The organism is Paenibacillus sp. S25, from assembly GCF_019454085.1.
In the GTDB taxonomy this organism is placed as follows: domain Bacteria; phylum Bacillota; class Bacilli; order Paenibacillales; family Paenibacillaceae; genus Paenibacillus; species Paenibacillus polymyxa_B.
The window spans coordinates 4,066,433-4,124,103 of record NZ_CP073683.1 but is presented as its reverse complement, the minus strand read 5'-3'; the positions used below and the strand labels follow the sequence as shown (position 1 = coordinate 4,124,103).

46 protein-coding genes and 1 pseudogene (2 of these 47 running past the window's edge) are annotated in these 57,671 nt (G+C 44.5%); 36 read left to right on the top strand and 11 right to left on the bottom strand.

The annotated features are described in order from the left end of the window. A protein-coding gene (locus KAI37_RS17960) for an aminotransferase A (RefSeq protein WP_220029922.1) crosses the window boundary here: on the bottom strand, positions 1–409 show its 5' end (the start). 755 nt of this gene lie to the left of the window's left edge; the window shows 409 of its 1,164 coding nt (coding positions 1–409); it begins with the start codon at positions 407–409; the stop codon falls past the left edge of the window. 183 nt (positions 410–592) lie between these two features. On the opposite strand from KAI37_RS17960, the gene KAI37_RS17955 reads away from it, so the two are divergent. From KAI37_RS17955 to KAI37_RS17935, 5 genes are all read left to right on the top strand, one after another. Beyond that, positions 593–3,970, top strand: a complete 3,378-nt coding sequence (locus KAI37_RS17955) for an S-layer homology domain-containing protein (RefSeq protein ID WP_220029921.1) — start codon at positions 593–595, stop codon at positions 3,968–3,970. A gap of 115 nt (positions 3,971–4,085) precedes the next feature. After that, the gene (locus KAI37_RS17950; RefSeq protein WP_061829696.1) at positions 4,086–4,487 is read left to right on the top strand and encodes a VOC family protein; all 402 of its coding nucleotides are present in this window, start codon (positions 4,086–4,088) and stop codon (positions 4,485–4,487) included. Between the two features lie 108 nt (positions 4,488–4,595). Next, complete coding sequence (locus tag KAI37_RS17945) at positions 4,596–5,126, top strand: GNAT family N-acetyltransferase (protein ID WP_071641950.1); 531 nt, start codon at positions 4,596–4,598, stop codon at positions 5,124–5,126. Between the two features lie 196 nt (positions 5,127–5,322). Then, positions 5,323–6,732 carry an aspartate ammonia-lyase gene (gene aspA / locus KAI37_RS17940; protein WP_013311251.1) on the top strand — a complete coding sequence of 470 codons (1,410 nt, stop codon included), beginning with the start codon at positions 5,323–5,325 and terminating at the stop codon, positions 6,730–6,732. 175 nt (positions 6,733–6,907) lie between these two features. Then, entirely contained in the window at positions 6,908–7,495 is a 588-nt protein-coding gene (locus tag KAI37_RS17935; protein ID WP_220029920.1) for a restriction endonuclease, read from the top strand. Between the two features lie 49 nt (positions 7,496–7,544). Here the strand turns inward: KAI37_RS17935 and KAI37_RS17930 are convergent. After that, positions 7,545–10,721: pseudogene (locus KAI37_RS17930) on the bottom strand (bifunctional cytochrome P450/NADPH--P450 reductase). Positions 10,722–11,006: 285 nt separating this feature from the next. Here KAI37_RS17930 and KAI37_RS17925 point away from each other — a divergent pair. The 6 genes from KAI37_RS17925 to KAI37_RS17900 all read left to right on the top strand — a co-directional run bounded on the left by KAI37_RS17925 (position 11,007) and on the right by KAI37_RS17900 (position 19,156). Next, positions 11,007–12,011: a BMP family lipoprotein gene (locus KAI37_RS17925; RefSeq protein WP_071641942.1), complete on the top strand. Its 1,005-nt coding sequence runs from the start codon at positions 11,007–11,009 to the stop codon at positions 12,009–12,011. A gap of 27 nt (positions 12,012–12,038) precedes the next feature. Further along, positions 12,039–13,703 carry a methyl-accepting chemotaxis protein gene (locus KAI37_RS17920; RefSeq protein WP_220029919.1) on the top strand — a complete coding sequence of 555 codons (1,665 nt, stop codon included), beginning with the start codon at positions 12,039–12,041 and terminating at the stop codon, positions 13,701–13,703. Positions 13,704–13,910: 207 nt separating this feature from the next. Then, positions 13,911–16,352, top strand: coding sequence for an AraC family transcriptional regulator (locus tag KAI37_RS17915; protein ID WP_220029918.1), 2,442 nt, complete (start codon positions 13,911–13,913; stop codon positions 16,350–16,352). Positions 16,353–16,481: 129 nt separating this feature from the next. Next, a complete protein-coding gene (locus KAI37_RS17910; RefSeq protein ID WP_023989574.1) occupies positions 16,482–17,489 on the top strand; it encodes a tripartite tricarboxylate transporter substrate binding protein in 1,008 nt (335 codons plus the stop codon). Positions 17,490–17,537: 48 nt separating this feature from the next. After that, positions 17,538–18,539 carry a 2-keto-3-deoxygluconate transporter gene (kdgT, locus tag KAI37_RS17905; RefSeq protein ID WP_209942994.1) on the top strand — a complete coding sequence of 334 codons (1,002 nt, stop codon included), beginning with the start codon at positions 17,538–17,540 and terminating at the stop codon, positions 18,537–18,539. A gap of 269 nt (positions 18,540–18,808) precedes the next feature. Continuing rightward, positions 18,809–19,156, top strand: a complete 348-nt coding sequence (locus KAI37_RS17900) for a hypothetical protein (RefSeq protein WP_076293549.1) — start codon at positions 18,809–18,811, stop codon at positions 19,154–19,156. A gap of 82 nt (positions 19,157–19,238) precedes the next feature. On the opposite strand, the gene KAI37_RS17895 is transcribed toward KAI37_RS17900, so the two are convergent. Together KAI37_RS17895 and fdhF are read right to left on the bottom strand one after the other, a co-directional pair. Beyond that, positions 19,239–19,721, bottom strand: coding sequence for a helical membrane plugin domain-containing protein (locus KAI37_RS17895; protein ID WP_025720263.1), 483 nt, complete (start codon positions 19,719–19,721; stop codon positions 19,239–19,241). A gap of 12 nt (positions 19,722–19,733) precedes the next feature. Further along, positions 19,734–22,676, bottom strand: a complete 2,943-nt coding sequence (gene fdhF / locus KAI37_RS17890) for a formate dehydrogenase subunit alpha (RefSeq protein WP_220029917.1) — start codon at positions 22,674–22,676, stop codon at positions 19,734–19,736. Positions 22,677–23,315: 639 nt separating this feature from the next. Here fdhF and moaA point away from each other — a divergent pair. From moaA to KAI37_RS17850, 8 genes are all read left to right on the top strand, one after another. Beyond that, positions 23,316–24,329, top strand: coding sequence for a GTP 3',8-cyclase MoaA (gene moaA, locus KAI37_RS17885; RefSeq protein ID WP_220029916.1), 1,014 nt, complete (start codon positions 23,316–23,318; stop codon positions 24,327–24,329). 40 nt (positions 24,330–24,369) lie between these two features. Next, entirely contained in the window at positions 24,370–25,182 is an 813-nt protein-coding gene (gene fdhD, locus KAI37_RS17880; RefSeq protein ID WP_023989569.1) for a formate dehydrogenase accessory sulfurtransferase FdhD, read from the top strand. Between the two features lie 133 nt (positions 25,183–25,315). Then, entirely contained in the window at positions 25,316–25,564 is a 249-nt protein-coding gene (locus tag KAI37_RS17875) for a MoaD/ThiS family protein (RefSeq protein ID WP_071641926.1), read from the top strand. A 55-nt stretch (positions 25,565–25,619) separates the two neighbouring features. Then, positions 25,620–26,351, top strand: a complete 732-nt coding sequence (locus KAI37_RS17870; protein WP_275955740.1) for a molybdenum cofactor biosynthesis protein MoaE — start codon at positions 25,620–25,622, stop codon at positions 26,349–26,351. Positions 26,352–26,413: 62 nt separating this feature from the next. After that, positions 26,414–27,493 (top strand): thiazole biosynthesis adenylyltransferase ThiF, encoded by a 1,080-nt coding sequence (locus tag KAI37_RS17865; protein ID WP_275955739.1) that lies wholly within the window; start codon positions 26,414–26,416, stop codon positions 27,491–27,493. 103 nt (positions 27,494–27,596) lie between these two features. Then, the gene (modA, locus tag KAI37_RS17860) at positions 27,597–28,415 is read left to right on the top strand and encodes a molybdate ABC transporter substrate-binding protein (RefSeq protein WP_071641924.1); all 819 of its coding nucleotides are present in this window, start codon (positions 27,597–27,599) and stop codon (positions 28,413–28,415) included. A 27-nt stretch (positions 28,416–28,442) separates the two neighbouring features. Further along, a complete protein-coding gene (gene modB / locus KAI37_RS17855; protein WP_071641923.1) occupies positions 28,443–29,108 on the top strand; it encodes a molybdate ABC transporter permease subunit in 666 nt (221 codons plus the stop codon). Between the two features lie 220 nt (positions 29,109–29,328). Continuing rightward, positions 29,329–30,864, top strand: coding sequence for a choice-of-anchor Q domain-containing protein (locus KAI37_RS17850; protein ID WP_220031499.1), 1,536 nt, complete (start codon positions 29,329–29,331; stop codon positions 30,862–30,864). Between the two features lie 236 nt (positions 30,865–31,100). On the opposite strand, the gene KAI37_RS17845 is transcribed toward KAI37_RS17850, so the two are convergent. After that, positions 31,101–32,411 (bottom strand): amidohydrolase family protein, encoded by a 1,311-nt coding sequence (locus KAI37_RS17845; protein WP_220029915.1) that lies wholly within the window; start codon positions 32,409–32,411, stop codon positions 31,101–31,103. 156 nt (positions 32,412–32,567) lie between these two features. Here KAI37_RS17845 and KAI37_RS17840 point away from each other — a divergent pair, with 156 nt between their 5' ends. Both KAI37_RS17840 and KAI37_RS17835 read left to right on the top strand, forming a co-directional pair. Further along, positions 32,568–32,996 carry a MarR family winged helix-turn-helix transcriptional regulator gene (locus tag KAI37_RS17840; RefSeq protein WP_071641920.1) on the top strand — a complete coding sequence of 143 codons (429 nt, stop codon included), beginning with the start codon at positions 32,568–32,570 and terminating at the stop codon, positions 32,994–32,996. Between the two features lie 119 nt (positions 32,997–33,115). Then, positions 33,116–33,463, top strand: coding sequence for a Na-translocating system protein MpsC family protein (locus KAI37_RS17835; RefSeq protein ID WP_013311231.1), 348 nt, complete (start codon positions 33,116–33,118; stop codon positions 33,461–33,463). A gap of 112 nt (positions 33,464–33,575) precedes the next feature. On the opposite strand, the gene KAI37_RS17830 is transcribed toward KAI37_RS17835, so the two are convergent. Beyond that, positions 33,576–34,004 (bottom strand): DUF4395 domain-containing protein, encoded by a 429-nt coding sequence (locus KAI37_RS17830; RefSeq protein WP_071641919.1) that lies wholly within the window; start codon positions 34,002–34,004, stop codon positions 33,576–33,578. A 247-nt stretch (positions 34,005–34,251) separates the two neighbouring features. Between KAI37_RS17830 and KAI37_RS17825 the strand changes: the two genes are divergently transcribed. The 3 genes from KAI37_RS17825 to KAI37_RS17815 are packed head-to-tail and all read left to right on the top strand — an operon-like array spanning position 34,252 to position 36,285. Then, positions 34,252–34,989, top strand: a complete 738-nt coding sequence (locus KAI37_RS17825) for a tRNA(His) guanylyltransferase Thg1 family protein (protein WP_220029914.1) — start codon at positions 34,252–34,254, stop codon at positions 34,987–34,989. A 2-nt stretch (positions 34,990–34,991) separates the two neighbouring features. Beyond that, positions 34,992–35,444 carry an ATP-binding protein gene (locus KAI37_RS17820; RefSeq protein WP_209942986.1) on the top strand — a complete coding sequence of 151 codons (453 nt, stop codon included), beginning with the start codon at positions 34,992–34,994 and terminating at the stop codon, positions 35,442–35,444. A 10-nt stretch (positions 35,445–35,454) separates the two neighbouring features. Continuing rightward, entirely contained in the window at positions 35,455–36,285 is an 831-nt protein-coding gene (locus tag KAI37_RS17815) for a siderophore biosynthesis protein (RefSeq protein ID WP_220029913.1), read from the top strand. Positions 36,286–36,441: 156 nt separating this feature from the next. On the opposite strand, the gene KAI37_RS17810 is transcribed toward KAI37_RS17815, so the two are convergent. Further along, positions 36,442–36,930: a hypothetical protein gene (locus KAI37_RS17810; protein ID WP_071641914.1), complete on the bottom strand. Its 489-nt coding sequence runs from the start codon at positions 36,928–36,930 to the stop codon at positions 36,442–36,444. Between the two features lie 307 nt (positions 36,931–37,237). On the opposite strand from KAI37_RS17810, the gene KAI37_RS17805 reads away from it, so the two are divergent. From KAI37_RS17805 to KAI37_RS17790, 4 genes are all read left to right on the top strand, one after another. After that, on the top strand, positions 37,238–38,719 hold the full coding sequence (locus KAI37_RS17805; protein WP_076293538.1) for an Ig-like domain-containing protein: 1,482 nt from the start codon (positions 37,238–37,240) through the stop codon (positions 38,717–38,719). A gap of 272 nt (positions 38,720–38,991) precedes the next feature. Then, the gene (locus KAI37_RS17800; RefSeq protein ID WP_076293537.1) at positions 38,992–40,461 is read left to right on the top strand and encodes a transthyretin-like family protein; all 1,470 of its coding nucleotides are present in this window, start codon (positions 38,992–38,994) and stop codon (positions 40,459–40,461) included. A 213-nt stretch (positions 40,462–40,674) separates the two neighbouring features. Further along, positions 40,675–41,553: a hypothetical protein gene (locus KAI37_RS17795; protein WP_076293536.1), complete on the top strand. Its 879-nt coding sequence runs from the start codon at positions 40,675–40,677 to the stop codon at positions 41,551–41,553. A 193-nt stretch (positions 41,554–41,746) separates the two neighbouring features. After that, complete coding sequence (locus KAI37_RS17790; protein ID WP_220029912.1) at positions 41,747–46,330, top strand: fibronectin type III domain-containing protein; 4,584 nt, start codon at positions 41,747–41,749, stop codon at positions 46,328–46,330. Positions 46,331–46,437: 107 nt separating this feature from the next. On the opposite strand, the gene KAI37_RS17785 is transcribed toward KAI37_RS17790, so the two are convergent. Beyond that, a complete protein-coding gene (locus KAI37_RS17785) occupies positions 46,438–46,719 on the bottom strand; it encodes a hypothetical protein (protein WP_258382994.1) in 282 nt (93 codons plus the stop codon). Between the two features lie 217 nt (positions 46,720–46,936). Here KAI37_RS17785 and KAI37_RS17780 point away from each other — a divergent pair, with 217 nt between their 5' ends. The 3 genes from KAI37_RS17780 (at position 46,937) to KAI37_RS17770 (ending at position 49,022) form a co-directional block, all read left to right on the top strand. Then, positions 46,937–47,308, top strand: coding sequence for a hypothetical protein (locus KAI37_RS17780; protein ID WP_220029911.1), 372 nt, complete (start codon positions 46,937–46,939; stop codon positions 47,306–47,308). A gap of 281 nt (positions 47,309–47,589) precedes the next feature. Further along, on the top strand, positions 47,590–48,291 hold the full coding sequence (sigK, locus tag KAI37_RS17775) for an RNA polymerase sporulation sigma factor SigK (RefSeq protein WP_013311218.1): 702 nt from the start codon (positions 47,590–47,592) through the stop codon (positions 48,289–48,291). A gap of 269 nt (positions 48,292–48,560) precedes the next feature. Next, positions 48,561–49,022, top strand: coding sequence for a 2-thiouracil desulfurase family protein (locus KAI37_RS17770; RefSeq protein ID WP_220029910.1), 462 nt, complete (start codon positions 48,561–48,563; stop codon positions 49,020–49,022). 103 nt (positions 49,023–49,125) lie between these two features. Here KAI37_RS17770 and KAI37_RS17765 read toward each other — a convergent pair whose 3' ends face one another. Further along, a complete protein-coding gene (locus KAI37_RS17765; RefSeq protein ID WP_220029909.1) occupies positions 49,126–49,875 on the bottom strand; it encodes a YdcF family protein in 750 nt (249 codons plus the stop codon). Positions 49,876–50,092: 217 nt separating this feature from the next. Here KAI37_RS17765 and KAI37_RS17760 point away from each other — a divergent pair, with 217 nt between their 5' ends. The 4 genes from KAI37_RS17760 to KAI37_RS17745 all read left to right on the top strand — a co-directional run bounded on the left by KAI37_RS17760 (position 50,093) and on the right by KAI37_RS17745 (position 54,168). Then, positions 50,093–50,980, top strand: a complete 888-nt coding sequence (locus KAI37_RS17760) for a DMT family transporter (protein WP_220029908.1) — start codon at positions 50,093–50,095, stop codon at positions 50,978–50,980. A gap of 214 nt (positions 50,981–51,194) precedes the next feature. Beyond that, entirely contained in the window at positions 51,195–51,971 is a 777-nt protein-coding gene (locus tag KAI37_RS17755) for an NAD-dependent epimerase/dehydratase family protein (protein ID WP_220029907.1), read from the top strand. A gap of 219 nt (positions 51,972–52,190) precedes the next feature. Continuing rightward, entirely contained in the window at positions 52,191–53,393 is a 1,203-nt protein-coding gene (locus tag KAI37_RS17750) for an acyltransferase family protein (protein WP_071641902.1), read from the top strand. A 307-nt stretch (positions 53,394–53,700) separates the two neighbouring features. Beyond that, positions 53,701–54,168 (top strand): hypothetical protein, encoded by a 468-nt coding sequence (locus KAI37_RS17745; RefSeq protein WP_233901748.1) that lies wholly within the window; start codon positions 53,701–53,703, stop codon positions 54,166–54,168. A gap of 411 nt (positions 54,169–54,579) precedes the next feature. Here KAI37_RS17745 and KAI37_RS17740 read toward each other — a convergent pair whose 3' ends face one another. Together KAI37_RS17740 and KAI37_RS17735 are read right to left on the bottom strand one after the other, a co-directional pair. Further along, on the bottom strand, positions 54,580–55,041 hold the full coding sequence (locus tag KAI37_RS17740; RefSeq protein ID WP_158659116.1) for a hypothetical protein: 462 nt from the start codon (positions 55,039–55,041) through the stop codon (positions 54,580–54,582). Between the two features lie 1,294 nt (positions 55,042–56,335). Next, on the bottom strand, positions 56,336–56,599 hold the full coding sequence (locus KAI37_RS17735; protein ID WP_158659115.1) for a hypothetical protein: 264 nt from the start codon (positions 56,597–56,599) through the stop codon (positions 56,336–56,338). Positions 56,600–57,040: 441 nt separating this feature from the next. On the opposite strand from KAI37_RS17735, the gene KAI37_RS17730 reads away from it, so the two are divergent. Then, a protein-coding gene (locus KAI37_RS17730; RefSeq protein WP_071641900.1) for an ABC transporter permease crosses the window boundary here: on the top strand, positions 57,041–57,671 show its 5' portion. Its footprint extends 365 nt past the window's final position; only the first 631 of its 996 coding nucleotides appear in the window; it begins with the start codon at positions 57,041–57,043; the stop codon falls past the right edge of the window.

Here is a 57,671-nt window from a genome sequence, read left to right as displayed (position 1 = left end):
GAATGCCGCCTGACAAACGGATCAATGGCTCGTACCCTGGGTAGATCGGGACAGGTAGAACAACTTCGTCGCCGGGTGACAAAATCGTGCGTAAGGTAATATCCAGCGCTTCACTGGCTCCGTTCGTTACGATAACCTCATCCTGTCCACGGTAATTCAGGCCGTATTTACGAGCTACAAACGCCGTTGCGGCTTCTCTTAATTCCGGCAGTCCCGGATTAGGTGTATAGGAGGTGCGTCCTTCGTTAATCGCCCGATGGGCAGCTTCCATAATATGCGCAGGGGTAGGGAAATCCGGCTGTCCGATCGTTAATGACAGGGTTCCGGGTAATGCGGCAACTTTGTTGGCGATTTTGCGGATGCCGCTGATTTGAATGTTTTTAACCTGATCGTTAAGCAAATGCTCCATAGCGTATGTGCCACCTTTTTCTGTATTAGAACAAGTTTACAATAATTTGATCTGAATATGCTACGGCAAGAAGAATTCATTTTACATAATTAAGGTACTAAATTGACTAATTTATGGTATCTTAAAAGATGAATATATTTGTAAGCGTAATCATAGTAGAAATGGAGAGAGGAGTATCTTCTGATGAAACAAGAATACATAGTAAAAATATTACCCACGAAATTAAAAAGGTTCGGGATCACATGGCTCAGTGCCATACTGATGCTTTCAGCTGGAGGGCCGGTAGGGTTGTCCAGTGGAAAAGCTTCTGCAGAGCCTGCATCTTTTGCAGGAAAAGAGGTGCAACCTTCACCCGTAACTGTAGAGGCAAGTGTATATGCAGATGTCTATTTTCCTAAAAAGCTTCGCATCCACGATATACAGGGGGTAGCACACCGTTCTCCATATGAAGGACAAAAAGTAGCGGATATTGAAGGCGTTGTCACGATGGTGAAGGGGAGCAGCTTCTATATCCAAGAGTTGGATGCTCAAGTGGATCAGGATGAAAAAACATCCGAGGCCATTTTAGTGTACAAGCCTAGTCACGGTGCACAAGTTGGGGATGAGGTAAGGGTTAGCGGTTCGGTGAAGGAATATACGGAAAGAACATATGCAAGTAAGCCAATCGACTTGACGACAACAGAAATTGTGGCTTCTTCGGTTAGGGTAATTGCCAATGACCGTCCATTACCAGCTCCAATTTTGCTAGGTGAACAGGGACGTGTGATGCCGACATCTGTTGTTGATAATGACGGAATGACGGTGTTTGATCCACAGGAGGATGGCTTGGACTTTTTCGAAAGTCTGGAAGGCATGCGTGTAGAGTTGAAGGATGCCACTGTGATTGGTCCTTATGGCTATGAAATTCCAGTCCGAATTGATAACGGTCCAAACACAGGTGAGGTTGTAACGGAGGCAGGCGGACTCATGCTGACAGAAAGAAGTCTGAACCCGCAACGGATTCTGATTGATGCGAAGCCTTCGACACCGTTGAAGACAGGCGATCGTTTTGCGGGTCCTATCACAGGTGTGGTGAGCTATAGCTTTAGCAATTATAAGCTGCTGCCAGAGCGTCTGCCGGATGTTGTACCTGGCGGCCTCCAGCCAGCCAATACGCGTTTGATACGCGATGAACGTAAGCTGACAGTAGCTTCTTTTAATGTGGAAAACTTCGATCCCGGTGATGGAAAACGAATAGATCAGCTGGGGCAGGCTATCGCCGTAAATTTGAATCATCCGGATATCATAGGATTGCTGGAAGTGCAGGATAATAACGGTGAGAAAGATGATGGCACCACAGACGCTTCCGAAAGCTTCCGCGTGCTCATAGAGGCGATTCGAGCTCATGGAGGCCCGGAGTACGCTTTTACAGATATTGCCCCTGAAAATAATAAGGATGGCGGTGCTCCCGGTGGTAACATCCGTGTTGGCTTCTTGTACAATCCGCAACGTGTTACGCTGACCGACAAGCCCAAGGGGGATTCAGTTACGTCTGTCACTTATGGAGTGCAGGGACTCTCTCTCAACCCGGGTCGGATTGATCCCCTGAATGCGTCATTTGAAGACTCGCGCAAGCCGTTGGCCGCTGAATTTGAGTTTGAAGGCCAGCAGGTGATTGTGGTCGCTAACCATTTTAATTCCAAAGGGGGCGATCAAGCGCCATTTGGAGGAATTCAGCCGCCTGTACGAAGCAGCGAAATACAGCGTGCGAAGATTGCAACGATTGTGAATGGCTTTGTAAAGTCGGTACTGCAAGTAAACCCTAAGGCCAATATGGTGGTGCTCGGTGACCTAAATGATTTTCAATTTTCTGAAACGCTGGCTTTGCTACGGGGGCAGGAATTGACCAATCTAATTGACAATTTGGATGAAAAGGAACGGTACTCCTATATTTATGAAGGTAACTCGCAAACATTGGATCATATGCTGGTCAGCCCGTCACTGAGCCAATCATCCGTGCTGGATATCGTTCATATGAATGCGGACTTTAGTGCGGCAGACGGGCGGGTCAGTGATCATGATCCGTTGGTTGCGCAGATAGATTTGCCGCGCAAAACGGAAGAACCACCGACAGATGGTGGGAGTGGCCGAAATGACGATGATGATGAGGATCAGCAGGATAATGAGGGAAACGGTAACACAGGAAATGGAAGTAGCGGTAATGTGAATGGAACAGTAAATGGGCAGGGTCAGACTGCCAGTAGTGAACCCAATGGAAGCAGCCTGTCTGGTACAAATGTGGTGCAAGTCAAGTCTGTAATGACCAGAGTGGAGCAAAACGGATTGAAGAAGGCAGTTGCTCAAGTAACGGCTGCTGAAATACAAAAGGCCATTCAAAATGGCGCGAAGGGTACTCTTGTGATCCGTGCAGGGGAGCAAGTAGAAGCGAGGACGTATGAGATTCTTTTAAGCGGGGAAGCTTTGGGAGCCGTCTTGAACGACCGTATTCGTACCCTTCGAGTGGAAACGCCACAAGGTGGATATGAAGTAGCAACAAGTCGTTTGTCTCTTCAGAAACTGGCTGATACCTGGCAGGTGCCTGTAAGACAAATTTCCTTGAATTTTTCCATCACTTCGAACGAAGAACTGGCTAAACGCTTTGATGTTCCGCCAGGGCGCAAACTGTTACAGGCTTTGGATATCGCCGCTGAGCTGAGAAACGAGGATGGACGGAAACGGCTTTTGGCAGGTAACGGAGACTCTGGTAGTGGGTATGAACGTTATCTGTTACGTGCTCCTGCAACGGGCGATGCAGACCAGCTTGCTGTAGTGAAGGTATCGACTAACCAAGCCGGACAGCTATCATATACCCCCGTTCCTTTTCACGCTACGAGTGAGGAAATAACCGTGTATGGACGTTCGGGAGGGACTTACGCTGTGCTTGATGGCGGGGCTTCTGGTGAAGTCAGATCGTTCATGGATATATCCGGCCATTGGGCGCAGCGAGACATTACACGGTTGGCAACTCGCCTGCTTGTGACGGGGACCCATTCAATAGCGTCTACAGCTAGTGCGACTCGTGAAAGGGACTTAGCGAACGTACATTTTGAGCCTGAAGGCCAGGTGCGACGCTCTGAACTGGCAGCGATGCTGGTTCGGGTGCTTGGATTGGAGCATACAGATCGCACGCTGACGAGCTTTGACGACGTTCAAACCGAATCGTGGTATGCGGATTCCGTACGTACCACAGCAGCAGCCGGGCTGATCAACGGCTATGCTGACGGAAGCTTCCGTCCTAATACACCGGTATCGAGGGAGGAACTGGCTGTGATTATAGAGAGAGCCTTGCGCTTCGCTGGGAACACAGAAGAAAATACAAAAGAAGTGAGTGAAAGTATATCCGTATCATTATCGGATGCGCAGGAGATTTCTACATGGGCAGCTCCGGCTGTGAAGACTTTGTCTGGACTAGGTATTATGAAGGGAGACGAGAAAGGCCGTTTTGGCCCGGCTACATCCGTGACGAGGGCAGAAGCAACGGCTGTATTATCACGCACACTGGATAAGCTACATTGGGAATAGGAGACTTCACTATACAAATGTCAGATTGATTGACTTTATACGATAGTTAAGTTATCTTTTGTGGAGAGGTAGTATGATAAAGTAGAATGAATTACGAATGAAGAGGTGAAATGTCGTGGGAGTAAAAGCTAAACAAATTTTTGTGAATTTACCAGTTAAAAACCTGCAACAGTCCATTGATTTTTTCACTACCATCGGATTTGAATTCAGCGCTCAGTTCACTGATGAACATGCAACCTGTATGGTTGTTAGTGAGCATATTTTTGTCATGTTATTGGTTGAAGAACGTTTTAAAGCGTTCACGACAAAAGAAATTTCAGATGCGACAAAAAGTACAGAAGCGATTGTTGCCTTATCGGTGGAGAGCCGAGAAAAGGTAGACGAGATTGTCCACAAGGCTTTGGAAGCGGGCGGCAAACCCTCGAACGAACCTCAAGATCATGGTTTTATGTATGGATGGAGCTTTCAGGATTTGGATGGTCATCTGTGGGAGTTCTTTTATATGGCAGAGCAGTAATGGAAATAAGAATGATGAAGTAAACGAAGTATCATGGAAAGTAAGCTATCCTAAAAGATAGTTTGCTTTCTTTATTGTATGTTATTGAACTCATCGGGAGGAATCACAATGTCTAATGAAATAAGAGTCTACCCTGTTCAAGATCTGAGCGAAGCCCTGGCAGATTCACTGAGTCGACTGTTAATCGACGTGGTTGCAGACGGTGCATCTATAGGTTTCTTACCCCCATTAGGTTATCAGGAAGCAGCAATTTATTGGAACAATGTACTTGAGGACGGTGTAGTTCTGTGGATTGCCGAGAAGGACGGAGTACCTGTAGGGACGGTCCAGCTGCATTTGGCTCAAAAAGCTAACGCTATTCATCGTGCGGAAATTGCAAAGCTTATGGTGCATCCGTCTGGACGCAGACTGGGGATCGCACGACAGTTAATGAAGGTAGCGGAAGAAGAGGCACTAAGTCAGGATAGAACGTTACTGGTGCTCGATACGCGGGTGGGTGACCCGTCCAATGGACTATACGAGTCGATCGGGTTCGTAGAAGCTGGTGTTATTCCGGGTTATGCTCAATCAGCCGATGGTCAGCTGCATGCCACTCGATATTATTATAAGCCATTAAATCTGTATTCTAGTCATAGCTGAGCATTTACCGAATAAGTGTGGTATATACGGGTAATCATAACTTGTCATAGGATTACATAGTTTTTTCCGCGTTTATTCGACTGGAAAAGCACGGGAATAGAAACGTATAATGAAGAGGGGATCAGAATAGGTCTTATGCCAATTTGGCTGTACTGAATTGAAGAACGTAGCAAACACAGCGGAGGAATCAGAGAATATGAGGTTGGAGCATGATTTTTTAGGTACCAAGGAAGTGCCATCAGATGCCTATTACGGTGTACAAACGCTGAGGGCAAAAGAAAATTTTCCAATTACAGGCCAAAGACTGCACCCTGAGTTGATTAAAGCCATGGCGATCGTGAAAAAGGGAGCAGCGACGGTAAATATGGAACTAACCCGTTTACACCGCCCCAAAGCAGAGGCCATTATTCAGGCTGCTGATGAGATTATACAAGGACAGTTGCATGATCATTTCATCGTCGATCCGATTCAGGGCGGCGCAGGCACGTCCATTAATATGAATACAAATGAAGTAATTGCGAACCGTGCGTTGGAGCTGATTGGCAAGCAACGCGGAGATTATCAGGAGATCAGTCCTAATAATCATGTTAATATGGCGCAATCGACGAACGATGCTTTTCCTACTGCCGTACACTTGGCTGTATTAAGTATGATTGATAAGCTGTTAGCTACCATGAGTGAGCTTCAGGAAGCATTTTCCCGCAAGGCAAATGAGTTTGATAGTGTCATTAAAATGGGGCGGACTCACTTGCAGGATGCAGTGCCGATCCGATTAGGACAGGAGTTTCAGGCTTATGCGCGTGTGCTGGGTCGTGATATCGGACGCGTCCGTGCGACTAAGCAGCACCTGCTAACGATTAATATGGGTGCAACTGCGGTGGGTACGGGCCTGAACGCAGACCGTCGTTATATTCAGCGTGTCGCAGAGGTACTGGCAGAAGTCAGTGGCTTCCCTGTGGAAGCTGACGAAAATCTTGTAGATGCTACACAAAATACGGATGCTTATACTGAAGTGTCTGCTGCCTTGAAAATTTGTATGATGAATATGTCTAAGGTGGCAAATGACATCCGGTTAATGGCTTCCGGACCTCGTGCAGGTCTGGGAGAACTGAGTCTGCCTGCTCGTCAGCCAGGGTCATCCATTATGCCAGGCAAGGTAAATCCGGTGATGTGTGAGGTTATTAACCAAATTGCTTTCCAAGTCATTGGTAATGATCATACAATCTGCTTGGCTTCTGAGGCTGGTCAGCTCGAGCTGAATGTGATGGAGCCTGTACTGGTCTACAATCTGCTGCAATCGCTGGAAATTATGAAGCAGGGCTTTCACGTCTTCCGCATTCATTGTGTAGAAGGAATTGAAGCGAATGTGGAGCGGTGTCGTGAATATGTGGAGAACAGTGTAGGCATTATTACAGCGCTTAATCCGCATCTTGGATATGAGGTGGTATCACGCATTGCTCGCGAAGCAATTACGACTGGGAAATCGGTGCGCGAGCTGTGCTTGCTGTACAATGTACTGACCGAGGAGGAGCTGGACATTATATTGGACCCGTACCAAATGACTCAGCCTGGTATTGCCGGAGAATCTTTGCTGAATCGCGAATAATAATGCGGAGTATGGAGTTTAGACAGCTTTGAGGCAAGACGAAGATAGCCCCGTCGAATCTGGCGGGGCTATTGTTATGTGCTAAAGAGAGATATAATACGGGAGCCAGCGTGCATAGGAGGGTTCCCTGTTAGGGATGATACGGCTACGCTTACGGTAGATAAGGGAGAGTTGGATGTTGCTAGAGAAATTATTGGCATACAAGGAATTAGGAATAGGACTCATTGTACTTTTAGTGTTGTTTACGCTCATCATCAGAGGACTGATACGTGGTCGCAGAAATCGGATCTTACGTGATCTGGACCCACGCAAAATTGGAATTCAGGATATAGATCGTATGGAGGATGGGTCGGAATTTGAGCTTTATTTGCAGCGGTTATTATCCGCGCTTGGCTATAAGGATATCTATAAAACAACCAGTAGCCGGGATTTTGGAGCGGATCTGGTTTTTACAGACCGTGAAGGCGTCAGAGTTGTCATACAGGCCAAACGTTATGGGGTACAACATCCGGTAGGCTTGGGCGCGGTGCAGGAGATCTATACCTCTATGCGTTATTATGCAGCTGACAAGTCCCTCGTCATCACCTCCGGCCGTTATACGGAATCCTGTAAAACACTTGCTGCTGTCAACGGGGTTAAATTATTAGACCGCAACGACTTGATCGACATGATTAATTTATTCAAGACGAAACGCCGCGAGGAAGTCATGGATCTCATAGAAAGTAAAACCGAAGTGATTGCTTCCAAATGGAGTGAAAGATAATCAGTCCCTTTTATTTTTTAACATGATGCTTGCTCTTATAGTGATATCATTAGATGCCTGTCCAGACATCCTTGGCATAGCGTTTTTTCTGTTGGAGACGATCCAGCCATTGCTGTGCTTCTTCTTTACTGGTATGGTGTGCTTCCGCGTAAGCTGCACAAAGGGTGTTTTCTACATCGGGAGCCATACGGCTACCATCACCGCATACATACAGATGCGCTCCTTCATCAAGCAAGTGAATCAGAGTATCTGCATCTTCCTTCATGACATGCTGCACGTATCTTTTGGATTGACCGGGCAGACGTGAAAAGGCTGTATGAAGCGTAACGATTCCCTCCTGCTCCCAGGCTTGCAGCTCTTGCTTATACAGATAGTCGAGCTTTGGATTACGGCAGCCATAATATAGATGAGCCTCGCCGAGGGGTTCTCCTCTCTCCTTAAGTACATGACGTGTCTGGAGGAATCCGCGGAATGGTGCCACTCCAGTACCCGGACCGATCATGATGACAGGCACGGTTGGATCTTCCGGCAAACGGAAGCCCGACTGAGGCTTACGCACAAAAATGACAATTGGATCATCTGGTTGGAGCTGCGCCAAATAATTGGAGGCAATTCCTAGGTATTCACCTTGTCCGCTACGGGCGGGTCCACGCACGACGCCCACTGTTATACTCGCCGAATTATCCGATTCAAGCGGAGAGCTTGAGATGGAGTAGTACCTAGGCTTGAGTGGTGGTAACAGCGAGATAAAGTTTTCAAATGGCAGCTCGCAGGCTGGATACTTCTCCAGAATATCCAGCATCGTGACGCGCTTCTGTCGTATCTCTCGATCAAAGGTAGTATCCTCCAGCAAAGCTTCAATTTCTTTCTTGTGCGGTGGACACACTGTAAAGGATGCCAGTTGCCGTAGCTGGGCTCTTGTTGCCGGTTCTTGCAGTTCCACACTGAGAGTGAGCAAATCTCCTATACTGACAGGCCGATCTAAGGGGAGATGCGTCGCATCCCGGTCACTGCCTCTCAATACGATGTAATCCTGTTCCTGTAATTTAAAGCGTTGCATCACCCTTTTGACCAGCGAAGCAGGATTACGCGGTAACACACCAAGGTGGTCGCCTTCGCGATAGGACAATCCGGTTGGTAATTTGAGCTGCAGATGTCGTGTACTGCGTTCACTTTCAGCAGCAAGCAGCTCACGATTCGCTGTAACGACGGCGGTAACTGCTCCGTAGTTGTCTGCAAGAGGTGTACTGAGTATGGCGCTGACGAACTCTATGCTCAGGCTGTTGCTGTCCTCCGGTTCTGTATCATTGTGCTCTACCCCGAAAGCATTCAACAAATCCGGCCATAAGCCGTGGTTCCAGGCTTCCCAATCCTTCTCGAAGTCACCGCTGGCATCGCCCTCACCCCGGTCATACAGTCGCTTCGCCCCTTTGGTAGTCATCAACTCGTCGATCAGCCTTGGAATACGCTGATACGTGCTGGCCCAATTGCGGTCGCCGCAGCCGAATACAGCGTACCTTACGCCTGCCAGTTGCCCCTCGTCTGCCTGCTCTAACCATTGTACAAAGGCATCAGCATTATCCGGTGGATGCCCGTTATAAGATGCGGTCGTAATAAGTACCACGCCTTCTTTAGGCAAATTGTCCACACGATCATTCAGAGTTGCTATGCTACTGTTGAAACCCCAATTTCGGCCTAAATCGGCTAGTTCCCCTGCAAGTCCCTCAGCTGTACCCAGATTCGAGCCGTACAAAGACAGCAAAGAAGTATCATGCTTTTCGGCATGAGGGGGTGCAACCTTTTGTTCCTCTTGTTCATGAAGTTCTTGAGCGGCACCTGGCAGCATGACGGCAGTCTGTGTGCTGCGCTGGCGTACTTGAATGGTGAAGCCCTCCGGCTTGAGTGTGAGCGTTTCTTTGACTTTCAACTCATAATGAGTATGATCAATCAGCTCAAAATGTTTCAGTACCATACCCAGCACAAGGGTGGCCTCCTGTAAGGCAAACTGCTGTCCAATACAGGCGCGTTGACCGTTGCCAAACGGTTTGTAGGCATCTTGCGGAATGGCGGATGGGTCCTCGAAGCGTTCCGGTCGAAATTCCTCAACATCTTCGCCCCAAGCCTCGGTATCACGGTGCAGTTTTGGGATGAGTACATTGACGCTGTCACCTTTTTTAAGTGGGTAGGTTCCGTCGAGCAGCGTATCTTCTTTGGCAAAGAGAGAGAAGGCGGGCGCTGTCGGCCATAGTCGCAGAGCTTCATTCAGTATCATCCTTATGTACTTGAGTTCACGAACCTGAGTATAGGAAGGCAGCGAATCGGTGAGCACGCGATCCACTTCTTCATAGGCCTTGGTTAGCGTTCGCGGATTCTTAAGCAAATAGTAAATGGCAAAGGATAAAAGCCCACTAGTCGTTTCATGACCGGCAATGAGAAAGGTGATGATCTGATAGCGGATATTTTCATCATCCAGCGTCTCACCAGTTTCCGGGTCCTTGCCTTCCAGCATGCGTGCCAGTAAATCCTCTTCTCCTTGGTTGCCAAGGGTTTTGCGTTCTTGAATAATGCTGTCTACCAGAGAAAACATCGTTTCGATATCGTGTTTAAACTGCTTTTTCTTCGATAACATCAGCTTGTTTTGCAACTTGAGGCGTTGCAGCTGACCCATCGCTTCATCTAGTGCGCGTGTCATACTGGTCACGAACGGATGGGGCTGATCGCGGTAGAAACTGTTAAAACGATAATTAAAGCCGCATAATCCGATGGTATCCAAAGTCAGCCGGGTCATATCTTCCGGTACCTCTACACTTTCATCGGGATTAAGCCGAGACCATTTCTGTATCAGCTGAACAGCAAGATCAAGCATCATATTGTGGTAACCCTTCATAGCCCTCTGGCTGAAGCTTGGTAGCAAAATTTGGTGGGCCTTGCGCCAGTTCGGTTACTCAGTCCAGCTTGTGAATAGTCCGTCTCCTGCAAAAGCTCGTACTTTTTGTAACGGAGCCCACACTTGTTTGTCGAAACGGGATTCATCACAAGCATCTGCGACCAGCTTATGACCGGAAATATAAATGTTCGTTCCTTCAGGCAGATCCATGCGGAAAATTGGACCGTACTCATAAGAAAGCTTAACCAGAGACTGGACAGGGGCATGTGTATCGATCAAGGGCAGATTACCTAAGGGACCATAAGTTTTGGGCTGCGGAATTAAATCTGTCGAAGTCATTTTAAATGTTACTCCTTTCGGATTGAAATAGAGTGATGGTTTCAGAGTGCCTATGTTTTCCAAATTACACTTTATTCTTCCGATATAAACGAAAATAAATGAATTTGGACAGTTCGTATAATAAAAGCAGTACGAAAATCTACACTTTTTACATATAGAGAAAAAATCATCTCATTTATCATGCTCTATTTACAATGAATTTACAGAAACTCTTATGAAAAAATATGCTTTTATAACCGATATAAAGATGTTGGGGATTTCCAAATTATGCTGAGGTGATATGTCATGAAGAAGCGAGCAGTATTGTTGAATTTTAGGTGGATTCCCATTGTCACAATCTTTGCATTGTTGCTAAGTGCATGTGGGCATTCGGCAGCACAAACCAAGGCTCAGCCCATTAAGGTGGGAATCGTACTGTCAGATATTGGTCTGGGTGACCAATCTTACAGCGACGCGGCTTTTCGAGGTTTGGTCAAGGCAAGGGATGAGGGGAAGATAGTTTTTGAATACCGGGAAATAACGGAGACCAAGACGTATGATGCGGCTTTTGAGCAGCTTGCTCAAGAAAAAGCGGATTTAATCATTGGGCTGGGTTATATGGTGAAGGACAGCTTGGAATCCATTGCCAAAAAATATCCAGACCGTAAATTCTTAATCGTGGATGAGAAATCAGATTTACCGAATGTGGCCTCTATTAGCTTCAAAGCAGAAGAGGGCAGTTTTATGGCTGGAGTCGTTGCCGGTTTGACGAGTCGCACCGAACAGGTGGGTTTTCTCGGAGGTGCGGAATCTCCTTTGTTGAAAAAATTTGAAATTGGGTATCGCGCAGGGGTGCAATCAGTCAAGCCTAATGCCAAAGTTACTGCAACGTATGCAGGAGATTTTGGAAAGCCGGAACTGGGTACGGAAATTGCAGATGACATGATTAATCAGGATCAGATTGATGTTATCTTTGCAGCCGCAGGTCTCACGGGCGTAGGTGCACTACAGGAAGCGCAAAAGCAGCAAAAATTAGCCATTGGGGTCGATAGTGACCAGTTTTTTATTGCGGAAAAAGCGGTAGTGACCTCGATGTTTAAAAATGTAGACATTGCAATTTATACAGCAGTCAAAGGCTTTGCAGATCATCAAAGAAAATTTACGGAAAAGGATATGGTGTTTGGTCTTGCAGAAGATGGCGTAGGTTTAGCGCCTATTCGTGTCGTGACACTGAATCCGGATCAGCAAAAGTTGTTGGATGATTTAAAGGAAAAAATCAAATCCGGCACACTTACTGTACCCACCCAATAAATTTTCGCAAACGGAGGATGAAGGCTGATGAAACTGCAAGGTAAACTGGTGCTGAACGCGATGATTTCCTTGATCGCTTGCCTGGCTTTAGTGGCATATATCATTTTTGAATTAATTCGTATTAACTCGCAAAGTAGTAATCTGGTTCCGGCTATGTTGAATGTACAGCAGCTCAATGCCTATTTGATTCAGTCAGGGCAGGCACTGAAAAATTATTCAGCTTCCATGACGGAGAGCAACAAAGCCGATGTGCAAAATCAACTGACTCAGTCTGAAAAGACGATTGCTTTGCTTTCACAGGGCATGATGCAAACCGAAGCGCAGCAAAAGCGACTGAATACGATTAAAACAAAATTCAGCCAATTGAAAGTAGCAACGGAGAAAGCAATGAGTACCCAAAACAGCCCGGAGTCCAAGCGGGAGGCCATGCGTGCCCAAGGGATTCAGAACGATGTATTTATGCTGGATCTGCTGACCAAGGCACGTTATGACCAATACACAGAAGATTTGACTAAGAGCATTCGTTTTACTTGGCAATTGGCTTTGACAGGTGCAGTTCTACTTCTTGTGGCGGTTGGGCTATACAATACATATACCTCCAGGCAGCTTGCCCTTAGAACCCGCAAGTTAACGGATGCTGCAAAGCAAATTGCTGAGGGGAACCTGACAGTGCAGCTCGCACAAACGAAGGGACGAGATGAGCTGGACGAGCTCAACGAATCTTTCCGGGTGATGATAGGGAACTTGCGCAGCATTGTACTCTCCATTGATCAGGCGGGTAATCGTGTCGATCTGATGGCTCGGGATATTGATCAGCATAATGAGGCCATGAAGGAAATTGTGACACAAGTCAGCACGTCAACAGAGGAACTGGCGATAGGCAGTCAGAAAATTGCTGAGGATCTGTCGTCGACAGTTGGCGTTGTGGACGAGATGCAGCAAAAGTTTGAATCGAATCTGCTGGAGACCACACAATCGACCGCGTATAGCGAGGATGCTTTGCGTGTCATTAAGCAGGGGACGCGGGTCATGAGCGACCAACTGCGCATTGTTGCAGAAAATCGTTCAGCCATGTCCGAAGTGGAGCAGACGGTCAAGGAGCTGGAGGCTAATGCAGCCGAGATTACAACTATGACTGGATATGTCTCCGAAATTGCCAGCCAAACATCGCTGTTGTCCTTGAATGCTTCTATTGAGGCTGCACGTGCAGGTGAGGCAGGAAAAGGTTTTGCTGTTGTTGCCAATGAAGTGAAAAAGCTAGCGAATCAATCAGAGTCTGCTGTAAAGAAAATTTATACCGCAGTTGACGGTATCACGCAGGCTATGGATAAGGTGAAGACTTCTGTGGCGCAGAGTCAGGAGCTGTTCCGTGAGCAGGAGAAGGCAACCTCCTCGACCGGAGAATCATTTACAGAGATTAGTGGCAAAGTGCAGCAAATTGCCGGCCAAGTCAGCAAGCTATCAACGGACATGAATGTATCGCGTGAACTGAGCGTACAGGTGCAGCAAGCTATCGAAAATATCAGCGCAATCACTCAGCAATCCGCCGCAGGCAGTGAAGAGATTACGGCTTCCACAGTAGAGCAGAAGCGTTCATTTGAGGAATCGGCTGAGAAGGTAAAAGAGCTTCGTCAAATTCGTGAGGAAATGCAGCGGGAACTAGATCGTTTTCAGGTGGAAAAGACAAGCTAAAACCTGTGCAGCGAGTATCTGTTTTTGCTGAATAATGAATACAAGCAGTGCCAAAGAAGAAGTTCTACCTTGTATAGGGAGACTTCTTCTTTTTTATATGAATGTTGTTCCTTATATTAAGTTTGAATTACATAGGCAGGGAATTCCAACTCTTACGTCAAATAGATTTAGGGAGAATATGTCACCACGTATGTTGGCAAGAGGAAGATGGACAACGAAGTCCGGAAGGATGAAGTTACGGGAATGTTGCGACTTAAGCTTCGATTGATACTGAAAAATAAACAGACAAGACTGATTTTACTGCTCACTCTGTGCGTGTCGCTCGTGATTAGCGTGATCGGCTTGCTATCGTATTCAGGATACCGTGAAGGTTTGGATACCGAGCTGAACACACCCAATATAGAATTATTGCAAATCAATCTGGATGTGACCAATCGGGCTTTTCGCGAGTCTGATAACAAGGCGCTGGACGCAGCATATCATCCGGATGTAGAGGCTTTTGTACGTGTCCAAACGGATGGGGAATCGCTGGAAGACAACGCCTCCGTCATAGATCGGCTTCAGAAATACTTGAAAACCCTTTCTTCGCACGAAGAAATTTATTCGGTTGAAGTTATTTCTTTGGACAATCATGCTCTCGTATCCAGCAATTATGGTTACATGCCTGATTGGAAGCAGGCACCGGATACCACATGGGTTCCCTGGATTCAGGACATTCAAAAAAAGCCGTTGTTGATTAAGCGGAGATGGTACGGCACCGATCGTGAGCAGGGGACGGTAGAGTTGCTTTCGCTGGCCAGGCCCATAGTAGAGAATGGTCAGGTCATGGGTGCGGTGCTAATCAATCTGGATTACGACCGTTTTTTCTCCAAACTATATATTCATTTATCCAACTCGCAATACGTGTATGATCTGGAGGGCGAGTTGATCTATCCCAAGCTGAGATCGTCCTTACCCTTAAATGATATGGGCAGGATTTTGAAAGAACTGGATGTGAGTCCCTATGCTTATGTGGAGATAGGGGACATGGAATATATGGCGAACCAAACCTTTTCTGATGTAACGGGCTGGCGTCTAGTATCGCTCGTTCCGATGGACAAGCTGCTGAAAAATGTAAAGCTGGCGCGCAATATGATGCTGTGGCTTGCCTTTATCTCCATACTGGCTGGGTGCTCAGCAGTTTACTATTACAATTATGCAGCTTTTCGCCCCATGAAAAAAATTAATAGCCTATTAAATTCGGGCAATAAGGGAACGCGCCAAGGAGGATTGTATGACCTGGAACCTGTGATTAGCAAACTGGTTGGAGAGTTTCACCGCAAATCATTGGTGGTTGAGCGAAGCTTGCCGGAGTTGCGTTCCAAATATATGGAAGATGTCATCCAGCGTAGAATGGGCATACAGGAAATGCGTATGAAATGGGAACAGTATTTTTCCGATTGGGACGGCCATTCTTTGTTTGTCATGATCGTGTCCATCGACCGGTATTCTACGTGGGCCGCAAGCTTTCCAGAAGAGGATAAAATGCTGCTTAAGTATGCGCTAAACAATATTTTGCTAGAGATGCTCGAACCTCACTGGAAAGCAGTATGCTCGCCGGAGGAGGAAAGTGGTTTTATTGTGCTGTTACAGTTCAGCGAGAGTTCGAATGAAGTTGGTACAGAGACTGACCTCCAAGAGAGCATTTTGCTTCAGAAAAGCGTGGATAGGCTGATTCAGGTTGTCGGTGAGTATCTTCCTTTGACTATTTCTATAGGGATTGGTCATATGGTCACGGATATTCGAGAGGCACGGGCGTCTTTTATAAAAGGAAAAGAGGCCCTTAATTTGCGTTTGTATGAGGGGTATGGACGTTCATATACGAATATAGACAGCAGCATAAGTGTGAAAAAGGATAATACAGTGGATGAACAGTCAAAGGAGCAGATTCAGGATTCAACATTGCTGGACAATCGGCGTCTGGAGATGATTCGTGCCCTGGAGTCACAGGAACCTGGTGCAAGTGTAAAGCTAATCAGCCAATGGGTAGAAGAACTTCGACTCCACAGAACATCCCCAGCCCAGGTCTACTTGTTTGTTCATGAATTGCTGGAAGATTTGCTAAAATGGTGTGCCACTCAGAGTGTGACGCCGCCGGATCAGCTTGCTGATTACCACTGGAATCAGATTCTGACGCTAGACCTTCAAGACATTGAGGTATTGCTGGTCATTATGTTGACTGATATTGAAGAAAAATGGCACGGCCGCATTCAGTCCAAAGATTTTGTGCGTGTACAAGAGATGATTGAATATATGGAACATCATTTGCATTTGAACATCGGGCTTCAGGAAATTGCGGATCATGTTCACATGAGCGTGTCCTCGGTGAGCAGCATGTTCAAGGAGGAAACGGGGACCACCGTTTACGATTATTTGACTGGATTACGCGTAAAAAAGGCATGCACATTACTATGTGAAACTCATTTGAAAATCGGTGAAATTGCAGAACAGGTCGGATACCGAAATGAGAACAGCTTTATTCGGGTATTCCGCAAGCACAAACAAGTGACCCCAGGGAAATTCAGACAAATCAGCAAATCTTCCAATGAATATGCAGATCGGTCAAAAGGTCGATACTTTGGCGAAATAGAAGATAAATACGAAGATTAAGCGATAGCTGTAGCCCTCCACGTTGCGGTACATTGACTTCATGTAAACGCAAACAACAAGACCGAAAACGTTGGAGGTGAAAACGGGCGCATGACGGGCCCAGTTCATTTTTGGAGAAGAGGAAACATAATGAAGAAAAAGCCATGGCAAAAATATGTGCTGGTTGCGGCGGGAGTAGCTATGCTTTCTGCCTTGAGTATCAGTGAATATGTGGATCACCGCACCCTGCAGGATCACAGCCGTATATTTCCTACGAAGCCAATAACACTCGTCGTTCCTTATGCGGCCGGAGGCGGTACAGATATTACCGCGAGAGCGTTGGCGAAAGCCGCCGAGAAGCATCTCGGTCAGCCGATAATCGTCGTTAATCGAACGGGAGGAGGCGGTTCTGTCGGGCTGATGGAAGGGGCTGAGGCGCAGGCGGACGGTTATACCGTAACGTATCTGGTCGCTGAGCTGACTACGTTGCCTCATTTGGGACTGCTACCGCTCACCTATGAGCGATTTAAGCCGCTGCTTCAAACCAATATGGACCCTTCCGCCATTACGGTCCGGGCGGATGCACCATGGAAGACAGCGGAGGCATTTCTGGAGGATGCTGGGGCCCATCCCGGCAAGCTCAAAATGGGGAATGCAGGCACAGGGAGCATATGGCACCTTGCTGCCGCGATGCTGGAGCAGAAAAGCGGAGTCCGCTTTACCCATATCCCTTATGAGGGAGCAGGCCCAGCCGTCTCCGCTTTAATGAGCGGATTTGTGGATGCTGTACCCGTCAGTCCCGCAGAAGTGAAGAAATACGTGGACGAAGGGAAACTTCGCATACTGGCGATCCAGGCAGACACTATTTCGGAAGCGTTTCCAAAAGTGCCGACACTACAGCAAGCCACTGGGCTGCGTGTACATTTTATTGGCACTTGGAGAGGGCTGGCTGTACCCAAGGATACACCGGATGAAGTTGCTCAAACGCTGACGGATGCACTGATCAAGGGGACGAAAGACGAGGAATTCAGGGAGGAAATGCGTAAGCATGGGTTGGGATTACGTGTCCAGGATGCAGAGGCATTCGCGCAGCAACTGAAGGAGAGTCATGATACCTTCGCAAGACTGATTCCCGAGCTCGGCTTGAGCCGCAAGTAATACGGCCTTGTTTTTGCATTGGCAAAAACGAAAGGGTTGAACGAAGTAATGAAAATCAAACAAAACATTGATAAAATTCCAGGGGGCATTATGCTGGTGCCGCTGTTTATTGGCGCACTTTTTCATACATTTACTCCATGGGCAGGCGACTACTTTGGATCTTTTACCAAGGGGCTGATGACAGGTACGGTACCCATTTTAGCAGTGTGGTTTTTTTGTATGGGTGCTTCTATAGATGTGCGGGCGACGGGTACTGTATTACGTAAATCAGGAACGCTCGTATTGACTAAAATCGCGGTTGCGTGGGTAGTGGCGATCATTGCATCCAGATTGCTGCCTGTTGGTGGTGTAGAAAGTGGACTATTTGCAGGTTTGTCGGTGCTGGCGCTGATCTCGGCTATGGATATGACGAACGGTGGGTTATACGCCTCCATTATGCAGCAGTATGGCTCCAAGGAAGAGGCAGGAGCATTTGTACTGATGTCACTGGAATCGGGTCCGTTGGTGACCATGATTATTTTGGGTAGCACTGGGCTGGCCGTTTTTGAACCGCAAACATTTGTGGGGGCGGTATTACCATTTTTGGTCGGCTTTATGTTGGGCAATCTGGATCATGATTTCCGAAAATATTTTGGAAACGCAACGCAAGCTTTGATTCCATTTTTCGGTTTTGCACTGGGTTGTTCCATTGACCTGAGTGTCATTGTCCAGACAGGTATGCTTGGTATTTTATTGGGTATTTTTGTAATTATCGTTACGGGTATTCCACTGATTTTGGCGGACAAATATATCGGTGGTGGCAACGGTACAGCAGGAATTGCAGCCTCTAGTACAGCAGGAGCAGCAGTAGCCAATCCAGTCATTGTTGCCAATATCAAGCCTGAGTTCCTGCCTGTTGCGCAATCTGCAACGGCCTTAGTTGCTGCTTCGGTCATTGTAACCTCGATTTTGGTACCTATTCTGACGGCATACTGGGCCAATTATATGAAGCGTAAGGGGAAATCCCAAGGAGCAGGGCCTGTAAATCCAGGGACGAATGTACCTAAATGAGGATTTTGCAAAAATCCAATAAGCGACTTCCAATAAACAATATATAGATCGAAATGGTCTAGTTCGTCTATATATTGCACTTTGGAGCGATTGGAATCGGATTTTGCAAAAATCCTAAAATAAAGTTTGGATGATGATGTTCTCAACTTATGGACCTTTCCATTACCCGGGAAATGCTTTCGCAGTTATACCTTCAATCCTAACATTACAAAACTTGTCCTAAAACGCTTCTGCAAACATACATATGTAAGCAGAGGAGCGTGAAGGCATTGGAAAACAAGGTACGTCGCTACTACCAGTTAAAGCAAAAGCAAAAAGAAATTGAAGGTGAACTGACTGACTTGCGTAATGACATTACCGCTCATTGTGCACAGCAGGAAGTATCAGATTGGGAAATTGGCAACTACCGAGTCAAGATTATACAGCAGCACCGCAAGGAATACGATCATACAAAGCTGTATGATTCACTGCCTGATCCGCAGCTATGGCGCTTGTTTTCCAAGCCGGATACGTCGAAGATTGCCAGTTTGCTTAAGCTCAAGGTCATCGCAGAGGAGCAAATAAAAGATGCCGTTTCTCTTAAAACGGTGACGCTATTGCAGGTGGATAAAAAATAAATAAAAAGAGCTGCCCCCGTTTTCGGAGCCAGCTCTTTTTATTGTTTGTTGTTACTAGTCTTCCATCTTCACGCTCTATGAATTATTTATCAGACAAACTTTTTCCCACTCCTTTGAGAAAATGAATACCAAATCCCATTGCCCGGTTTACATCTGGATCATTCATCGCCTTCATAAGATCGCGCAGACGAGTCTTTTTATTCTGCTTTAGATGTTCTTCGGCTTCGTTCAGGCCATTAGTAACGCTATTTGTCAGCTTTTTCACCAGCTCGGGGTCTACCTCAGACAGCATCCCTGCTGCTCCCATGAGATTATTGATGATGTTTGTCACAGGCTTACGCGTCGCTTGTCCTACAGCGATTTTGGCGATGCTTTCTTTGGCTTTTAGCATAGACTGAGCTGCTTCGAGAAGACCACTGTCGTGTAGCTCGCGTACGATTTCAAGCGTCTTCTGCAATGCCGCCCCATTGTCCGCCAGATCAGCAGTAAGCTGATCCAGCGATTGTTTTTGCCGTTCTTCTTCTGTCAGAACGCGTTTTCTCACAATTGAAATAGGCTTAGCCACGGCTTGACCTCCTTATTTTTGATCCACCAAATCGACGTAACCAGGACGTTTCCACTTACGGTCCACTTCAACCCCATTTTGCGGATGACGTTTTTTGTAACGCGGATTGATACGTGGTAGTGGATTTTGACCGTCTACCTCCAAAATTTGCATCCGTACTTTGGCTTGTTTATAGGCCGGTGTACGGGTGACCACATCGAACGCTCCACCAGTTAACAGATTGACCGCACCATCATGGCTGGTAGAGTGCATTGGCACATAAATTTCAGTTCCCTGCACGCGGTCTGTAACCAGAACGCGTAGCTTGACCGCACCATAAGGGGATTCCAGTCGAACCAGCGATCCATTAGTGACTCCGCGCTCCTCAGCCAATTCAGGGGACACTTCCACAAATACTTTTGGAAGTTTGAGCTGAATACCCGCTGATTTGGTCGTCATATTTCCTTCATGAAACTGTTCGAGCAGTCGACCATTATTTAAGGTCAAATCGAATTCAACGGGGTACTCTTTCGGTGGTACATATTCGAAAAGTCCCAAACGCGCTTTTTTATCCGGAAAGTTAAAGCCGTTGGTGTGCAGCAACGGTGTATTGCTACCATCCGGCGATCCCCAGTGGAAGCTGTTCCAGCCTTCCAATACGTCATAATTACATTGGGAGAAAAATGGAGTGAGCGACGCCATTTCTTCAAAAATTTCACTTGGATGGCTGTAATCCCAATCATATCCCATGTGCTTGGCAAATTGGCTGAAAATCCACCAATCTGGTTTGCTGTCTCCTATAGGGCGGAGTGCTTCATATAAACGCTGAACACGACGTTCGGTGTTCGTAAAGGTTCCGTCTTTTTCGAGTGAAGGTACGGCTGGCAAAATAACGTCAGCGAATTCAGCTGTCTTGCTCAGAAATACATCCTGAACGACAAGGAAATCCAAGTTCGCCAGCATTTCTTGGGTATGGTTGGAGTCGGCATCCACCCATGCCATCTCTTCTCCAGCGATATACATCGCTTTGAGCTTACCTGTTTCAATGGCTTCCAGCATCTGAATGTTGTCCAGTCCGCGTTGACCTGGAATTTGTACGCCGTAGGCCGCTTCAAACTTGGCACGAATGACATCGTTCGTCACGGGCTGATAGCCCGGGAAAATATCCGGCATCGTACCCATATCGGCAGCACCCTGCACATTGTTATGTCCGCGAAGCGGATATGCGCCTGCACCCGGACGCATAAAGTTTCCAGTCACCAGCAGCAGGTTGGCAATTGCAATCGAAGTGTAAGAGCCTGCGATGTTTTGCGTCACACCCATGCCCCAGCAAATGGCAGTGCCGTCGGCTTCGTGAATCATAGTCGCTACCTGAATCAGTGTCTCTTTGGAAATACCAGTTTCCTGTTCGGCAAATTCCAGGGAGAAACGTTCTAGCAACTTCAAATATTCAGGATAGAAGTTTACATGCTCTTCAATGAATTTTGCATCATGCCAGTTTTGCTCAATGATGTATTTGGCTACAGCGGATAACCATACATAATCAGTACCTTGCTTCGGACGAATGAACAGATCTGCGCGTTCTGCCATTTCATGCTTACGCAGGTCGACCGAGATCAACTTTTGACCGTGCAGCTTATGCGCACGTTTGATACGAGTAGCCAGCACTGGATGTCCTTCTCCCGGCGCGCAACCGACCAGCATGACCAAACCTGCTTTGGCAATGTCTTTAATCGTACCGCTGTCCCCACCGATGCCTCCGGTGTATTGCAGCCCCCATGACGCAGGAGATTGGCAATACCGTGAGCAATTATCGACGTTATTCGTTTGGAAGACCTGACGAGCCAACTTCTGCATCAAATAGTTTTCTTCATTGGTGAATTTGGACGAAGAAATAAAGCCGAGTGCTTCGCCACCGTAAGTTTCTTGAATAGCTCCCATTTTGCTGGCCATCAGGCTCAGTGCTTCTTCCCAGGTTGCTTCCACAAATTCGTCACCTTGACGAATTAAAGGGGAGGTCAGACGCTGATCGCTGTTCACAAAATCCCAGCCGAATTTTCCTTTTACGCATGTCGAGATACCGTTAACAGGTCCCTCAGAGGTAGGTTGCACCTTCAAAATTTTGCGGCCTTTGGTCCAAACCTCAAAGCTGCAACCTACACCGCAAAACGTACAGACGGTTTTCGTTTTTTTCGTACGGGTTTCACGCATCGCTGCTTCGGCTTCGGAAATAGCAAAAATCCCACTATAGCCCGGCTCCACTTCCTTTATTAAATCCACCATCGGATTTAATAAATCCTTATTCATGCCACTCATGAAGCCTGCTTCTCCCAGCATGGATTTCTCCATCAAGGCATTGCATGGGCAGACGGTTACACACTGACCACAGCTAACGCAGGAGGAATCGTTAATCGCAACCCTGTCATCCCATATGACGCGAGGGCGTTCAGCTTCCCAGTCGAGGGACAGCGTTTCATTGACCTGAAGGTTTTGGCATACCTCTACGCATTGGCCGCATGCAATACATTGATTGGGGTCATATCGGTAGAAAGGATGAGACATATCTACTTCTGTCGGGTCAACTTTCGGTCGATACGGATATTTTTGATGTTCAATTTCCATAAGCTCTGCTGTATTATGCAAAGTACAATTACCGTTGTTGTTATCGCACACTGTGCAGTAGAGAAGATGATTTTCCAGCAATCGGTCCATAGCCTCGGTTTGAGCTGCTTTCGCGCGATCCGAATGTAAATGAATATTCATTCCATCGGAAGCCAGTGTCGAGCAGGAACGCATAAGTTTTCCGTCCACTTCCACGATACATGTGTCACAGGTACGAATCGGATCGACTTCGGGAACGTAACACAGCTGGGGATGGGCGATGTTGTTTTCGTTAATCACCTCAAGAATCGTTGCGCTGTTCTTCGTTTTCAGTTCCTGTCCGTTTAATGTAATTTTGATCGCACTATCAGTCACGGTTCAGGCTCCTTTCAGATTTTAAATTTAAAAATTAGGAATAAAAAAACTCCACCATAAACACAAGTGCTCGTGTTTCAGCACTTGTGTTTATGGTGGAGTAGTGACCAAGCTCTAGGTCCTGGAGGCCAATCCGCCATTTGAATATGTATTAATAACAAACAGTACGCACCGTCTGTATATCAATAACTTCTGAATAACTTAGATATGTCATTTTCTGCATGTCATCTCGTGTAACTATAACGTAAAATTTAAGATAGTTCAACGGTACATTATTAATTTTTTAATTGATAATGATTATCGTCTGAGAAATCGAAAAATCATTGACAAACGTTCCAGGATTGCTAACAATAGGAATGTAATCTATTTCAGAGCAATCGTAAATGGAGTGTACGTGGGAATCGCGTATATTTTATTTGTCGCAGCGCTTGTTAGTTTGATTTTTCTATATCACATGATGTGGGATTCGTAAAATCCTGATGTAGATAAATTAACCGGCATTTAGCAGATTCTTCGATATCATAAGCGAAGAAGTTGTTGTGATGCCGGTTTTTTGATTCAGTATAAAATGAATGGAAATACCGTCCCAATTTAGAGTGTAAAGAGTTTTATTAATGAAGACGGATTGAGGTGAACAGGATGGCGAACCGGAGCGACGATCAATGGAATCGTCCGTTACGGGACTTAAGAATATCCGTCATAGACCGATGTAATTTTCGGTGCCGATATTGTATGCCGGAAGAAATATTTGGCCATGACTATCCGTTTCTGCCAAAAGAAAAGATATTGACCTTTGAGGAAATTACGCGTCTTTCTCGTATTTTTGTCTCGCTGGGCGTTACGAAGCTGCGTATTACTGGTGGTGAGCCGTTGCTGAGGAAAAATTTGTCCTTGCTTATTCATTCGTTAACTCAACTCGATGGGGTTGAAGATATTGCAATGACGACAAACGGCGTATTTTTGCCTAAATATGCTGCAGCACTGCGAGAGGCGGGACTAAAGAGAGTGACGGTTAGTCTGGATTCGCTCAATGATGATCGGTTCCGCCAAATGAACGGGGGCAGAAGCAGCGTAAAGGCGGTGCTGGATGGTATTGAGGCTGCGGCTCAAGCAGGGATGCAGGTGAAAATAAATATGGTCGTGCAAAAGGGCTTTAACGATCAGGATATTGTGCCCATGGCCGACTATTTCCAAAAGGAAAAGCATATTTTACGTTTTGTTGAGTTTATGGATGTAGGCAACACCAATGGCTGGAAATTGGATCAGGTCGTTTCCAAGCAGCAGATCATCGAAGCCATTCACGAGCATATGCCGTTAGAACCTGTCCCACCCCAGTACAAAGGTGAGGTGGCGACGCGCTACAGGTATCAGGACAGAGACGGGGAAATCGGCATTATTTCGTCTGTTACGGACGCCTTCTGTTCCACATGTACACGAGCGAGAATTTCTGCTGAAGGCTCCTTGTACACGTGCCTGTTTGCCTCGCAAGGGTACAAGCTTCGCGCGATGCTGCGTTCCGAACAGTCCGATGACGAGATTAGAGCTTACATTGAGCGTGTTTGGAGAGAACGTACCGATCGCTATTCAGAGGAACGGCTGAATCATACACAGCAAGCAACATCTAAAATTGAAATGTCACACATCGGCGGGTGAGCCGAAGAGCCAGCCTGTCAGAAACAAGGGAGTGGAGCACATGGAAAAGCCAGCTGAGGTAAAACGTGAGATTCTACGTTATCGTGATGGTCAGATCAAGCGTTTTGAAGACACTGTGGTGACTGAGCATCCGGTGACCATCAAAATCAATCAGCAGGAATTTGCTACCATGGTTTGTACACCGGAGTATGTGGAGGATATGGCGGTAGGTTTTTTGGCCTCTGAAGGCGTCATTCAACGGTACGATGATATCGAAGATATTTGGGTTCAGGAAAAAGAAGGTTTTGTTCATATTAAAACCCGTCGAATGAATGAGTTTTATCAAAACTTTCATTCCAAACGGTACATTACCTCCTGCTGCGGAAAAAGTAGACAGGGCTTTTATTTTATGAATGATGCCAAAGTGGCAAAAAGAATGAATGACACCCATGTTACGCTGTCCTTTGACGATTGCTTCCGCTTGATGAATTTAATGCAAAGCTCGGCACTTACGTTCCAACAGACCGGTGGTGTTCATAATGCAGCGTTGTGCGATAAAGACGGGATGATCCTGTCCAGAATAGATATCGGCCGACACAATGCGCTGGATAAAATCTATGGACATTGCTTAAAACATGATATTGTATTACAAGACAAAATCATAGTATTCAGCGGACGCATTTCGTCTGAAATTTTGTTGAAGGTTGCGAAGATTGGCTGTGAAGTTGTTTTATCCAAGTCAGCTCCCACAGAGCTTGCACTTGAGTTGGCTGAGGATCTGGGAATTACGACCGTCGGCTTTATACGCAGTCGTTCTCTGAATGTATATACGCATACCGAACGGATTGATGAACTGGTTGAATCTAAAATATAATATAAAAATCTTCAATGTACACCGTCATAGTTAACCAGCATGGAATAAAACCTTTCGGGGTATTCATTCATGTTGGTTTTTCTTGGTACATATGTGGTGGACATTCACTGTACTGAAAAGGAGGGCATGTTAAATGAACTATCATATTCAAGTATTTGCCGGACTTGCGGAACAGATGGGAGGGCCTATAGTTATGGTGCCTACTGAGCAAGAAACGATGACCGTTGCCGCATTAAAAGACTTGCTATCCGAGTGTTTCCCTGAATCGGCAGCTCAGTTGCAGGGTTCTTTTGTTGCCAGAAATCAAGCCTACGCCGCTCCTGAGGACCTCGTGAGTATACATGATGAGATTGCGATTATTCCTCCGGTTTCTGGAGGGTAAATTCTACTAATAGAATAGATGAATTCGATAGAATAGGTGCAAGGGGGCAGATCATATGCAATACCGTATTCAGCTATTCGCAGGTATGGCGGAGCAACTTGGTGACGTGATCACGGTAGAACTTTCACAGGAAACGGTGACCATGGCAGACATTCGAAAAAGGCTGAATGAGCTGTACCCGGAAGTGACTTCACAACTGCCAGGTTCTTTTTTTACCCATCATAAAAAGCTGGCTTCTCCAGATGAACTTGTGGTTCCATCAGATGCAATTGCTCTTCATCAGTCAGCACCCGGGATGGAGACGGTCGTTTCAAAATGTGGTTTATTTGCCATTACGTACGACCCGATTGATGCCGATGAAGTAACCTCAAAGGTGCTCGACCCTTCTCATGGCGCCTCGCTGACCTTTAATGGTACGACTCGGGAATTCACGCAAGGTCAGCGAACGGTGCTGCTTAAATATGAAGCGTATGTCCCGATGGCCATGAACACGATGAAGCAGATTGGTGACGAAATTGCAGAGCGTTGGCCTTCTACACGTACTGCGATTACACATCGGCTTGGCACGGTCAGAATTGGAGAGACGAGTGTGGTGATTGCTGTCTCTGCTGCACACCGCGATACTTGCTACGAAGCCAGCCGCCATGCCATTGAACGGTTAAAGCAAATCGTACCGATTTGGAAAAAGGAAGTGTGGGAGGACGGCTCAGAATGGAAGGGGCATCAGCTGGGTGGCTGGAATCCTCAAAATACCCCAAAGCTTTCGAATAAGGACGAGGACATCTGAGCTTTTAGCTTGTCTGATCAACTTGTAGCTATCAATGGATAAGTATGGAGGGTAAACCAACGATGTCAGAAATGGACAAAATCCAGGAAATAGAAGTTGCTGCACAAGCACATGCGCATGCGTCTCATGCCCGTTATTCTAGGCAGGAATTATTCTCGAAAATTGGACCGACAGGCCAGCAAAATATCCGTAGTAAGCACGTGCTGATGGTGGGAGCCGGCGCACTGGGCACTGCCAATGCTGACATGCTGGTGCGAGCGGGCATCGGACGGCTGACGTTGGTAGACCGCGATTATGTAGATTGGAGCAATTTGCAGCGCCAACAGCTCTATGACGAAGCGGATGCCCGTGATCAGATCCCCAAGGCAGTGGCTGCGCAGAAGCGATTGCAGCAAATCAATTCGGACGTGGACGTTCGTGCGCTAGTCCGGGACGTCTCGCTGGATGAAATCGACGATATCGCAGCAGGGGTGGATCTCATCGTAGATGCCACCGACAATTTCGATACACGTCTGCTTATGAACGATTATGCGGTCAAGCACCGAATCCCTTGGATTTACGGAGCGTGTGTGGGCAGCTATGGGACAACCTTTACCATCGTGCCAGGGCAGACACCGTGCCTACATTGCCTGCTCGGAACCGTACCGCTCGGCGGTGCGACCTGTGATACGGTCGGTGTGATTAGCCCGGCTGTACAGATGGTGGCGGCTTATCAAAGCGCCGAGGCATTGAAGCTGCTCACCGGGGACGAATCAGCCTTACAGGGGAAGCTGATATCTTTCGATCTGTGGAACAATCAGCATCAGGCGATCCAAATCAGCGCCATGAAGAAAGCCGATTGTCCAACGTGTGGTGAGCACCCAGTGTATCCTTTTTTACAATCGGAGCATCAGGCTAAAACGGCTGTCTTGTGCGGACGAGATACGGTTCAAATCCGCCCGGTCCCGGGTACTGTACGTGATCTGAATGAAGCGGCACGTTTGTTATCCCGTCAGGGGGGCAAGGTGGAGCATAATCCATATCTGGTATCCGTTGTTATCGGAACGCATCGAATCGTTCTTTTTCAGGATGGACGCGTCTTAATTCATGGGACGAAGGACATCGCTGAGGCGAGATCGATTTATCACAAATATTTGGGTTGACCCAATAGATTCGACCCGTTATGAGATGTACAATGTTTCCTTATTTTCGCTATCACATTTTCGTCATCTCATTTTGGAATTTATAGGATAGGGGAAGAACAAGTTGAAAAAGAAATTTGGGTACATATTCACGTTCGTTGGATTGTTGGCATGGGTTCTGGCGGGCTGCTCGTCTCCGGCTGCTGTACAGTCGGCACAGTCCGCACCCAAGACAGAACTAGTCGTATCTGCCGCTGCAAGTCTTCAAGATAGTCTGAATACGCTCAAGGGCCAGTATGAGAAACAGCACCCAGATATCAAACTTACCTTTAACTACGCTTCATCCGGTACATTACAAAAACAAATTGAGCAAGGCGCACCCGCTGACGTATTTATTTCGGCGGGCATGAAGCAAATGAAGGCATTAACGGATGCTTCATTGGTGGAAAAGGATAACGTGTTGCTTCAAAATAAACTGGTTGTGGTTGTTCCGCAAGATAAGGCGAAAAGCACAGATAACAAAAGCATTACGCTCAATGACTTGATGGGTTCTTCTTTCCTGAAAGTGGCTGTTGGGGAGCCTACTACCGTTCCCGCCGGACAGTATTCCAAAGAATCGTTAACGAAGGCTGGACTATGGGACAAGCTGGAACCTAAGATGGTATTCGCCAAGGACGTAAGACAGGTATTAAATTATGTTGAAACAGGCAACGCCGATGCAGGACTCGTCTATCTGACGGATGCCAAATCATCCGATAAAACGGTCATAGCACTGGAAGTGCCTGAGGAATTGCATGCACCCATCCTGTATCCTGAAGGCATTGTAAAAGCAACCAAACACAGTCAGGAAGCAGGCGAGTTTCTTAATTTCCTACGGACAGATGAAGCTATGAGTGTGTTCAGTAAAGATGGATTTTCAGCCCCTACAATGACGGGAAAATAGAATTCACAGATAAAGGAGGGGGTCCCGTTGGATTGGTCAGCTTTTCTTCCTCCGGTTATCGTATCTGTTAAAGTCGCTGTCGTCGCCAGCATCATCGTCTTTTTATTAGCTACTGTGGTAGCGCGGGTGATGGCGAACTGCACGCCGCGGAGGGGAACCAGCGTGATTGAGACCGTCCTACTTCTTCCGCTCGTTTTGCCTCCCACTGTTGTCGGCTTTATTTTGCTCATCTTGCTGGGAAGGAAAAGCTGGATTGGCACTGCCTTCGAAAGCTTGTTCCAGCAGACAATTGTATTTACATGGGGAGCTGCAGTGGTGGCGGCCGTAGTTGTTGCTTTTCCACTGGCTTACCGTACAATTAAAGCAGGTTTTGAAGCTGTAGACCCTGAGGTAGAGCAGGCTGCACGTGCGCAAGGTGCCAACGAATGGCAAGTGTTTCGCCACATTACGATGCCCCTTGCCTACCGACCACTCATTTCAGGATACATTCTCGGATTTGCCCGAGGGTTAGGGGAATTTGGCGCTACGCTGATGCTTGCAGGTAATATTCCTGAACAGACTCAAACCCTACCTACGGCGATTTATACCGCGTCCGAGGTCGGAAATATGACACTCTCTTGGAGCTGGGTAGCTGTCATCATTTTATTCTCTTTTATCATGTTGATGCTTTCAAATCGACTGGTAAAGGATTAGCCCTTTGGAATAAGAACATGCGCAGTCTGCCGATAGGGTAGGCTGTGTTTTATTTGTAATGAGAAAAAACTCTTACACATCTTCATTCACTCTCCAAATTTGGCATTAGAGGCCCTGGAGGCTCGCGGACGGTCGAGGCTGTACTCCGTTTGCAAGCGTAACAGATCTAGTGAATTCGTGGTATAATTTACAAAAAATAAGTAAAGGGAGATGGGGAACCATGAAGGAATTTGGGAAATTTTTTCTGGTAGGTTTAGCCATGGTGTTGGGGCTTGGTCTGGCGGTAGGAAATGTGGAGCTTCCCGTCGCTTCCGCGGCCGGTACAGAATATTATGTAGCCACGAGCGGTAGCGACTCCAACGCAGGAACGAGCGACGCGCCGTGGAAGACGCTGCAGCACGCGGCCGACGTGGTTCCTGCGGGCAGCACGGTTTACGTCCGGGGCGGTGTGTACAAGCAGAAACTGAAGATCAGCCGCTCTGGCTCCGCTTCGCAGGGTTCCATTGTGTTTACCAACTATGGGACGGAGACCGCCATCATTGACGGCACCGGACTTTTGGTCAGCGGGAACGAAGGGCTGATCGAACTGGCCGATGTCAATCACGTTACCGTTCAGGGGTTTGAAATCCGTAATTTCACCACTGCTTCCAAGAATACGGTGCCTGTAGGTATTTATGTCCACGGTTCGGGCGGTTTCATTAATCTGTCCAACAACAAAATCCATGACATTAAAAACACGGTCACCCCGACCGGCAAAGATCGGCTGGGCCGGGACGCTCACGGTATCGCTGTTTATGGCACGAAAGCTCCGGCTTCGATTCACGACCTTACGATCAGCGGTAATGAGCTGTACAATCTCGTGCTGGGCTCCAGCGAATCGCTCGTTTTAAACGGCAACGTGGATGGCTTTGTGGTGACCAACAACCTCATTCACGATAATGACAATATCGGGATTGATTTGATCGGCTTTGAGGGAACTGCGCCGAATACCGCTTACGATCAGGCGCGGAACGGGTTGGTGAAGGGCAATCGGGTGTATAATAATTCAGTTCAAAATAACCCATCTTACAAGAGAGATGACAACTCGGCCGGCGGCATTTATGTAGATGGAGGCAAGGACAGCATTATTGAGCAGAACTACAGCTACAACAACGACATCGGCGTCGAAATTGCCTCCGAGCATGCCGGCAAAGCCACCAGCAATATTACGGTCCGCAGCAACGCGATATATAACAACCGACTGACCGGTATTGCCATGGGCGGTTACAATGAGGAGCGTGGCTCCACGGTAAACTGCAAGATCGTGAACAATACACTATACAAGAACGATACGTTTGACGACGGAAGCGGTCAGCTTTTGGTTCAATATGATACGCGAAACAACGTGATCAAAAACAATATGTTCGTGGCCAGCTCCACGGATATGCTGATCTCCAATGGATACACCAAAAATTCTGGCAATGTTGTGGATTATAATTTATATTTTGCTCCGAGCGGCAGCTCAAAAGCCAACTGGATATGGAAAAATAAAGAATATACAGGTTTCTCCGCGTACAAATCGGGGACCGGCAACGATACGCATTCTCTGTTTGCCGATCCTAAATTCGTGAATGCCGCGAACGGCGACTTCCATTTGCAGTCTTCGTCACCGGCGATCGATGCCGGAAACACGGACCGTGCCATCATTGGAACACTAGATATTGACGGGAAGCCCAGAGTACAGGGAGCCGCTGTGAACATCGGTGCCTACGAGTAAGCCTTATATTTTATGACCAACAGTGCATACCGAAACTATGTGGGGCCATTGATTGTACGTTTTTACAATGTTCCTTGCAATTAAAACTCCTTCAAAGAGAATCCCCATGTCGTAAGATATGAGGATAAACTTTGGAGGTGTTTTTGCGTTGGCAACAAGATTAAGCTATCCTCGGGAAGTGAAAATGGAAGTATACAAATGAGATTAGAAAGTAGTTCCTGTTCAAGAGGCTCTGATTAACCTTGTTGTTGTACACCTTTGAACCATACGGATTTGATCGACAAGGTATCCGAGATGTTGGTTGTCGGATCACCGTTTACTAGTATAAGGTCAGCGAGCGCACCTTCGATAATACAGCCGCGATCGTTAAGCCCAAAGCAACGGGCCGGTTTCGCGGTAGCCGACTGAAGCGCTTCTATGGGAGTAAATCCGGCCTCAACCAGCAATTGCATTTCATGATGAACGCTGGCTCCATGAGCAAGGCCGCCAAGATTGGGAACAGGAACGGGGGCGACATCCGTCCCGACCAGAATATCCACACCGGCACGGTGAAGGTCCATCACATTTTTAAAGCTATTCTCCAAATTGCCTTGCGGGAAAGTATGGAAGCTTGAGTTCAAAATATCGATCCATTCCGGACTTAATTTGGAATAAACACGTGGATCATTCGCCAATTCTGATGCCGGATTCCCCAGAATGGATGAGTTCAATACTAAGCACGGTATAACAAATGCGCCTGAATCCGCTATGGATTTCACCAACTCGGATGTGCATTTGGGCCTGTCGAGAAATAAGTGACCCAATCCGTCGACTCCCATATCGATGGCGGTTTGCGAAGAATGAGCCGTCAAGACGTGGGCTATGACAATTTTATCGAATTTATGGGCTTCTGCCACGGCTGCTTTTAAAATCTCGTCGCTTAAAATAGGCAGTCCAGGGGCACCCAAGACCGTCCCTTCTTCAATCATGATTTTAATATAGTCGGCGCCACTCTCCACCTGGGTATGCACATGTTTGATCGCTTCTTCCACTGTCGTCACTTGGGGCACTTTTTCGTGATCGTGAGCGTAGGCGGCTAGCATAGCTTCCCGATCTTCCTTGGGTAACTTCTCCAATTCCTTTAATACGAACTCAGGAATTTCATCCTCATCCTGCAATAATTCATCCGGATGACCACCTGGAGCAGTGATCGCTGTGCCGGCGGAACGGACTTCGGCGATGTCATTCACGTTTTTTAACTGAATCTTGCGCCCTCTTTCTGTAAAACTGCCATTCATTTCGAGTTCTGTCGTGACGCCGAATTTTAAAGCATCTCGTAACCCACCGATTGAAGTGTGGACATGCGCATCAATCAGGCCTGGCAATAATGTCGCATTTTCCCCATCGATGATCGTTGCATGTGTCGGAAGGTCTCCGCCTACCGAAATAATGGTTTCCCCATGGATGACAACATTTCTGGGCTCAATAACTTTTTCACCATCGAAAATACGTACATTCGTAATCGCTGTAACTTTTTCTACCGTAGAACTTTGAGTTACATTCTTCATGTCGTTCCTCCTTAGTGTTCAGTTTTAAACACTTAGAATTCTAACTATTAGTTTTATAACTGTCAATAAACTAATTTTCATTTGACAAACAGTTTAGAGATTTATATAGTTTATTTACTGACAATTAGACTTCTAATAATTTGAGGAGGTACGATTATGAAAACCCAAAAGGATACGGTTTATCTGGATTTGTTTCAGATTATTGGTCTTAAGTTAAAGAAAAGAGCGGACGAGAGTATAAAAGAGTTGGGATTAAATGCTCAACAAGGAAAAATGATTAGATATATCTATGAGAATCAAGAAAATGATTTAATTCAGAAGGATCTTGCCGATCGGTTTCATCTACGCGGAGCCAGCATTACAAGCATACTTCAAGGTCTTGAGCAAAAAGGATTCATCGAGCGCAAAATTCCGGCCAATAATGAACGGCAAAAAAATATTTATGTTTTACCAAAAGCTATTGAATTGATTGAAGCTTTTAGTGACTCTTTCCAAAAGGTGGAGGATGAAATTGTTCAAGCCCTGACCGAAGAGGAGAAGCAAATTTTAGAGGAAATGTTAATCAAAATTAATGAACGCTTATAATTGCAGATAAAATCATGTTCCAAAAATCACTTTCGCTAGTCTCTGTTTTATATGATAGGAATCGGTTATGATGGAAATAGTAATAGGGATTTTAGTAGATTTTAGGAGAGCGGTGCGATATGAGAAGGGAAACGGGTTTTAACGAAATTATTCGAAAAGTACGTAAAGAGCTGTTTGGGAAAGGCCCGGAACGCATACATACGACCTTTGTAGATAATATGGCCATCACGATGCTGTATGGAAATTTAACCCCATCCGAAAAGTTTCTGGCACAAGAAGAATCCGGGAAAGAGATGGTGCATGCAGCCCGAACCAAAATGGTTCAAAAAATATATCCCACACACTTCAATAAAGAACTGGAGGATTACATGGATTCCCGGCTGCTGCACCTCTTTTCAGATATTAAAGTGGAGGAAGATATAGCCATATCCGTTTTTGTATTTGAAGATAATATTACTGCAAAATAAAAAAGAAGGCGGAACCGACGTAGCACCCATATTGTTGGAGAGTTCGGCTGCACCTTCGATTTAATTAACGATGTCCTAATTGAAATGGAATGAATAGAGGGGCTGTTTCTGTTTACACGTGTTTTCTTCTTCGATATTGATATTGGGACCATTGGTAGAGAACAAAACATCCTATGCAAAAACCAAGGATAGCCACCAAGGCCGCCACCAGGACCATGGCCGAGAATACATAAGCGACAATACTCCACTGGAGCATAAATCCTACCCAAGCGACCAACAGAAAAAAGACGGCAAGAAGCTGATTAAACCTTTGCTGCTCTCGGTCCTCCTGCACATACGAGGAGGGGCTTTTCTTCAAGAAAAGCTTGGCTATCCGCATTACCGGATTGAAGTTAAAAAGGACGCCGAGCAACCCCGCGATAAGAGGAATAACTAGCACCCCATATCCCCCTGTGATCCAAGTGAAAACTACAGATAAAACAATTACCCATTGGTTAGCCCTGACTAACGGACGCGGAATGGAAGATGGAATTTGGTTCATATATATCATCCTTTTCATATCGGAATAAAGTAAAATCTGAAATTATTATAACCTAACATTTGGGGAATAGATACCAAGAAAAAACGAAAGACTCTGCAAGTCCATCTGCTAAGTTTTTTTGTTTTGCTTAATTCCTAGCGATGTATCAGCCAATTTGTTACAATTCTTATATATGTTAATTGGGGAAGATAGACATTGTTTTACTCTATGCGCAAATCATGGATCATGAAAGGAACCTACATAGTTTATGAAAAAAAATGATTTTGGAAATAGGATGAAGGAATATGAAAATGCCTATAGATTAAGCCTACCACGCCGTTTACCCGTAATCATCAGAATTGATGGTGCGCATTTTCATACCTTTACACGTGGGATGACGAAACCTTTTGATGAGAAACTAATTTTTGCATTATGGGAGACGTGTAAATATTTGGCCTATAACATTATGGGATGTAAACTGGTGTATCATCAGAGCGATGAAATTTCACTGCTTCTTACGAATGATGACAAATTAACGACGCAATCCTGGTTTGAAAATAATCTTCAAAAAATGGTGTCCATATCTGCTTCTCTGGCTACAGCCAAATTTAATGAGGAAATCCAAAAGGTTTACCCAGGTCAGCCTTTAGCCACTTTTGATGCGAGAGCATGGGTCTTGCCCCAGGATGAGGTTACAAACTACTTTCTATGGAGACAGCAAGATGCTACTAAAAACAGCATTTCTATGGTAGCTCAAGCCCATTTTAGGCATTCAGAATTAGAAGGATTGAACGGAAATCAGCTACAAGACAAGCTTTTTGTGGAAAAAGGGATAAACTGGAACGATCTTCCGGTCTGGCAAAAGCGGGGAATTTGCATTACCAAACAACAATACAACAAAGGCGAAGCCGTCAGAAGCAAGTGGGGTGTTGATCATGAGACACCGATTTTTTCACAGAATAGAGATTATATTAACCAATATGTATACTTGGACAAGGATGTGTAGATTTGGAGTGTGTCATTTTTATAGGAATTCAGGCTTCGGGCAAGTCGACATTTTATAAAGAACATTTCTTCAAAACACATATGCGAATAAACCTTGATATGCTTAAAACACGGAATAGGGAAAATATTTATCTGCAAGCCTCTATCGAAACAATGCAGCGCTTTGTTGTAGACAATACAAATGCCACTGTTATAGAACGGAAGAAATATATCGATGCTTGTAAAAATAAGGGGTTTAAAATTATTGGCTACTATTTTGAGCCCGATTTTGCAGAATCTATTAAGCGTAATGAGCAGCGCACAGGTAAAGAGTATATTCCTGAAATCGGTATTAAAAGTGTAATGAGTAAACTAGAGATCCCAAGCTACGAAGAAGGATTTGATGAACTCTATAGTGTGATTTCCATTGAAGGAACGTTTCAGATCAGAAGGCTGCCGGAAAACCATACAATATAGGGGGAGTACCATGAACATACCTGAGAGATTTATCAAACGTTTTCCGGCATACGAGGACGTATTTGCCAGCGATCTTGAACATCATCGTAAGCACTTTCTGCCGATTTGCTCAATTAATCTTCAGTTTCTATTCCCGGAGCAGGACGAGTGGCTGCATTTTGTTTCCGTAAAAGAAATCTATGAAGGCAGTGTGGGTGAAAATACTCAGCAATTTCATACCTCATATACCAAGGAAGATATGCTGGGTTTCGATGTAATTGACGGCAAATACAAATTTGAAGCGGACTGGAATTATTTTAGTCTTCATCGGAAAGAGCAATTGGAAGCTACCTATGAAGCGCTGAAATCTACCGGGGATAAAGCGTACCTACGTATGAAGAGAGAAGTCATGGCGTTGGACGGACTGGAACAGGTGTACACGGCTAATGATCAAGACTACCAAGCTCGCAAAGCATTTTTCCTGGAAAACAATAAACTTTATCCATATTCCTCCTTTGGGGAGGCCAAAAAGTCTGTGAAAGAGCTCACCCGTGATTTTGAGGAAAAGCAAACCAGCGGTTGGGGGCTGAGTTTCCCTGAAGTTAACGGAATTTTGGATGATATCGCTTTTCAGTCTGACAAGGCTCAAAGTTACATGAAGGAATATGACGAATCTCTGGAAGAGATGCTCCAGTTCGAGCAAACCAATCTACTTCATGTGCCTAAATGTCCCAATGGTGAGACTTTTGCCTATATCGGTTCCATTACCGGGTATTATTTTCAAGCGTTTGGGGCGGATACCGTCTATTTATTTTACGACCAAGAATTAAGCAAAGCGGTAATTTGCTTCGAATATTCATAAGTGAGGATTTTGCAAAAAATCTAATAAGCGACTTCCAATGAACAAGATATAGATCAAAATGGTTTAGTTCGTCTATATCTTGCACTTTGGGGCAATTGGAATCGAATTTTGAAAAATCTTTAAATAAAAAAACTCCCATAAAGGGAGTTTTTTTATTTATTTCTTATTCATCTCCACATCATGCTCTTTAGCAAGTGTGTTGACTTGTTCACCAAAATCTCTGAATAGCTTTCTACCTTCGCTGAGCTTGGTGTTACTTTCATTGACTAAGTTCAGATCCTGTTTATCCAACGCATCGAGCATCTTAATGAAGGCTTCCTTTTGAGTACTAGCGGCCTTGATGTAGGTTTCGTGGACGGCTCTTACCTCAGGAGTTTCCGTCTTTACAGCTTCTAACTTATCAACAAATTTGGTGTATTCCGGGATGATATCGTCTTTTAAAGCATTATATAGTGTAACATCATCTGTAAAGTTATCTCCGGTCACAGCTGCATACTTATCAGTAACTGCTTTTTCATCTTGTGCCAAAGGAAGCATTCCATCATTTACATACGTGATTAAATCTTTTTTTATCGGATCGGTAGAGCAGGCTGCCAAAATGGAGAAGCAACATAATACTAACATAAACACGCTAAGTTTTTTCATCTGTATTCCCCTTTTTTATGTATGTTATGGGTAATTCGATTCATTTAATAGTCATAAAGAACTATCCATATTATTTGATTATATAGAATAAATAAGAGAATGGTAGGATTTTTATGGTAAAATAGTGTCAAAATTAAGTTGATTAACCTAAACCTATTCATATAGAATTACAAATAAGAATGTTTTAAGAAGTATATTCCATTTGAACCAGAATTGCTTTATGATAGATATGTACATCCTAAAATTTTCCTGTATATATTTGGGGAAATTCTGAATTTCTTTAACACATTTGAGAGGAGATTTCAGTATGAAAAGGTTTAAAAAGGTGGTTTCAGTTACACTAAGCTCAATGCTCCTGCTTTCATTCGGGATGACGGCGAACGCGAGTGCAAGCCCAGAGGTGAAGACGGATCAAGCGATTCAAGCAGTTTCCAATGTGCAGCTAACAACTGATAAGGAAAGTGTTATTGAACAATTAACACGCGCGGACAAGCCTGCCAGTATCACAGATTCGGTGTACAACATTACAGAAAATATCAACTTGGCAACACCACAGAAATCTGAATTGAAAAAGAGAGTTACCCCTTCGCTCAAAGCCAGCGCAAGATCAGTAACAGCTAAAGCCGCAGCGACCGTAGCGACAGCGTCTACTGCTACATATTCCGGCACGATTACAGAAGAGGGAGGCACACAGTTTTTATATCCGATCTATTTACAGCCGGGTGAATTGTTACAGGCTCAGTTGGATGGTCCGTTTTCAGCCCAGCTTGACTATGACTTATACCTGTATGAGTTTGATATGGCGACAGGTGATATTAATTCCAACCCAATAGATGTTTCCAACTACGGGACTTATGTTAACAATTATGAGCAAGGAGCTGCTTCTCTTCCTGAAAACGTAGGGGCTCGCAACTCGAGCGGAGCCGAAAAGGCTTACGCACTTGCAGTTCATGCCAAGAAGGGATATAGCATTAATGACCTTTTCTATTTAACTGTAGCAGTAAGCTCCAACTATGATGTCTATGAGCCGGATGACAGTGCCTTCCATGCTTATAATTTTACTGTTAACGACAAAGGTTCCTCGATTAACTTCCGCACCATCCATTCGTCTATAGACAATGATTGGTATCAAGTTACAGTACCGGCCAGCCGTAATTATGATGCATTAAATGTGAAGCTGGACAGCACTTCGGAAAGCTATGGGTACAAAGCGGAAGTATATGCAGCTCTTACTGGCAATCAAATGGTGCTTCTACCGCAAACCAATCATAATGTTACCCTAAACACAGGGACCTACTATGTACGAGTGTACAGCACAAGTCAGTATTCAGCCGACCATTTGTATACACTATCGATTAAACCAGTGCTTCGAGCTGGCAAAATTGAAATTACCGGCTATAACTCCAATGGCTATTATGATTATCCGACATATTCTTACGGTCGTCATTATCGTATTAACGGAGGCAGCAGTCTGATCGTGAACGGTGTTGTGAAAACAACAGATGGTCAACTGGTTCCCAATGCTCCTGTCACGGTCGTATGGCTGGATAAGAACTGGAGCGAGAGCAGCGGTAACCGTACGAGAACGGCTTCTACGTACACCGATGATAGCGGTAAATTCAGTGTGACCCTTTCTCTTCCACAATCGACAGGAAAAAATGTAGATTATATAAGTGAAATTGGTTCCACACACTACTATGATCTTACAGGAGTTGCCGCTCAGGTCGATGGAACTTCGATTAGTGCGACGGACATTGTTTATCTGTTTGCTTATAGCTTGAGAAATTAAGATATGCTTTAATGTAGTTTTGATTCATGAGAGTCGCTTTTTTTGAATGGTTAGCTGAGACTTTCCATTTCTGAAAGAGCGACTTTTCATGTTTATTCACCAAGAATAAGAAAATGGTCTTGTTTTCATAGATTACAAATAGAAATTGTTTTGCATAATATATTCCAATAGAACCAAAGATGATTTATGATTGAGCCATACAGCCTAGAAATCACCCTGGTTTATCCGGGGATAGCGGGAATTCCTTAAACCATTTGAGAGGGGATTTCAGTATGAAGAGGTTCAAAAAGGCTATTGCAGTGATGTTAAGCATGATGCTCCTGCTTGCTTTCGGAATGACTGCGAATGCGAGTGAAAGCACGGAGGCTGCATCGGACCAAGCGATTAAGGCGGAATCCGAGATTCAGCTAACAACTGTCAATGAAGACATCATTAAGCATTTAACGCGGGCAGACAAACCAGAAAGTATTACGTCTTCGGTTTATGCAATGAAGGAAGACCTCAACTTTAAAACACCAGAAACAGCCTCATTGAAAAGGGAAAATGTTTCTGCGCTGAAGGCAAACCCAATGGCTGCATCAGCCACAGTTTCCTCTGCTACGTATTCCGGTACGATTACGCAAGAGGGAGGCACACAATTTTTATATCCGATCTATTTGCAGCCTGGTGAATTGTTGCAGTCCCAGTTGGATGGTCCATTTTCAGCCCAGCTTGACTATGACTTATACTTATATGAGTTTGATATGACGACAGGTGACATTAATCCTAATGCCATTGACGCATCCACCTATGGTACTTATTTTAACAATTATGAACAGGGGGCTGCCTCACTTCCTGAGAACGTAGGAACCCGTAACGCTACCGGATATGAAAAGGCATATGCGATTGCTGTTCATGCCAAAAAGGGTTCCAGCATCAATGATCCTTTCTATCTAACGGTCGATACAAGCTCCAGCTACGATGCATATGAACCAGATGAGAGTGCTTTCCATGCCTATAACTTTACCTTTAGTACGGGCGGTTCATCGCTTAATTCACGCTCCATTCATTCAGGCATTGATAATGACTGGTACCAAGTTACGATCCCTGCCAGCCGCAATTATGATGCTTTGAACGTAAAGCTCGATAGTGTTTCGGACGGTTATGGCTACAAAGCTGAAGTCTACGGAGCTCTTACAGGAAACCAAATGGCGCTTTTGCCGCAAACGAACCATAATGTCAGCTTAAATACAGGAACCTACTATGTGCGAGTGTACACAACCAATCAGTATTCACCCAATCATTTATACACACTTACACTGAAGCCAGTGCTTCGGGCTGGCAAAATTGAAATTACCGGCTATGATTCTGTTAATGGTCCTAATGATTATCCGAACTACTCATATGGTCGTCATTATCGGGTTAATCAACGCAGCAACCTTACCGTGAAGGGGGTAGTTAAGACAACTGATGGTTATCCAGTGGCAAATGCGCCTGTTGATGTGACTTGGTTGAATCAGAACTGGACTGAAAGCAGCGGAAATCGTACTCGTACAGGCACAGCTTATACGGACCAGAATGGAGCCTTTAGTGTGACTCTTTCCCTGCCATCTTCCACTGGAAGTATAGCGGAATACCTGTCTGGAGCCATCAGTTTTACACACTACTATGATCTATCAGGGGTAGCCGTTCAGGTGTCAGGTACTTCGATTATAGACACAGATATTGTATATCACTTTGCCTATAGTATTTATGGCGGCTGATGGACGGGGTATTAAGCTAACACTTAAGGTAACTTGTTGCTTGAATATTTTATATCTGAAACAAAAGTAGTTCGTTTCAATATTTGTTCAATTTTAGGACAAAGCATATGTTCATTCCATATATGCTTTGTCCGATATATATAGAAACAGGGTCACATTACACTATACATACGCCTTAGATTGCCTGTTACAAACATGACAGGAGGAAATAGAATGAATTTTGGACCTCTTAGAGCACAGCAAGCGATTCTTAATGCAAGTAGCTTACGGATCAATCCGACAAGCAAGCAAGCTCCACCACCCCAGCTTCATGAAGAACAGGTCTCCAGAGTGGTAGTTCAAGACTCCGTGGAGATTAGTGAAGCCGGTAGACAGTTGGCGGAAGGAGCTATTGTATCACAGGCTGCCAAGTATTTCGGTACAACACAGATCAATGATTCATTAAACCGGGTTTTGGAAGGTCAGTCAGAAGAAGTGTCTAATGCAGTGTACAGTATGATTGAATCTAATTTTATCGTCGACGGAACAGTAACGGATGAGAGTCAACGAGCTGTGCTGCTGGAGATGGGAGTTACCCAATCCAAGTATATTGCCGATCATTACATGGAAGGCGACAAGGCCAAAGAGTTTCTGGAAACCATGAACCAGATTGCTAGTATTGCTTTGACACGATCCACTGATCCAGAGACCGGAGATATTAGCTACACGACTCCAATAGATCGTCCGTCAGGTGCTCCTGAGGATTATGTCAAGCTGTCGGAAGTGATGAAGCAGGTTGATCCTCAAAAATATACTGCGTACATGAATGATATTAAAGGTGGAGGAAATGGGCTGAGCCAACTGTTAAATTTTGCGCAAAAGGTTCCTCAACATCCCGATTGGATTGAGAAATACAAGGAACGTATGGGACAGAACGCAGAGTTGCTCAATAACACACCGCTAAACAATCGGTTTGACAAAGCGGATACGACATCAGCTTCTGCTTTTATGAACAGTATGCAAAATCTTCTTAAGGAATCTTCCGCTACTCAGGATTCTTACATGCAGAATATGCGAGGATTTTTTCGGAACTTAGGCGTTCAGGTCCATTAACACTTTCAAATAATTTGTCAGTTCTGTTTACAACCTGCTTGGAACGAAGTATAATAGCTTCAAAACATACTCGTGATATAGAGGAAGCACCTCAAACTTAGGCATTAACGCCTTCGTTTGAGGTGCTTTTTCTATTTTATCCGAGGCGAGTTTGTAAAACTCTTTGAAAATAAAATAAAGTAAGGAGAAGTGTATGTATCGAAAAAATAAGCGAAAGGTAAGGAAGTATAGGAAGTGGGTGCATGGATTTTTGGCTGTAGTCCTACTATTAACGATAATTCCCATATTTCCGGAAAGGGTATCAGCTGCTACTCAGGAGATCATGGGAGGACCTTTTTGCCAAAACAATTTGCCGGGTGGAGGCGACAGTTGGGGCTCTTGGTCAGGAAGTGGGATAGGAGCAACGGAAGTATACACTGGCATGGGTTCGGCCAGATATAAATGTGATGGTACTACGCAGCCGACAAATCGTTTTATTGATATTGGAAGATCAATTAAGACTTCTGATTATAGAATTTTTGTTTACATTGAAGGGTCTTATCATACTGATATATATACATCTAATAACGCAGCAGGCGACAGTTGGAGGCCTAACGGAACGAACTTATACACATGGACTAATGTAACGAAATTCTATGCCGATAGATTTTACCAGGGAAAATGGATAGATATCACCGACTCTATTACATTAAGGGATGTTCGATATTTCAGAGCGATGGGAACTAACCAACAGACAAGCAATGAAATATCCAAGTTTGGAATCCGTGTTATTCCCAAATCGGACCTAATGCCTAAACCACCTCAGATCCATGCAGGTACAGAGGGACAAGCGATCACAGGATGGACCAAAGAACCCGTAACCGTGTGGATAAATGGGGACGTGGCTCCTGAAGGACTAAAATACTATGAATATAGCCTGAATGGAGGAGCATTCCAGCCATACACAGGTCCCTTTACTGTATATGATCACGGTGTAAATACGATCTATGCCCGGACAGTAGACGTGAATAACCAGTATAGTGGTCTTTCTTCCGGGAATGTTCGAATAGACAAGATGCCACCAACTCCACCCATCCTAAACGCAACGGGAAACAGTAATGACTATACGATTTCATTACAACCGGGAACAGACGATTATTCTGGACTAGCCCATACTCAATTTCGTTTGACGGGCGTTGTGAATCAAGATTGGCAGGACTATGTTGGAGTGTTTCATGTGAATAAAGATGGTAAAAGCACAGTACATGCACGCTCCATTGACGGCGTCGGTAATGTGAGCCAAGAAGTAAGTAAAGAAGTCACCATTGATAAAAAGGGACCGACTGCTCCTGCCATCCGGGCTAGCGAGATAGGGCCAACGATCCGTGATGTAGATATAGCTATTGATTCAGGAAGTGACTCTACAAATGGAATTAAGATGACACAATATCGCTTGGGTCCATTAGGGGAATGGCAGACATACAATGGCACTTTTACATTAAACGCAGAAGGGATTTACGAATTATCAGCGCGGACGATCAATAATCTCGACGTGTCTAGTCCAATCGTGACTCAATCGGTCATGATTGATCGAACCAAGCCAACGCCTCCGAAAGTTACGTTTTCCGAGGTGACGATACCTACCCGATATACCAATAAGCCAGTGCAGTTTACTCTATCGGGTGCGACGGATACTACAGCAGTACATTATGAATATCAATTGGATTCTGGCACCTATGTGTCTGGTTCGTCTGGAATATTAAATGGTTCGGGTATCGTAAAAGTGACTGCTCAAGCTGTAGATGCGGCTGGAAATCGAAGCGAGCCGGTATCCGCGGTGTCTTATATTGATTTGGAACCACCGACGATCCAACTGACGCCAGATTCGCGTGAATGGAAAGATACCCATATTCATGTGAGGATACGATATGCCGATCAGCATTCGGGGATTGAGTCATCCACAATGCAGTATAAAATCACGAACAGCCCTGATTCACCAGAAAACTGGGATGCTTCAGCTGATACAACAATCCAGATGGATCTTTCAGATGAAGGTGAATGGTATGTTCATGCCAAGGTCAAAGACAGGGTGGGCAACATTTATGAAACGGTCAGCAGTGCACTTCGTATTCAAAAGCAGCCCCAGTCGGTTGTGCTCTCTGCGACATCCATACGAAATACAGAAGCTGATTTGCAGTGGACTCTCCCGTCTGGTCTTGATGATGGTTACGTTTATACAGTCCGAAATCTAACAACTAATGAGGTTTGGGATGTTACGCATCCGACAAATTCTTTTACAGATAGAGGGCTACAAGGAGGACGGCAATACGAATATGAAGTGCGTTCTAGTAATCATGTAGGAGGTAATGCGTATTCCAATCGAGTCCATATATTAACGTTACCTGATGCTCCTGAGCATATCCAGTTACGACCTGTCTCTCGTCATTCTACAGAAATCATGGCTGGCTTTACGCCAGTTTCATCAGCTAACAAATATAATATTACAGCAGCAGACGTAAGTACGGGAGAAATCATAATTAAGGATACGGTTACACAGGATGTGTATAATCCAATTACGGGAATGAAGCCTGGTAAATATTACGATGTTTCTGTATCAGCTATTAATGACACTGGAGAGGGTACAGCAAAGCATGTATCTTTTTTAAGTCTACCAGACAGCCCGAACGGATTCCGAAATGTAACTGTAAGAGAAGATGGAATCGACTTGAAGTGGAATTCTGTAATCACTGCCACCTACTACGCCCTAGAACGTGACGAAGTATCGGTTTATAAAGATGTGTATACAGAATTCAACGACACTGATCTTCAGGCGGGAACAGAGTATGGTTATAACGTTTCCGCTGAAAATGCAACTGGATTCGGAGACTATGCTCATCTGGGAGTCATCACTTTACCTGATCGAGTAACTACATTATCGAGTGTGACAAAGGATGTGTATGCTATCGGTGTTGCGTGGCAGGATGTGCAGGGAGTTGAAGGATACATCTTGAATGTTAACGATGAACCGAAGGTGCGGGTTGCGCGTGGTATCCACTCTTATACTTTTGAGGGCTTGCCTGCTGGTACATCTGCCAATATTAAAATACGAGCCTACAATCGAAGTGGCACGGGTAAAGATACATCTATCAATGCATTAACACTACCTGATTCGGCTGTGCAACTTTCAGCTGAAGATGTTCGCGAGCACGATGCCACATTGATATGGGCCCCGGTTGATGGGGCAACTCAATATAAGGTAACGATCAACAGTCAAAATTATTATAGTACGGAACCACATGTGGTTGTATCTGGTTTAACAGGTGGGAGAAACTATGATTTTCAAGTGAGCAGTGGGAACAGTAGTGGTTTCAGCCAGCCAGCGTTGGGTGAGCTGCTGACACTTCCTCCTGAAGTACAAAATGTTAATGTTAAAGAACTTGAGGGTGGTCAGATTTCACTGAGCTGGGATGAAATCAAGAGCTCTTCTCAATATACTGTAACCCGTAAAGATACGGGGGAAGTTTTTAACACCAGAGATGCCCATATTAAGCTTTCAGATATCCAGCCTGGTATGATTTACTCGTTTGGTATACAGGCCGTGAATACAACGGGGGTAGGTAATATAGCTCCCTTTACGCTTCGCGCTTTGCCAGGTCAAATACCAGACAATAGATTGACTGTGAAAGAAGTAGATACCGATTTGGTCGTTACGTGGAAAGAAGCTCCGGGTGCAGATGCCTACAATGTCTACCAAAACGAGGTGCTTATCGGTCATACGACCACCCATGAATTTAAAGTAGATGGATTGGACAGTTCTACAATGTATCGTATTACCATTAAGCCAGTGAACACAAGTGGTGAAGGGAAGCAGACAGAAGGTCAGGTCGAGACGCTACCGTCCCCAGCGTTTGCGATTTCGAAGACAGAAACAACGAATAGTGAGTTTATCATCCATTGGGAATCAGACCATGAAAATGATATTTTCGTCCTCGTCAGTGAAGGGGGAACAGAGCTATATCGTGGTAAGGATCGAAGCTATATCTGGAGAAAACTTAAAGAGAAGCAGTTGTATACAGTTCAACTTTGGGCAGAAAATAGTCAGGGAAAACGCACAGAGGCAAAACAAGCGCATGGAAAAACAACGGGTAATACTGTGGACGTAGGTGGCGGAGCAGGAGGGGCGGGGAGTGTAAAACCGATTCAGCCTGTTATAAAGGAACCGATAGAAACAGAGCAAATTCAAGATTCAACCGTTGAGAAGAAGCCAAATCATTTTAGCGACATTGAACGGATATTTAATAAAGAAAAAATAAATGTGCTTGCCGATTTGGGTATAGTAAAGGGAACAACCCACACGCTATTTGAGCCGAATAGACCTGTAACGCGTATGGAGTTCACTTCGATGCTGGTCCGTTCCTTGAAATTACCGCTCGAAACGGATGTGACTTTAGGCTTCGAGGATATTAATCCATCGGCGTGGTACGTTGATCTACTCAAAACGGCGATTAAAGATCAGGTCGCTCGCGGGTTTAGTAATAGAGAATTTGGCCCAGATCGGGTCATTAACCGTGAGCAGGCGGCTAAAATGGTGAATAACATTATTAAAGCTACACCACAGCAAGAAAGCAGTGCATACTCAGATTCCTCTCAAATTGTCGAGTGGGCCAGAAAGGATGTACTTGGTCTAACCGAGATTAATTTAGTACAAGGATATCCAGATGGTAGCTTTCGGGCCAAGCAGGAGGTCACACGTGCGGAAGCGGCTGAGATGATTTATAACATGCTTCAGCTGAAATAGAACGAATCAAGGGGCGGCGTTGGCCAGCCCCTTTTTTTGTGTGTACTAACTTAACTTATTCCGCAATAGCGGGGTTTATATTGGATGCTCTGTAGGCAGGAACGCCATTAATGAGTGCGGTTTTTAGCTGAATATATCGTAAGTATAAAAGCTCGAGAAGATGGCTGAGCTAAAAGAATATCATTGATCGTCTTACCTGTATCTAATTTGAAGATGATTTCTCCACCTTTACCGCTTAAACTGCTTTCCCAATAGAGATTATTATCGATTAAAACATTTTTCGGAAAAGTATTTTTAGAATCTCCGTTCGTTGAAACATTTTCCTCTGCTATAACAACAGGATCCACGGAAAAAGTATAGTCGTCTGGATTTTGACTGAATTTTGCCATGTTGAAATTCCTCCTTAAGCTTAATTTTTGAATATGTTGAAAAGGTTGATTCATATCATTTATATGAAACTCTCTATGAATATATTCCTTGACGATGGAATGCATACTAGTGTTTAAGCGGTCCAACAACATAATAGCAAGTTCATTTGCGGGCGGGGGGTTGCATGTTTAGAATATAAATAACTAATCGAGGTGCGAGGAAGGAAATGGATAGAATATGAAAATATACACTTATTATTTGGGAGATGGCATATTCCCTTTGGATTGGGAAGTTTGTTTTAGTACTGTTGAGGAATATAAAAGAAAATTATTTGAGAAGTATACCTCTTCCCAAGAATACAATGATTTTGTAATAGGAGGTTTTAATGTACTTACCGACAAAATAGATGCGATTCTGAATTATGCTATAGAGAACTTTCGAAAAGAATTTCCTCATAATTATGAGTTGCGTTGTCCGGCTATGATATTTCCGTTGCCAAGAGGCGATGAAAGTAATGGTGCTGAGTTTGCTATTATTTTAAAACGAGATGAAGATGGAGATACAATGGTCTATTCACCACTTCCATTGTCATATTTAGAAAGAAGTTAATACTCTACTGAAAGAAAATGGGGAAACCAAGTGGTGAATAATGTAAAGCTATCGCGGGTTTCCCTCTGGCTATATGGAGTGCGTTGATTTGTGTCGAAGAGATCTCTACGCTTCGAATTAAGTATTGGAGGTTGCTCCAGAAAGATATCCGGCAAATTGTTACGGAGCAGTTTTCGGAGTACAGGCACGGATGGGCACCTGCCTACATACAATAAACAGACCGCAAGCCCGGTAAGTAACAAAGGCCGGTAAGTTCGCAACTACCTCAGGAGGTGTCATCCGTGCCCGGACTATTTAGCGCTATCGCTCTGTTCATCAAGGAATTGACGCTACTCGTTTCCTACGTGAAAAACAACGCCTTTCCGCAGCCATTGACTGAGAAAGAGGAAGCTCGACACCTAAAGCTGTTTGCCGAAGGCAATGCACACTCCCGTAACACACTCATTGAGCACAACCTACGGCTGGTGGCCCATATTGTGAAAAAATTCGATAACACCGGCGAAGATTTGGAGGACCTTATATCCATCGGCACCATTGGACTGATCAAGGCCATCGAAAGCTTTCAGACCGGGAAAGGCACCAAGCTGGCAACATTTGCAGCCCGTTGTATAGAAAATGAGATTCTGATGCATTTGCGATCTCTGAAAAAAACACGCAAAGACGTATCTCTCCACGATCCTATAGGGACTGATAAGGAAGGCAACGAGATTACTTTGATTGATATCCTCGGCACCGAGGCGGACGATATTGTAGATAAAGTACAACTCAAAATTGAGAAGAGTAAAATCTATCGCAACCTGGATATTTTAGATGAGCGTGAAAAAGAAGTGGTGATCGGCCGCTTCGGCCTGGAAGCCGGAGGAGAAGAACGAACACAGCGGGAAATTGCACGAGAACTGGGAATTTCGCGCTCGTACGTGTCACGAATCGAAAAGCGCGCGCTGATGAAGTTGTACCATGAGTTTTACAAACAGAAGGGATAAATGACAAAGGAGATACGTAGAACTCCGCAGTATTTGAAGGCCCTAATCAGGGCCTTTTTTCATTACTTGTATTTCGAGTAAAGTTCAAAAGGGTATGGGTAGAGTGCAGGATCATGATTATGATTATGATTATGGCATCAGCTGGACGAATATCTTACGGAACGCGGACGTAGCGGCGAGTCTAAATTTTCTCACGATGACTCTACGAGAAAATTTGTTTATACTTTAACTACTTAATAGTGAATGCAATGGATATGAGGTGGAAGCTAATGATTCTGGTAAGTTCGTGTTTGGCGGGCATGAAGGTACGATATAACGGGACCGATAGCCTGAATGTACATATTCAGAAGTTGGTAGAGGAAAAGAAAGCTATGACAATCTGCCCTGAGCTTTTGGGGGGCTTTGTGACTCCGAGAGAGCCTGCTGAGATTGTTGGAGGGACAGGTGAGGATGTGCTGAACGGCACAGCCAAGGTGGTCGAGTTTTCAGGCAACGATGTCAGCGATATGTACATTAGAGGTGCGTACGAAGCCTTGAATATAGCCAGAGAGGTTAACGCAACACTTGTTGTTTTAAAAGAAAACAGCCCGTCCTGCGGATCAGCAGCAATATATAATGGGTCATTCGAAAACCGTAAAATAGCAGGTAACGGGGTAACCTCGGCTTTGTTAAAAAAGGAAGGCTTTAAGGTCATATCGGAAGAACAAATATCGGATATTTTCTTGGATTAGAATATATAAGAGTAGATCAAGCGCCTTGCTAGCTTACAGGCTTATACCTGCGAGCGCAAGACGCTTGTTTGTGCTATGTGCCGCTATACGAATAGACATCACATTATTTAAGCTTTAATGCAAGAATTCCTAGGTATTCCTTGAGGGCTGTTCCGGTTGTAGACATGGCCCCAGCAGACGGCGAGAGCTTGCCAGCATACAGTGACAGCTTTTCACTTGCCAGATAGTCGGTAGGATAAGCTATGGCCTGCACGCCTGCACGCTGAAATTCCAGTGCAGCACGTGGCATATGGAAAGCGGAGGTCACCAGAACAGGTCTAGTGAGTTGATGTTTTTCCAAAATTCGGGATGTATACACGGCATTTTGCTGTGTGTTCAAAGAACGGTTTTCGATCAGGATGTCCTTTGCCGGAATACCGAGTCCTAGTAGCTGCCTTTGCGCAATATTCGCTTCATTACCACTGTCTCCAAACACTTGCCCGCCGGAGAAAAGAATGGGTAAGCCTGTTGCTTCGTGCAATCTGGCCGCAGTGAGCAGACGATTGGCCGCAGATCCTAGCAGATTGCCTTGTCCATTGATGTCGGGGGTTCCTTCTGTGGCTCCACCCCCAAGTACGACAATGACATCGCCTTGAATAGTACGGGGCTGTGGGTACTGTTTTTCCAGGCTACTGATTAACAAATCTCCAGCCAAATTGGTCGAGGAAACATACAGCAGCAATGTGACAAGAAGCAGTACGACCGCAGGTATACGTGCCCTTTTCCATAGCCAGATCACGAGCCCTGCCATCACCAGGATGAACAAACCGGGAGGGAGCACAAAGCTGTACAAAAATTTGATGATATAAATCAAATGCAGACAACCTCCTATCCTTATAAGCTTTATCTATCTTTTTGGTATATTGTAACATAGGAAAATGACTGGATTCCTCCGTCCGAAGACATACCTCGATGAACAAGCGGGCATGAAAGGTAGAGCTTTCCAATACATATTTTTTGTTTGATAAAGTTGTTCTGCAGGCGTAGTATATAAAGTCTAGTGATTTTTTTCATAGAGGAGCGATAGCGTCATGGGAGAGTTAACGACAGCCAAGCGGATGATGATGATCGCGCTACTGGTTGTATTGTGGGGCATTTCTTGGCCCATTTATAAAGTGGCATTGGAATTCACACCTCCATTGTTGTTTGCAGGGCTACGTACACTGCTGGGCGGTCTGCTATTAGGAGCAATTTTAGTACCGAGATGGAATCGCATTCGTTGGAAAGAAAATTGGCGGGTGTATGCTATTTCAGGTATTTTTAACGTGGTACTGTTTTATGGTCTGCAAACAGTGGGACTGATGTACGTCCCCTCCGGCTTGTTTTCTGTGCTGGTATATCTCCAACCTGTGCTTGTCGGTATTTTTGCATGGATGTGGCTAGGAGAAGCGATGTCCAGACTTAAGGTGATTGGATTGATCATCGGATTTTTGGGCGTTGCAGCTGTCAGTGTCGGCGGATTTTCAGGGCATGTGGCTGTGGCAGGTGTAATCATTGCTATTATTACAGCTGTGAGCTGGGCATTGGGAACGGTATATGTGAAAAAGGTAAACCAGCGTGTGGATTCGCTGTGGCTTGTTGCATTTCAATGTACGCTGGGAGGCATCGTGCTGACAGGAGCTGGAACGGTGACGGAAAACTGGTCAGATATCGTATGGAATGTCCCGTATGTGTCAGGGCTGGTATTCGGCACGGTGCTGGGAATTTCACTTTCCTGGTTGCTGTATTTCACACTTGTTAATTCAGGGGATGCGAGCAAGGTCGCGTCTTATACGTTTTTGGTACCTGTGATCTCGGTGTTTGTAAGCTCGTTGGTGCTAGGCGAAGCGATTACAGCTTTCCTGCTGATCGGGTTGATCTTAATCGGGCTTAGCATTTATCTGGTTAATCGTAGAGCGAGAGCAGTACAACAAGCTTGAGCGTAGTAGCTGAAACAAAGAACTTGAAACATAGCAACAACAAGGGACTCTTGCACAGTAGCAGGGTCCCTTTTTATATGCCGACAAGAGACACAGCTAAGTGGGCTATGACCTACTGAATTCGAGAGTGCAAGGGGTTTTCTCCCTGGGGAGTTGGTTAAGATTATGATATGGATGACAGCATACAACCAAGCAAAGAAGGGGGATACGGAAGATGGGACGAAAATTATTGATTACAGGAGCGGCGGGCACAATTGGGAAAGCATTATATGAAGGGCTACAAGCGGAAGGTAAATATGAAATAACCGCCACTGATGTGAAGAGGAACGAAGAGGCAGGGATTGTAGAAATGGATATACATGATGCTGCACGACTGGATGAGCTTACGCGCGGAGTGGATACGGTACTGCATTTTGCATGGATCAAGGATGAAGGGGATTTCCTTGGCAAAGTGCTGTTTGGCAATGTTAGTGGAGCCTACAAGCTGTATGAAGCTGCGGTGAAAAATGGGGTAAAACGCATTGTTTTTGCCAGTTCCAATCATGCCACAGGGTTTTATAAAGTAGGCGAAAGCATAGATGTAGAAGATCCCTACCGACCAGACAGTTATTATGGCTTGAGCAAGTGCTACATTGAATTGTTGGGACGGCTGTATGCCGATCAGGGCAAAATATCTTCCATTAATATCCGTATTGGAAATTTTCCTGGGGATGATCGACCCCATTCGGAGCGCGCCGCTCATATTTGGATCTCCGAGCGCGACATGGTCCGTCTGACCGTCTGCTGTATCGAAGCTCGTCCGGAGATGAGCTATCTTAATTTGTACGGTACGTCAGCCAATACGGATAATTATTATGACATTGGCTACTTGGAAGAACAAATTGGGTATAAGCCTCAGGATAACGCCGCCGAGCTGCTGGAGCAGGCCAAGAAATCCGGATTTCGGATAAAACAGGATGAAACCACATTCCAGGGTGGGCAAAAGGAATAGAGTAGATCGTTCAGATATGCTTTGTGAATGGGCTTAAGGCGTCGATCAGACGCCTCTTCCGCAATGGGCGCACCTCTGGCGGGAGTCTACAACTTTATTTTTTACTGACATCTATTTCAAAATCTCGTTATTCTCAAATACAAAATGGTTAACGATGTGCATTTAATCGCGCAGCATCGCATGTTATAATAGCCTCACTAATGGAAGAAGAGGGGAAAAATGAATAAAGAGACATCTGAAAAACAGCTATTCTATTTGGATGGCCTTAGGGGACTCGCGGCATTTGCCGTGGTTATTTCGCACTATATACAAGTATTTTATCCAGCTGCGTTAACTGGAAAACCGCAACAAGCTCATTTTGAATGGGATATCTGGTACGGACATTCTCCGATTAATTTATTTTTTAATGGACAATTTGCCGTTTGTTTGTTTTTTGTGCTAAGTGGTTATGTGCTCAGTGTCAAAATGTTTGAAAAAGAGCTCGATAGTGAGACCTTTCTAAAATTGTTGCATTCCAGCGCCCTACGAAGGTACATTCGGCTTGCCGTGCCGGCAGCGGTATCCGTATTGCTTGTGTATCTAGCAATTATTACGAATGCCTTTTATCTCCAAGATATATGGGGAACAACATGGACGGATATGAAAAAGAACTATTACGCTTTAGATACAAATATATATACCGTTATCAAGGCTGCTATTTTTGATCCGTTTTTCCGTTTTGAAGCACATCCTTACAATCCAGTCCTTTGGACAATGTGCTATGAGCTATTAGGTTCTTTTTTGATATTCGGTTTTCTTGCTTTATTTGGACGAGTAAAAAAAAGATGGATTGTGTATGTGGTCTTATCCATTGCTTTTATTCAAGCCTATTTTGTCGCTTTTTTGTGGGGAATGCTGCTTGCTGATTTGCTCAAGCACAAATGGGTCCAAAGTAAAATAATGAAAGTACTTGTGCTTTTAGTGGGGATTTACTTAGGTTCGGCGCCTTATACTTCATTAATGGGGACTATGTATGAACCTATAGAAGTGTGGACAAAAAATATCAATGAATGGATTCAATTTGACATCGACCCACGACTTCTTGCACGAACCCTGGGTTCTGCTATGATTTTGTTTGCTCTGATTCGTTCAAAAGTGCTGCAGCATGTGTTTGGATGGAGACCTTTTGTTTATTTAGGACAGATTTCATTTTCCCTTTACCTCATTCATTTCACTTTCCTAAATACGTTCTCCGCGTTCCTGTTTAGTAAAGTAATTCATTTTTTTAATTATAATCTTGCCTATGCAATTACGTTTCTGGTTTCCATGGTGCCTCTATTTATTTTGTCGCATTATTATATGAAATATATTGATCAAGGTGCATTAAAACTAGCTCGAAAAGTTGAAAAAAAGATGACCGCTTACAAAAAAACGCAGAGTTGAAACCGACAATACTGCGTTTTTTGGTGGTAGATTACCTAAGCTTATTCCAGACCTTCAGAGCAAAGAACTCCAAAAAAGCGATTCAATGAGCGTGAACTTATTGACAAGGATCTCGTCGAAAAATGTAAGAGTCTCGTTTTTTAAGAGGGATTTTTTAAAAAAAGTGGAAGTAAAATAAAATACTATTATATAAGGAAATAATGTCGTTAAATGTCGTATAATTGGTTATTTGGTAGAATATAACCTGTTATGTTATGATGTTAGCGTATTCAAAAAAATATAATTATATTGAGAGGAAGTTATGAGAATGAGAATGACAAACAAATTTATGAAGATTATTGGTACTAGTGCATTATCTATTTCTCTTATTACTGGGGTTGCTGGTGCTGTTTCGGCAAATGAAAATACAGCATCCAAAGAAGGAAATGAAGCCATTGGAATTTTTGCAATCCAAAACAATACACTAGATTGGAATTTATCAAATAATACTACTGCAGACCCATCTACTTCATGGACAGTACAGAGTGGATATCCACATATTAATATGTATGTAAAAAATACAGGGGCAAAATCTTTTAGAGTTGAAGTAAAGCATAATACTAAGGGTACAATCATCTTTAATAAAACTATTGCAGCAGATGGAGTAGGAGTAAATTTCATAAATAATGATAGTAATCCACTTGTTCCTTCAGGTACTTACACAGTGACTATTTACGGTGGATCAGGTGTGCCAAAAGGAACAGTTATACTTAAAGCTTCTGACACTCCTTGGTAAGCGTTATAATCTTGCAATGGGGCTGTCCCAAAAGTCATAAATAATGACTGAGGGCCAGCCCCTTTCTCATTTTTGTAAAACAAAAAGAAACCTTTCCTAATGGAAATGGATGGGCCTATATCGGTATTTTTCTAGGAGCCTTATCAAGGCAATGGGAAACCAGAGGAACAGGTTGAGTTCCTGATTGAACTTTTTTCTAATCTTTCTCTTCATGTTCGTCCGGTTTTCCCCTCAGATGAAGCGATGGTTAAAAGTTATATCGGAGATGATGACCGAAGCACTTAAACGGCGCAAGATAAAGGCTATATGGGCCCAGTAGCTTCAAACAAATCGAAGAATAAAGCGGTATATTATTTGCTGGAGAACGTTTCTAAATAATAAAGGCGTTTCCGGATTGCTCTGGAAACACCTTTATATATAGGAGGCTCTATTAGACTGAAATTGGCTTCCAAGATGGATTAGTATAGCAAACCGTTTGGAATCCCATTCCATTGTTACTTCTGAAAGCAAATCATGCGAAGCATCGCCACCGTTTTGTTTCGAGTACAGGTGTTGTTCGATCCAGCGAATTCCGTCTTCAGGGACAACGGGCTTCTCCCAGCGCTTTTCTATAAAAATTTGATCGAAGAAAGCTATCTTGAACTTTAGTTGCAATGTGTTCAATATAATTTTGAGCACCTGGGGGAGCATAGAAGTTACCACTACGGTAATCAACCTTCTTTCTCGTATATCCTCATCCTGACCTACGCGCAGTTCTACGTCACATTTATATACTGTGACTTCCCCTTTGTCATTAGGAACTAAACTTCCCCCAAGGTAAGGCCACTCAAACCTATAAATACCAGGCTTATAATGTATAATCTCTTGCTTCATAAGACATACTTCTCTTTTCTCATTGAACAACATATTTTGCACTTCTACTATACTTTACTAGACACTGATTCGAGAAACGACGTCAAAAACACATTTTACATTTATAACTCAACTGGCTGAAGGCAACAAATCGTATGGATCAAGCCGGCAACCTTTAATTTTTACCCCAACTGGGCCAGCTACATGCCAATCTGCGGCAGCCTGCTTACAGTAAAACTAAGTATTATTTACCCACATCAGACGGCTTTATATTTTCTCAACGGTTTCTGCTCTTCATTAATATAAGGAAAGTTATCCTTTACTGGAGAGACTGCTGTATCACTGAAAGTAAATATCAACTAAAACTTATACAAATCCTCACCAGTCTTTGGCTTCTTAGAAAGAGTTTTATTGTTCTTCCTACATATTTTTAAGGGAAACTTTTATTGATCCTCAGTGATTTCGTGTTCTGTAGGGCCTTTAACTACTTCACTGGTAACTCCTTTAATAGCTTTTAAGCCAATCCATTTCAATGACTCAGGGACTACTATCTGGTTTGTTGCATAAAGGAGATAGGTAGCTTGGCTGTCTAATGCCAGCTTTTGTGCGTAAAACTGTTCTACTTCTGCAAATGATCTAGTTATTCTGTAGCCCTTCTTCTTAAAGTCACGCTGAATGGTCTCACTATAATCACAGTTAAAGACCCTTGGATCTAGGGTAGTTATTAGTCCGTAGTCACTGATATCCGAATAAGCCTACCTGCACCCTGAGACAGTTTCGTCATCATATGAGAACAACGCCTGCTTTTTGAAAACGTCCTCGAGACCTTCACCAATGAGCTTTAAATAAGGATCATCTGGAACGGGGAAGGGCAGACGAGAAAAAATGACGGATACAAGGGAAGTACTGGCAACTGAGAAACCTGAAAAAAACTCCCACTGCCCAGAAGTACACTACGCTCGTATTCTTTAAACTGCTTTGTCAGCTGCTCTACGCCGCCTTCATCTTACCTCAGCAGTGATTACACCAATCGAATCACAAATATCCTTTAGAGGTTCTGCTGCGCCCTGCATATGCTGTTTGATGTAGAGAGCAGTAATGTTCTACCATCGGTAAGGTTTAATAATTTTTGATAATGCTTCACTGGTTTTCAATCCATCGATACCTTGATTACGTGGATCATGAATGGATTCCGGAATATAAACTAATGCTTGTTTGTCGTACTGGAACGATTATTGCGGCATCATTTTTAGTTCTACTAATTGTCGGGGGAGGCACCACTGATTCAAAAAGCTAGTGAAGTCGCTATTTGTGGTTAAGGTGCCAAAGATCCCTTTCGATTTGTTGAAGCTTTTCGAACGTATGGGTCTAAGGGGTAGCGACCTTGGAGTGATTCACAAGTTTCAGCTGCTATATGGGGATATCTTCCTAAATCACTCACATTAGATTTGAATCTTTTTGCCAACTTTCCTGGAAAACGTTCTTTGTTACCAATGGCTTTCAGATCTCTGATAGAAATAGCATCTTCCATTCGAGATAAAAAGTTTTCTATAAAATCATGGGTTTCATCAATAATCATAATACCTGGATCAACAGGAATGACAGGAGGGGTCGGTGCTTCCTGAAGTCGATTTAAGGCTGAACGGATAAGCTACTCTTGATTCGTTATGATCAGTTGATTTTCTCTTGATAAAAATTGGTTTCTGTGTTGAGCTGTGGGACAGCTCCTGAAAAAAGGGCAACGCTCGCACTCCCGTTTAGATCATTAAGACTGACTTTCTTCCAATCACTTTCTTTGATTTCGCCAAGTGTATTTTCGAATTCATCTCGCTGTCCGGTTCGGTATTACATAAAACTTCACAAATATCCGAATTGTTCACTCTTCAGGACACTCCTTTGTTCATGAAGCATGAGAGGCTTCACTTTTCATTTTGAATGCGCTTACATAAAATATAGTTATACGGCGGCGGTGCTACAAACCTCGCTGTCGGTAACATATATAGAGGGGGAGTGACCCACATTGAATCAGCCTATGCCCAAAAATTCTGCAATGCTTACAACGGATTCCCGCCTGAACGGTATGAGGTTGGGGAAAGGAAGGAAACACGGTTTTTTCTATGAACTATTCCGCAATCGGGTATTATTTCTGATGTTATTGCCCACTTTAATTTTTTTCTTCATTAATTCTTACATTCCTATGGTAGGTATTTATTATGCATTTACCCAGTTCGACTTTAATACCAGCCTGTTTGATGCTAAGTTCGTCGGACTCCAAAATTTTCGTTTTCTATGGCAATCCGGCACGCTGACTAAATTGACATTGAATACGGTCGGATACAATGCAGCGTTTATTTTACTCGGTAACGTATTAGCGATTGTTCTCGCTATTTTCCTGAATGAGCTGCGAGGGCGTTATTTTAAAAAGATTGCTCAATCCGTGATGTTCCTTCCTTATTTTGTTTCTTTTGTTATTCTAAGTGTCATCGTGTATAACATATTTAATTATGATAATGGTTTTCTGAACACGCTGTTGCTGCAATTTGGTGGTGAACGTGTGGATGTATATAACAAACCATGGGTATGGATTTTCCTGATTATTCTGTTCTATTTATGGAAGAATCTCGGCTATAGTATGGTGATCTATCTGGCTG

Bases quoted from the DNA above. Each gene is read 5' to 3' on its own strand.
- KAI37_RS17955 (WP_220029921.1), top strand. From the start codon at position 593: ATGAAACAAGAATACATAGTAAAAATATTACCCACGAAATTAAAAAGG.
- KAI37_RS17945 (WP_071641950.1), top strand. From the start codon at position 4,596: ATGTCTAATGAAATAAGAGTCTACCCTGTTCAAGATCTGAGCGAAGCC.
- aspA (WP_013311251.1), top strand. From the start codon at position 5,323: ATGAGGTTGGAGCATGATTTTTTAGGTACCAAGGAAGTGCCATCAGAT.
- KAI37_RS17935 (WP_220029920.1), top strand. From the start codon at position 6,908: ATGTTGCTAGAGAAATTATTGGCATACAAGGAATTAGGAATAGGACTC.
- KAI37_RS17925 (WP_071641942.1), top strand. From the start codon at position 11,007: ATGAAGAAGCGAGCAGTATTGTTGAATTTTAGGTGGATTCCCATTGTC.
- KAI37_RS17920 (WP_220029919.1), top strand. From the start codon at position 12,039: ATGAAACTGCAAGGTAAACTGGTGCTGAACGCGATGATTTCCTTGATC.
- KAI37_RS17915 (WP_220029918.1), top strand. From the start codon at position 13,911: ATGGACAACGAAGTCCGGAAGGATGAAGTTACGGGAATGTTGCGACTT.
- KAI37_RS17910 (WP_023989574.1), top strand. From the start codon at position 16,482: ATGAAGAAAAAGCCATGGCAAAAATATGTGCTGGTTGCGGCGGGAGTA.
- kdgT (WP_209942994.1), top strand. From the start codon at position 17,538: ATGAAAATCAAACAAAACATTGATAAAATTCCAGGGGGCATTATGCTG.
- moaA (WP_220029916.1), top strand. From the start codon at position 23,316: ATGGCGAACCGGAGCGACGATCAATGGAATCGTCCGTTACGGGACTTA.
- fdhD (WP_023989569.1), top strand. From the start codon at position 24,370: ATGGAAAAGCCAGCTGAGGTAAAACGTGAGATTCTACGTTATCGTGAT.
- KAI37_RS17875 (WP_071641926.1), top strand. From the start codon at position 25,316: ATGAACTATCATATTCAAGTATTTGCCGGACTTGCGGAACAGATGGGA.
- KAI37_RS17870 (WP_275955740.1), top strand. From the start codon at position 25,620: ATGCAATACCGTATTCAGCTATTCGCAGGTATGGCGGAGCAACTTGGT.
- KAI37_RS17865 (WP_275955739.1), top strand. From the start codon at position 26,414: ATGTCAGAAATGGACAAAATCCAGGAAATAGAAGTTGCTGCACAAGCA.
- KAI37_RS17850 (WP_220031499.1), top strand. From the start codon at position 29,329: ATGAAGGAATTTGGGAAATTTTTTCTGGTAGGTTTAGCCATGGTGTTG.
- KAI37_RS17845 (WP_220029915.1), bottom strand. From the start codon at position 32,411: ATGAAGAATGTAACTCAAAGTTCTACGGTAGAAAAAGTTACAGCGATT.
- KAI37_RS17840 (WP_071641920.1), top strand. From the start codon at position 32,568: ATGAAAACCCAAAAGGATACGGTTTATCTGGATTTGTTTCAGATTATT.
- KAI37_RS17835 (WP_013311231.1), top strand. From the start codon at position 33,116: ATGAGAAGGGAAACGGGTTTTAACGAAATTATTCGAAAAGTACGTAAA.
- KAI37_RS17830 (WP_071641919.1), bottom strand. From the start codon at position 34,004: ATGAACCAAATTCCATCTTCCATTCCGCGTCCGTTAGTCAGGGCTAAC.
- KAI37_RS17825 (WP_220029914.1), top strand. From the start codon at position 34,252: ATGAAAAAAAATGATTTTGGAAATAGGATGAAGGAATATGAAAATGCC.
- KAI37_RS17815 (WP_220029913.1), top strand. From the start codon at position 35,455: ATGAACATACCTGAGAGATTTATCAAACGTTTTCCGGCATACGAGGAC.
- KAI37_RS17810 (WP_071641914.1), bottom strand. From the start codon at position 36,930: ATGAAAAAACTTAGCGTGTTTATGTTAGTATTATGTTGCTTCTCCATT.
- KAI37_RS17805 (WP_076293538.1), top strand. From the start codon at position 37,238: ATGAAAAGGTTTAAAAAGGTGGTTTCAGTTACACTAAGCTCAATGCTC.
- KAI37_RS17800 (WP_076293537.1), top strand. From the start codon at position 38,992: ATGAAGAGGTTCAAAAAGGCTATTGCAGTGATGTTAAGCATGATGCTC.
- KAI37_RS17795 (WP_076293536.1), top strand. From the start codon at position 40,675: ATGAATTTTGGACCTCTTAGAGCACAGCAAGCGATTCTTAATGCAAGT.
- KAI37_RS17790 (WP_220029912.1), top strand. From the start codon at position 41,747: ATGTATCGAAAAAATAAGCGAAAGGTAAGGAAGTATAGGAAGTGGGTG.
- KAI37_RS17785 (WP_258382994.1), bottom strand. From the start codon at position 46,719: ATGGCAAAATTCAGTCAAAATCCAGACGACTATACTTTTTCCGTGGAT.
- KAI37_RS17780 (WP_220029911.1), top strand. From the start codon at position 46,937: ATGAAAATATACACTTATTATTTGGGAGATGGCATATTCCCTTTGGAT.
- KAI37_RS17770 (WP_220029910.1), top strand. From the start codon at position 48,561: ATGATTCTGGTAAGTTCGTGTTTGGCGGGCATGAAGGTACGATATAAC.
- KAI37_RS17760 (WP_220029908.1), top strand. From the start codon at position 50,093: ATGGGAGAGTTAACGACAGCCAAGCGGATGATGATGATCGCGCTACTG.
- KAI37_RS17755 (WP_220029907.1), top strand. From the start codon at position 51,195: ATGGGACGAAAATTATTGATTACAGGAGCGGCGGGCACAATTGGGAAA.
- KAI37_RS17750 (WP_071641902.1), top strand. From the start codon at position 52,191: ATGAATAAAGAGACATCTGAAAAACAGCTATTCTATTTGGATGGCCTT.
- KAI37_RS17745 (WP_233901748.1), top strand. From the start codon at position 53,701: ATGAGAATGACAAACAAATTTATGAAGATTATTGGTACTAGTGCATTA.
- KAI37_RS17740 (WP_158659116.1), bottom strand. From the start codon at position 55,041: ATGAAGCAAGAGATTATACATTATAAGCCTGGTATTTATAGGTTTGAG.
- KAI37_RS17735 (WP_158659115.1), bottom strand. From the start codon at position 56,599: ATGATTATTGATGAAACCCATGATTTTATAGAAAACTTTTTATCTCGA.